At 42.7% G+C, this 57,671-nt stretch carries 48 protein-coding genes, 2 pseudogenes and 1 riboswitch (2 of these 51 only partly in view); of the genes and pseudogenes, 20 read left to right on the forward strand and 30 right to left on the reverse strand.

Annotated elements, in window-relative coordinates:
- On the forward strand, nt 1-594 hold the 3' portion of the coding sequence (locus tag A8F94_RS14035) for an ABC transporter ATP-binding protein (protein ID WP_066201587.1). It extends 531 nt beyond the left edge of the window; the window shows 594 of its 1,125 coding nt (coding positions 532-1,125); its start codon lies off the left edge, out of view; it ends in the stop codon at nt 592-594.
- Nucleotides 594-2,156 (forward strand): ABC transporter permease/substrate-binding protein, encoded by a 1,563-nt coding sequence (locus tag A8F94_RS14040; RefSeq protein WP_066201593.1) that lies wholly within the window; start codon nt 594-596, stop codon nt 2,154-2,156. Before A8F94_RS14035 ends, A8F94_RS14040 begins: the two co-directional genes overlap by 1 nt.
- Before the next feature lie 370 nt (nt 2,157-2,526).
- Here A8F94_RS14040 and A8F94_RS14045 read toward each other — a convergent pair whose 3' ends face one another.
- The 7 genes and pseudogenes from A8F94_RS14045 to A8F94_RS14075 form a co-directional block, all read right to left on the reverse strand.
- Nucleotides 2,527-3,141, reverse strand: coding sequence for a TrkA C-terminal domain-containing protein (locus A8F94_RS14045; RefSeq protein WP_066201595.1), 615 nt, complete (start codon nt 3,139-3,141; stop codon nt 2,527-2,529).
- A gap of 125 nt (nt 3,142-3,266) precedes the next feature.
- Nucleotides 3,267-3,953, reverse strand: a pseudogene (locus tag A8F94_RS14050) (ABC transporter ATP-binding protein).
- Between the two features lie 3 nt (nt 3,954-3,956).
- A complete protein-coding gene (locus A8F94_RS14055; protein ID WP_066201598.1) occupies nt 3,957-5,024 on the reverse strand; it encodes an ABC transporter permease in 1,068 nt (355 codons plus the stop codon).
- Nucleotides 5,025-5,178: 154 nt separating this feature from the next.
- Complete coding sequence (locus A8F94_RS14060; protein WP_066201601.1) at nt 5,179-6,060, reverse strand: MerR family transcriptional regulator; 882 nt, start codon at nt 6,058-6,060, stop codon at nt 5,179-5,181.
- 259 nt (nt 6,061-6,319) lie between these two features.
- The gene (locus tag A8F94_RS14065; protein WP_066201604.1) at nt 6,320-6,520 is read right to left on the reverse strand and encodes a hypothetical protein; all 201 of its coding nucleotides are present in this window, start codon (nt 6,518-6,520) and stop codon (nt 6,320-6,322) included.
- Between the two features lie 482 nt (nt 6,521-7,002).
- A complete protein-coding gene (locus A8F94_RS14070) occupies nt 7,003-8,211 on the reverse strand; it encodes an MFS transporter (protein WP_066201607.1) in 1,209 nt (402 codons plus the stop codon).
- A 326-nt stretch (nt 8,212-8,537) separates the two neighbouring features.
- Nucleotides 8,538-9,815 (reverse strand): S8 family peptidase, encoded by a 1,278-nt coding sequence (locus A8F94_RS14075; RefSeq protein WP_066201610.1) that lies wholly within the window; start codon nt 9,813-9,815, stop codon nt 8,538-8,540.
- A gap of 342 nt (nt 9,816-10,157) precedes the next feature.
- Between A8F94_RS14075 and A8F94_RS14080 the strand changes: the two genes are divergently transcribed.
- Nucleotides 10,158-10,463 carry a BC1872 family protein gene (locus A8F94_RS14080; protein WP_066201611.1) on the forward strand — a complete coding sequence of 102 codons (306 nt, stop codon included), beginning with the start codon at nt 10,158-10,160 and terminating at the stop codon, nt 10,461-10,463.
- 31 nt (nt 10,464-10,494) lie between these two features.
- Here the strand turns inward: A8F94_RS14080 and A8F94_RS14085 are convergent, their stop codons facing one another.
- Nucleotides 10,495-11,061, reverse strand: coding sequence for a class I SAM-dependent methyltransferase (locus A8F94_RS14085; protein WP_066201614.1), 567 nt, complete (start codon nt 11,059-11,061; stop codon nt 10,495-10,497).
- A gap of 101 nt (nt 11,062-11,162) precedes the next feature.
- Here A8F94_RS14085 and A8F94_RS14090 point away from each other — a divergent pair, with 101 nt between their 5' ends.
- On the forward strand, nt 11,163-11,501 hold the full coding sequence (locus A8F94_RS14090) for a hypothetical protein (RefSeq protein ID WP_077247717.1): 339 nt from the start codon (nt 11,163-11,165) through the stop codon (nt 11,499-11,501).
- Nucleotides 11,502-11,563: 62 nt separating this feature from the next.
- On the opposite strand, the gene A8F94_RS14095 is transcribed toward A8F94_RS14090, so the two are convergent.
- From A8F94_RS14095 to A8F94_RS14110, 4 genes are all read right to left on the reverse strand, one after another.
- The gene (locus A8F94_RS14095) at nt 11,564-11,776 is read right to left on the reverse strand and encodes a hypothetical protein (protein ID WP_066201617.1); all 213 of its coding nucleotides are present in this window, start codon (nt 11,774-11,776) and stop codon (nt 11,564-11,566) included.
- A gap of 283 nt (nt 11,777-12,059) precedes the next feature.
- Nucleotides 12,060-12,791, reverse strand: a complete 732-nt coding sequence (locus A8F94_RS14100; protein WP_066201620.1) for an AAA family ATPase — start codon at nt 12,789-12,791, stop codon at nt 12,060-12,062.
- Between the two features lie 119 nt (nt 12,792-12,910).
- Nucleotides 12,911-13,525: a DUF2628 domain-containing protein gene (locus A8F94_RS14105; protein ID WP_066201623.1), complete on the reverse strand. Its 615-nt coding sequence runs from the start codon at nt 13,523-13,525 to the stop codon at nt 12,911-12,913.
- Nucleotides 13,526-13,843: 318 nt separating this feature from the next.
- Nucleotides 13,844-15,454 carry an aspartate:alanine exchanger family transporter gene (locus A8F94_RS14110; protein ID WP_066201625.1) on the reverse strand — a complete coding sequence of 537 codons (1,611 nt, stop codon included), beginning with the start codon at nt 15,452-15,454 and terminating at the stop codon, nt 13,844-13,846.
- 615 nt (nt 15,455-16,069) lie between these two features.
- Here A8F94_RS14110 and A8F94_RS14115 point away from each other — a divergent pair.
- Nucleotides 16,070-16,489 carry a DUF4395 domain-containing protein gene (locus tag A8F94_RS14115; RefSeq protein WP_066201627.1) on the forward strand — a complete coding sequence of 140 codons (420 nt, stop codon included), beginning with the start codon at nt 16,070-16,072 and terminating at the stop codon, nt 16,487-16,489.
- Between the two features lie 298 nt (nt 16,490-16,787).
- Here A8F94_RS14115 and A8F94_RS14120 read toward each other — a convergent pair whose 3' ends face one another.
- Complete coding sequence (locus A8F94_RS14120; RefSeq protein ID WP_066201630.1) at nt 16,788-17,618, reverse strand: alpha/beta fold hydrolase; 831 nt, start codon at nt 17,616-17,618, stop codon at nt 16,788-16,790.
- Nucleotides 17,619-17,958: 340 nt separating this feature from the next.
- Here A8F94_RS14120 and sstT point away from each other — a divergent pair, with 340 nt between their 5' ends.
- A complete protein-coding gene (sstT, locus tag A8F94_RS14125; protein ID WP_066201633.1) occupies nt 17,959-19,176 on the forward strand; it encodes a serine/threonine transporter SstT in 1,218 nt (405 codons plus the stop codon).
- Between the two features lie 357 nt (nt 19,177-19,533).
- Complete coding sequence (locus A8F94_RS25775) at nt 19,534-19,686, forward strand: hypothetical protein (protein ID WP_175384424.1); 153 nt, start codon at nt 19,534-19,536, stop codon at nt 19,684-19,686.
- 302 nt (nt 19,687-19,988) lie between these two features.
- On the opposite strand, the gene A8F94_RS14130 is transcribed toward A8F94_RS25775, so the two are convergent.
- A complete protein-coding gene (locus A8F94_RS14130) occupies nt 19,989-20,228 on the reverse strand; it encodes a hypothetical protein (RefSeq protein ID WP_066201636.1) in 240 nt (79 codons plus the stop codon).
- Nucleotides 20,229-20,560: 332 nt separating this feature from the next.
- Nucleotides 20,561-20,678: riboswitch (SAM riboswitch) on the forward strand.
- A gap of 94 nt (nt 20,679-20,772) precedes the next feature.
- Between A8F94_RS14130 and A8F94_RS14135 the strand changes: the two genes are divergently transcribed.
- Together A8F94_RS14135 and metH are read left to right on the forward strand one after the other, a co-directional pair.
- A complete protein-coding gene (locus tag A8F94_RS14135; protein WP_066201639.1) occupies nt 20,773-22,635 on the forward strand; it encodes a bifunctional homocysteine S-methyltransferase/methylenetetrahydrofolate reductase in 1,863 nt (620 codons plus the stop codon).
- Nucleotides 22,613-26,062 carry a methionine synthase gene (metH, locus tag A8F94_RS14140; protein ID WP_066201642.1) on the forward strand — a complete coding sequence of 1,150 codons (3,450 nt, stop codon included), beginning with the start codon at nt 22,613-22,615 and terminating at the stop codon, nt 26,060-26,062. The genes A8F94_RS14135 and metH overlap by 23 nt, the downstream gene beginning before the upstream one ends.
- 255 nt (nt 26,063-26,317) lie before the next feature.
- Here the strand turns inward: metH and A8F94_RS14145 are convergent, their stop codons facing one another.
- Nucleotides 26,318-27,268: a siderophore ABC transporter substrate-binding protein gene (locus tag A8F94_RS14145; RefSeq protein WP_175384425.1), complete on the reverse strand. Its 951-nt coding sequence runs from the start codon at nt 27,266-27,268 to the stop codon at nt 26,318-26,320.
- A 301-nt stretch (nt 27,269-27,569) separates the two neighbouring features.
- Between A8F94_RS14145 and A8F94_RS14150 the strand changes: the two genes are divergently transcribed.
- The gene (locus tag A8F94_RS14150) at nt 27,570-27,755 is read left to right on the forward strand and encodes an SE1832 family protein (protein ID WP_066201648.1); all 186 of its coding nucleotides are present in this window, start codon (nt 27,570-27,572) and stop codon (nt 27,753-27,755) included.
- A 68-nt stretch (nt 27,756-27,823) separates the two neighbouring features.
- Here the strand turns inward: A8F94_RS14150 and A8F94_RS14155 are convergent, their stop codons facing one another.
- From A8F94_RS14155 to A8F94_RS14170, 4 genes are all read right to left on the reverse strand, one after another.
- Nucleotides 27,824-28,351 (reverse strand): NUDIX hydrolase, encoded by a 528-nt coding sequence (locus A8F94_RS14155; protein WP_066201653.1) that lies wholly within the window; start codon nt 28,349-28,351, stop codon nt 27,824-27,826.
- Nucleotides 28,352-28,483: 132 nt separating this feature from the next.
- Nucleotides 28,484-29,161 carry a ribose-5-phosphate isomerase RpiA gene (gene rpiA, locus A8F94_RS14160; protein WP_066201656.1) on the reverse strand — a complete coding sequence of 226 codons (678 nt, stop codon included), beginning with the start codon at nt 29,159-29,161 and terminating at the stop codon, nt 28,484-28,486.
- A 17-nt stretch (nt 29,162-29,178) separates the two neighbouring features.
- Nucleotides 29,179-30,078, reverse strand: coding sequence for a phosphogluconate dehydrogenase (NAD(+)-dependent, decarboxylating) (gene gnd, locus A8F94_RS14165; RefSeq protein ID WP_066201660.1), 900 nt, complete (start codon nt 30,076-30,078; stop codon nt 29,179-29,181).
- Between the two features lie 117 nt (nt 30,079-30,195).
- Nucleotides 30,196-30,657: a BsuPI-related putative proteinase inhibitor gene (locus A8F94_RS14170; RefSeq protein WP_066201663.1), complete on the reverse strand. Its 462-nt coding sequence runs from the start codon at nt 30,655-30,657 to the stop codon at nt 30,196-30,198.
- Between the two features lie 434 nt (nt 30,658-31,091).
- On the opposite strand from A8F94_RS14170, the gene A8F94_RS14175 reads away from it, so the two are divergent.
- On the forward strand, nt 31,092-32,441 hold the full coding sequence (locus A8F94_RS14175) for a S8 family peptidase (protein ID WP_254660860.1): 1,350 nt from the start codon (nt 31,092-31,094) through the stop codon (nt 32,439-32,441).
- 54 nt (nt 32,442-32,495) lie between these two features.
- Here the strand turns inward: A8F94_RS14175 and A8F94_RS14180 are convergent, their stop codons facing one another.
- Entirely contained in the window at nt 32,496-33,986 is a 1,491-nt protein-coding gene (locus A8F94_RS14180; RefSeq protein WP_066201672.1) for an amidase, read from the reverse strand.
- A 157-nt stretch (nt 33,987-34,143) separates the two neighbouring features.
- On the opposite strand from A8F94_RS14180, the gene A8F94_RS14185 reads away from it, so the two are divergent.
- Complete coding sequence (locus tag A8F94_RS14185) at nt 34,144-34,362, forward strand: hypothetical protein (RefSeq protein WP_066201675.1); 219 nt, start codon at nt 34,144-34,146, stop codon at nt 34,360-34,362.
- A gap of 65 nt (nt 34,363-34,427) precedes the next feature.
- Here the strand turns inward: A8F94_RS14185 and A8F94_RS14190 are convergent, their stop codons facing one another.
- The 5 genes from A8F94_RS14190 to A8F94_RS14210 all read right to left on the reverse strand — a co-directional run bounded on the left by A8F94_RS14190 (nt 34,428) and on the right by A8F94_RS14210 (nt 45,461).
- Entirely contained in the window at nt 34,428-34,802 is a 375-nt protein-coding gene (locus tag A8F94_RS14190) for a DUF2750 domain-containing protein (protein WP_066201678.1), read from the reverse strand.
- A 76-nt stretch (nt 34,803-34,878) separates the two neighbouring features.
- Entirely contained in the window at nt 34,879-35,832 is a 954-nt protein-coding gene (locus A8F94_RS14195; RefSeq protein WP_066201680.1) for a hypothetical protein, read from the reverse strand.
- 156 nt (nt 35,833-35,988) lie between these two features.
- Nucleotides 35,989-42,999 carry a DNRLRE domain-containing protein gene (locus tag A8F94_RS14200; RefSeq protein ID WP_066201684.1) on the reverse strand — a complete coding sequence of 2,337 codons (7,011 nt, stop codon included), beginning with the start codon at nt 42,997-42,999 and terminating at the stop codon, nt 35,989-35,991.
- A 464-nt stretch (nt 43,000-43,463) separates the two neighbouring features.
- Nucleotides 43,464-44,885 (reverse strand): vWA domain-containing protein, encoded by a 1,422-nt coding sequence (locus A8F94_RS14205; protein WP_066201686.1) that lies wholly within the window; start codon nt 44,883-44,885, stop codon nt 43,464-43,466.
- A 213-nt stretch (nt 44,886-45,098) separates the two neighbouring features.
- Nucleotides 45,099-45,461, reverse strand: a complete 363-nt coding sequence (locus tag A8F94_RS14210) for a group I truncated hemoglobin (protein WP_066201690.1) — start codon at nt 45,459-45,461, stop codon at nt 45,099-45,101.
- 295 nt (nt 45,462-45,756) lie between these two features.
- Between A8F94_RS14210 and A8F94_RS14215 the strand changes: the two genes are divergently transcribed.
- Nucleotides 45,757-47,001, forward strand: coding sequence for a DUF438 domain-containing protein (locus A8F94_RS14215; protein ID WP_066201693.1), 1,245 nt, complete (start codon nt 45,757-45,759; stop codon nt 46,999-47,001).
- Between the two features lie 102 nt (nt 47,002-47,103).
- On the opposite strand, the pseudogene A8F94_RS26390 reads toward A8F94_RS14215, so the two are convergent.
- Nucleotides 47,104-47,523 (reverse strand): annotated as a pseudogene (locus A8F94_RS26390) (PH domain-containing protein).
- A 79-nt stretch (nt 47,524-47,602) separates the two neighbouring features.
- Between A8F94_RS26390 and A8F94_RS14225 the strand changes: the two are divergent.
- Complete coding sequence (locus tag A8F94_RS14225) at nt 47,603-49,063, forward strand: M20 family peptidase (protein ID WP_175384426.1); 1,461 nt, start codon at nt 47,603-47,605, stop codon at nt 49,061-49,063.
- 69 nt (nt 49,064-49,132) lie between these two features.
- Here A8F94_RS14225 and A8F94_RS14230 read toward each other — a convergent pair whose 3' ends face one another.
- From A8F94_RS14230 to A8F94_RS14240, 3 genes are all read right to left on the reverse strand, one after another.
- Nucleotides 49,133-49,486: an acylphosphatase gene (locus tag A8F94_RS14230; RefSeq protein WP_066201701.1), complete on the reverse strand. Its 354-nt coding sequence runs from the start codon at nt 49,484-49,486 to the stop codon at nt 49,133-49,135.
- Between the two features lie 501 nt (nt 49,487-49,987).
- Nucleotides 49,988-50,329 (reverse strand): DUF3147 family protein, encoded by a 342-nt coding sequence (locus A8F94_RS14235; protein WP_066201704.1) that lies wholly within the window; start codon nt 50,327-50,329, stop codon nt 49,988-49,990.
- Complete coding sequence (locus A8F94_RS14240; RefSeq protein ID WP_066201709.1) at nt 50,330-50,728, reverse strand: MarR family winged helix-turn-helix transcriptional regulator; 399 nt, start codon at nt 50,726-50,728, stop codon at nt 50,330-50,332.
- A gap of 282 nt (nt 50,729-51,010) precedes the next feature.
- On the opposite strand from A8F94_RS14240, the gene A8F94_RS14245 reads away from it, so the two are divergent.
- From A8F94_RS14245 to A8F94_RS14270, 6 genes are all read left to right on the forward strand, one after another.
- Nucleotides 51,011-51,568 (forward strand): RNA polymerase sigma factor, encoded by a 558-nt coding sequence (locus tag A8F94_RS14245; RefSeq protein ID WP_066201711.1) that lies wholly within the window; start codon nt 51,011-51,013, stop codon nt 51,566-51,568.
- Nucleotides 51,561-52,322, forward strand: coding sequence for a hypothetical protein (locus A8F94_RS14250; protein ID WP_066201718.1), 762 nt, complete (start codon nt 51,561-51,563; stop codon nt 52,320-52,322). Before A8F94_RS14245 ends, A8F94_RS14250 begins: the two co-directional genes overlap by 8 nt.
- Nucleotides 52,322-53,200 carry an ABC transporter ATP-binding protein gene (locus tag A8F94_RS14255; RefSeq protein WP_066201721.1) on the forward strand — a complete coding sequence of 293 codons (879 nt, stop codon included), beginning with the start codon at nt 52,322-52,324 and terminating at the stop codon, nt 53,198-53,200. Before A8F94_RS14250 ends, A8F94_RS14255 begins: the two co-directional genes overlap by 1 nt.
- On the forward strand, nt 53,197-54,459 hold the full coding sequence (locus A8F94_RS14260; protein WP_066201724.1) for an ABC transporter permease subunit: 1,263 nt from the start codon (nt 53,197-53,199) through the stop codon (nt 54,457-54,459). Before A8F94_RS14255 ends, A8F94_RS14260 begins: the two co-directional genes overlap by 4 nt.
- 14 nt (nt 54,460-54,473) lie before the next feature.
- Nucleotides 54,474-55,616, forward strand: coding sequence for an ABC transporter permease (locus A8F94_RS14265; RefSeq protein WP_066201727.1), 1,143 nt, complete (start codon nt 54,474-54,476; stop codon nt 55,614-55,616).
- A gap of 159 nt (nt 55,617-55,775) precedes the next feature.
- Nucleotides 55,776-56,669, forward strand: a complete 894-nt coding sequence (locus A8F94_RS14270; protein WP_066201730.1) for a DMT family transporter — start codon at nt 55,776-55,778, stop codon at nt 56,667-56,669.
- Between the two features lie 82 nt (nt 56,670-56,751).
- Here A8F94_RS14270 and shc read toward each other — a convergent pair whose 3' ends face one another.
- Nucleotides 56,752-57,671, reverse strand: partial view of a squalene--hopene cyclase gene (gene shc / locus A8F94_RS14275; protein ID WP_066201733.1) — the end only. It continues 946 nt past the right edge of the window; 920 of the gene's 1,866 nt are visible here — the last part of the coding sequence; its start codon lies beyond the right edge, outside the window — the gene reads right to left on this strand; the stop codon is at nt 56,752-56,754.

Here is a 57,671-nt window from a genome sequence, read left to right on the forward strand (position 1 = left end):
CTGTTCAATATGCAAAAAGAATTGAACAAAACCATTATCTTCGTCACCCATGACATGGACGAGGCTTATAAAATTGCCGATAAAATCTGCCTATTGAAAGATGGCCATATTTTGCAATACGACACTCCGGAAAACATTTTGAAAAATCCGGCTTCCGAATTTGTTGAGAACTTCCTTGGCAAGCGAAGGGTCTGGAACAATCCCGAAGTCCTGAAGGCAGAGGACATCATGATTCCTTATCCAGTCAAGGTATCTCCTAAACGGAATGTACTCCAGGCTGTTGAAATTATGAAAGAAAACAAAGTCGACAGCTTGATGGTAACCGACCGTGACCTGACTCTAATTGGACTTGTTACATTGAAGGATCTAAAAATGGTGGACCGTAACAAGTTAATCGGCGAAGTTATGGAACGCACCATCCATTCCGTTTACGATGATGCAGACTTAATCTCTGTACTAAAAGTAATGAACGAACGTAAAATCGGCTATCTGCCGGTTGTAAATGAAGCTGGAAAACTGAGCGGCTTAATTACTCGAAGCAGTATCCTGTCCGCCCTCAGCACCCAGCTGATTGACCTGGAGGTGGCATTTTAATGGGTTCATTTTTTGAGTATGTAAAAAATAATACGGGACAAATTCTTGATTTACTTGGCCAGCATATTTGGCTGAGCGTTTTCTCTGTTGCAATCGCAATTATTATTGGTGTTCCCCTCGGAATACTCATTTCAAGGAACAAACGTCTTTCAAAACCAATCATTGGAACAGCCAATGTCATCCAGGCTGTGCCAAGCCTGGCATTACTTGGTTTCCTAATCCCGGTTGTTGGAATTGGCAGTACTCCAGCCATTGTTATGGTTGTCTTGTACTCACTTCTTCCGATTGTTAAAAATACGTACACTGGGTTAACTACGATTGACCGTGATATTTTGGAAGCTGCAAGGGGAATTGGCTTAACAAATAGCCAAACGATGAGAAAAGTACAGCTTCCGCTCGCATTCCCGGTCATTATGGCAGGCGTGCGAATCTCGGCGGTTACAGCAGTGGGCTTAATGACGATTGCAGCATTTGTTGGTGCCGGCGGACTTGGATACCTTGTCTTTTCAGGTGTAACATCAGTTGACAATAATATGATACTCGCCGGTGCAATACCTGCATGTATTCTTGCCCTTTTAATTGATTTTGTAATTGGCAAGCTTGAAACGAAACTTTCCTATGAAACAAAGGCTCGCACTACTGCCAAGAAAACAAAACAATCTAAAACTAGAAGAATCTTAATCCCGGCTACTATCGCTGTTTTGGTTCTTGGCATCGGTACTTCATATTTATATAACAACGCCGCGGCAGGAGAAAAAATTACAATCGGCTCAAAGAACTTCGCCGAATCAATTATCCTCGGAAATATGTTGGCAGACCTTGTTGAAGCTCATACAGATCTTGAAGTGGAACGAAAGCTCAATCTTGGCGGTACCCAGGTAGCCTTTAGCGCTCTTAGGACTGGTGATATTGATGCCTATGTTGAGTACACGGGAACAGCGCTTGTTTCCATGCTCAAAAAACCTGTGACAAACGATCCCGAAGAAGCCTTTTCAACTGTGAAGAAGGATTTTTCGGAACAGTTCGATATTGCAACTCTTGATCAGCTTGGCTTTAACAATACGTATGTACTAGCTACTACTCAGGAAACCGCCGACAAATACGGAATTGAATCGTTCTCCGATCTGGCAAAGATTAGCCAAGAGCTAACTGCCGGAACGACGATCGAATTTACAAACCGGCCTGATGGACTTCCGGGTCTCTTGGAAGCTTATAATATGGAGTTCGGCAATAGTAAAGCAGTAGATGGCGGCCTCCGCTATACAGCCATTCAAAGTGGCGAAACTCATGTGATTGATGCTTTTGCTACAGACGGTTTACTTGAGGAATTCAAACTGAAAGTACTCGAAGATGATAAAGGCTTCTTCCCTCCTTATTATGCCGTCCCAATCGTAAGGGAAGATACATTGGAAAAATATCCTGAATTAGAGAAAGCGTTGAATATGCTAGCAGGAAAATTGAACGATGAAGCCATGAGGGAATTGAACAATAAAGTTGAAAGCCTTGACCAGTCACCGGAAAAAGTAGCTAAAGAGTTTTTGGAGGAACAAGGCCTCATATAAAGTGAAACTTCCATCAGCTCTTTTGGCTGTTGGTTGTCCCGTTCTATTGCCGTTAATTCGCCAAATTCCGGCGACTAAGCGGCACTACGAACCCGATTAGTTCAATTAAGCCGCTAAAAAACAGCGGCAAGTTTCATTGTATCTCACCATTCGGTCATTTAGGGGCATTTGCTTCTGAAAGAAACTTACTGCCCGTTAATGCAGGATAAGAAAAAACACCAGGTATTCGGAGGCTTACATCCCGTTACCTGGTGTTTTTTTACTGTCTATCTCCACAAGGAAAACTTCAAAGAATAATCATCGCAGAGATATGCGCATTTTGCCTGTCGCGAGGCGAGTTTTGCCTGTCACGAAGGCACTTCCGCTTTTCTTATTCATTTAAAAAATCAAGCACTCGATGGTAGGATTGCTCAGTGCCGATAATCAGCAGCACATCCCCTTCCCTAATCGTTGCATAGGGACCGGGTGAAAGAATTAATTCTCCCTCCCGCTTTAAGCCAACAATGGTGCCGCCGGTGTATTGCCAAAATTTAAGGTCAGAAACAGTTTTCCCAATATGTTTGCAAACCTTCGTAATTTCAACCTCAATGGGTGCCAGCGGATTGGTATGGCGGTACTTGCCCGAGAGTTCAATCAATTGATTGATTTTATCAGACAATTTCATATCAAGTTCCTTTCGTTCCTCGATTAGCCTTCGGATTTGCTTTTCCATATCTTTGGCACTTTCAAGGTTTGAAAAACGGTTAATATAGGCCAGCGCATTCTCACGTGACGAAATGACAACTCCGGCGCCTTTTTCAGATTTGACAATCTCGACATCCTCAAGGATCTTTAGCGCCTTCCGGACAGTTTCCGGAGATACATTGTATTCGCTAGCAAGCGTTGAGCGCCCGTGGACTTTTTGGCCAACCTTATATTTTTCATTGTAAATGCGATTGGCAATATCAATCGCAATTTGCTCATATACCGGGATTTTTGTACGCATAGTGGTCTTCCTTTTTGATTATGTTATATACCCTTCATTATACACTTAAAAAATGAATGAACAAATGAACATCCTTCAGAACGATGCTTGCGAACAGAAGCCCTCATAGTGAACCATTCATCTTTTTACAGGAGGTCTTCAGCCCCCTGCAGGTTTAGTGTCCCATCTGTAATCTTATACACCTTGTCACAATAGTCAATTAACCTTGTATCATGGGTGACCACTATCGATGTTTTCCCAGTCGCAGTCGTTGCCTGCTTTAGCATTTCCATCACTTCAAAAGCCCGGTCCGAGTCGAGTGATGCAGTCGGTTCGTCTGCCAGGATAATACTTGGGTCTGTATACAATGCTTTCGCAATCGCGACCCGCTGCCGCTCCCCTCCGGACAAATCAGCTGGAAAACTATTCATCAAGTCGGCAATGCCGAGCGACTCGCAAACTTCCGCAAACCTCTCGTTTTAGATATTGTCCTTCTTAACCTTGTCGAGGAGAACCATCTGCTGCCGGACTGTCAGGAATGGGACTAAATTGGATTGCTGCAGCACAAACCCAATTTCCTTCAATCTAATGCCGGCCCGCTTTTTTTCCTTCATAGCCGTTATATTTTTTCCATTTATGATAATGTCTCCAGTTGATGGAGTCAGCAGCCCCCCGGCGATTGTTAAAAATGTGCTTTTGCCAGAGCCAGACGGTCCGATAATCGCAATCAACTCACCAGTTCCAGCCGAAAAATCAGTCGGTTTTAGCGCTTCTACCTCTGTATGGCCGGAGCCGAACACCTTGCTCACATTCTTTAATTCCAGCAGTGCCATCCGTTAACCTCCTATTGCTTTCAAAGGGTCTATTTTAGCAATCGTTTGAACCGAGAATAACGCTCCTACTATAGAAACCCCAATCAGCACAATCGCATAAACGAGCATATCCAAATAATTGAACGCTACCGGGACTGCAGGCGGCAGGAATAAACCAGTCAAAACGGTCAAGGCAAGACCAATGATCACACCGGCGACTGCCAGCAGGAACGTTTGGGCAATCACTGATTTTGATAAATATCCGCTTGAGATTCCCTGAGCCTTCATAACTCCAAAAATGCTAATCTTCTGGATCGTCAATACATAAAGGAAAATAGCAAGAATAACGGCTGAAATGATGAAAAGGAAATAAATCATAAATGTCAGCGTCATGTTTTGCTCGGAATAGCCAGGCATATTTTCAATAAACTCCTGGGTTGCAACAATATCCAAACCATCCGCTACTTGGATATCACTCAGATTATTTGACCTGACAACAAACGCATTAATTTTCTCTTTCATCCTCTCCGCTGACTCGCCAAAGCGGACTTTCCGAAGCGTCTCCATACTTCCATACAATACAGGTGCTGCGTTAAATCTCGCATGATCCGTGAATCCGGTGATTTTTAGTTTTTCTTCTGTCGCCGATAGCGTCAAAACATCACCAATTTTAAAACCTTCGTCCTTAAGTGTGTCGTCAGCAATCACTTCGCCCATTTTTCGAAAAGGCTTGCCTTCTGTCACTTCAGGCATAATAAACTCATCTTCCCGAATCCCGAACAGCGAAACATTCCCCTTTGCATCCCCGGTACTTGCAATTGCGTAGAACTGGCCGAGTATAGCATATTCCTCTGCACCATTCCCGTTATAATCCCCAGTTTCCATGATTGATTGCGGCAAGCTTCTATCCGATTCTTCAGTAAGGATAATTCCATCTGCATCCCACTTCAGAACCGACTCTTTATTAAGATTCTCCAGTCCATTCGCTAGTCCCGATAAAAAGAACACCAAATAAGAAACAAGCGAGAGTACCCCAACAATCAAGCTGAAGCGAAGCTTGTTATTCTTCATTTCATTCCAGGCAAGAAACATACAGGTCCCCCAATTATACTTTTGTATAACATTTGTAAAATTAATATATAACTAACCTTATCGAATTGCAACAATAATGTACGATTTTACCAAATAAAAAAGCCCCAGCCTATTCGACTGAAGCCTTTCCCAACTGCCCTGGTCTATTCAATATTTATTGAATGACATCCTGCAGTGTATCTTCCCAATTTGTTTCATTAGGGGCTATATACCAGCACTTTCTCACCCTCATGCTTTCCTTTACTCCCATACCGCCGATCATAATCTTTAGATAAGGTGTGTGCATTTGAAGTGTTTTTACAATATGATTTATTTCCGATTCATTCATCTTTTCCGAAACGGATAGGGCGGCAATTTCAATTCCCTTTTCGTGGATCAACTCGCCAAGACCCTCTAGTGGTGTATTGGCACCTATATAATGGACAGGATAACGCCTTTCCCGCAGGAACAACGTAAACATTAGCAATCCAAGCTGGTGTTCCTCTCCATCCGGACAAAAAGCGATCACTTTTGGCAATTCCTCCGACACAGGGAATACATTTAGCAATTTCATGATCCGCTGTTGAACAAGGTTGGAAATCATATGTTCATTTACAACATGGAGAAAGCCCTCTCCCCACGCTTCCCCTACCTTATTCATAAGTGGTACAACTATCGAATGAAGGACCGTTCGGTACGGAAACTGCGAAAAATAAAGATCTAGCAACAGGTCACATTTTACTGAATCCAACTCTTCGACAGCCTCAAACAGTTCATCAATTTGCATATCGAAACTTTGGGCGGCAGACCATCCAGGAAGGCTAACGGTTTTGTTTTGTTTCTTTTCTCTCAATAACTTTACAGCCTGGCCAATATTTATGCCGTTTTCCTGCACTTGTTTTTTTAGCCACTTCAAGTCTTTCAAATTTTCTTCTGTATACACTCGATGCCCTGAATCATTTCGCCCCGGTGTAATCGCCTGGTATCGATTCTCCCATGCCCGGATTGTTACAGTCGGCATATCAAGTATTTTTGAGACCGCTTTAATATTGTACAAGGTTCAACCCTTCTTTTACATTGATTGTAAAATGATTATACATTAATTATACCACTTGTGGAATCCCTTATGTGGAAAGTATGCGATCGAACCACTTGCCACTGCTCACTAACGGTTTTGAAGATAAGCTGCCCGCGAGCGAAGCAATAAAAGCTTTCCCGCTATGAACAGGGAAAGCCTCTTGTAAAGAAATCATACCCGGTGACGCTTACAACAATCCACTTATTTATCCAACAATATATAATAGAAAAAGGAATGCTTATTTCTTCCCGCCCTGGATGACTTTAAACGCAGCTTTTTTCTCGGTTTTTGTTTGATAGAGAGGTCCATTAGGCGGAATTGAGGGCGGTCTATCCAAACCGTTTACCTTTGCATAAACTGGTTTTTCCACCTGTTTTTCCTCAACCTTTGTACCCATCCATTCTTTAACCATCAACAGAATCCGATTGAATAAACGCATGGTACCCTCTCCTTTACAAACTCTACTTACACATATGCGGCGCTTTTCCAGGGTATTCTACCCTAATTTGGGACCGGGCTAAGTTAACTTGCCAGGCAATTTATTTTTCACAAATACAAATGTGCCAACATAGAAACTAAAGATATGGGATGTTTGAAAAGGATGCAAACGTTGTTCCGTCTGCTCACTCTGTTATGTGAATACCCCGAGTGATTGGGCTGTAACCACTACGTAAGCGGTATTTTTCAGGAATGGGAAATGTGCAAAGTAATCCACGTTCTCCACCGATTTAACCCTATATAGAACAAATAGCGGCTAGGCTGTTTCTTCACCACTACTTGTCTCGTTACTAAAAACTTCGCTCCAAGGAGTCCAGTTTCCTTCCATAACGGCAGGATTTTTTTAAAAATCATATGATGTCAATGCAAAAAACCTGCAGTCCCCCTGCTTCAAGGCAAGGCTAAACTGCAGGCTCGTTGTAGCTATTTTTGATGCGCCAATTTTCTTTTTAAAGATGTACGCATTTCTTCATTATTCAAATAGACGGTACCCATGGCAAGCAACAGCATAAGTCCGGTTACTGCAAATACGCTCTGAACAGGGAAAAAGCCGCCGATAAAGCCGCCCAGCATCGGGCCGGCCATTCCGCCCAATTGGTTTGACGTTTGATGCAGACTGAATGCCCTGCCACGGAAATCCTCAGGTGTTGTTTTAACAACTAACCCATTCAACGCCGGATAGACTGCACAGAAGAATATTCCGTAAACGAACCTTATAACCGAAAATCCGACTATATGTGAAAAAGCAATTTGGGCAAGTGATCCAATCCCTCCGCCCAACAGGCCAATGATTAATATTTTGTTGAATCCGTGCTTATCGGCCCATCTGCCCCAGACAGGTGCAAAAAAGGCACTTGCAATACCAGGCAAGGAAAAGACAATTCCAGCCAAAAGGGCTGTCTTGTTAGTAGAGCCGGTGATGTCCACGATATATAAAGGAAGGACTGGTTCGATAATCATCACAGAGCAGCTGACGATTAGCGTCAAAATTAATACGTGCAAAAAAGGCTTGTTATTTGCAGCAACTTTAAAATCTTGAATCACTGAACCTTTTTCCTTGTTCGGCTTAAAATTTACTTCCTTAACCCAAAAAACAATCAGGAATGTGGCCAGGCCAACAATGATTCCGCCTGTTGCAAAAGCCCATCTGTTCCCGACCAACTCGGCAATGCCGCCCCCGAGCAATGGACCCAAAATTCCACCTGACGCAGATGCGGAAGAAATAAGGGAAAGAGCATAGCCAACCTTTTTATTGGGCGTATTGGTCCCAATTAAGGCAATTGCCCCCGGAATGAATCCGCTCAACAGCCCCTGTAAAATTCTCAAGGTAAGAATTTCATAAGGATTTGTAACGAAAGCCATTAATGTATAAATGACACAAAGCACAAAACCTGCCCTGACAATCATTGGCTTCCTTCCGTATTTATCGGCGACCCTGCCCCAGAAAGGCGATGCGATCGCACCAGCCAAAAAGGCGGAACTGAAAATCAACCCCGACCACATTTCCGTATTGTCATGTACTCCTATTTCCAGGAGAAAAATTGGCAGAAACGGGATCACCATGGAAAAACTCGCCGATGTAAAAAAGACCCCAATCCAAAGAACCAATAAATTCCGTTTCCAAATAGGCAATACCTATTCATCTCCCTGCCAGTTTATTTGATACATACAGTCCATCTTACCACATAACCCAATTAATTTCATTAATGAGATATTCGGATAACGAAATATTAGCAAGGATATCTTTAAAGGCAATAGACTTGATGATAGATGAAGGGAAGGTCTTTATGGAATTTGGTTTAGCGAAGGTTGAGCTTTTTGATGTGATCTATGGAATTAATCAAATTCCAACTTAGAGGACTGCATTTTTGCAGGAAGTATTTGATGCTTCGCCCAAAAAATAACACCCCGGTGTATCTGGCAATCGCCTTCCACACTGGGGTGCTAGTAAACTAGAATTATTTTACTCTAGCAAATCCAAATCCTGACGCATAATCATCGCCAGTTGCTGCTCCGTAGCCGCCTTTAATGTCATACAGTTTCGCCCTTCTTTGAAGTTCAGTGCGAAGCTGCTTGTTCGTCCAGGAATAATTGGATGACCAAATCTTTGCAGCTAAGCCTGCCACATGCGGAGTGGCCATTGACGTTCCGCTGATTGTGTTGTAATTGCCGTCGTACCAGGTCGACTCAATTGCTGCGCCCGGTGCTGAGATTTCTATATCCTTTTCCTGAATGACATAATCGCCATCTGTATTTGGATTTCCGCGCGAAGAGAAGTTTGCCACGCGATATGTTCCATTCTGCTGAACATTCTCAAGAGCCGCTACCGCGACAGCATTCACGAGTGCGCCCGGATAGCCGATTGTATTGGCTGCATACCCAGAGTTACCTGCAGCCGCAACAACAAGAACATTCCTGTTGTAAGCATAATCAACCGCAGATGCAATCAACGTATCCTTAGAGCTTGAACCTAAAGACATGTTAATTACAACCTTCGAACCTGTCGCTGCAGCCTGGTCGGCTGCATGGCGAATTGCCCCTGCGATATCATCGGAGTATCCTGAACCGCTGTCGGTTAATACTTTGTATGCCCAAAGCTTTGCCTGGGGCGCTACACCATAAACACCCATGCCATCATCGGCGCCATCAGCAAGTACTGTTCCCGCTACGTGTGTACCATGGCCGTTTCGGTCTGTACATGTGCCATTTACAATCGGGGAAGATGATTGAGTGAAGTCTTTACACTGCTCAGCCTGGCCCCTCAGATCGTAGTGGTTCGTATAAACGCCCGTATCAAGAACGGCTACTTTTATCCCTGAACCGCCAGAAGTTGCGGAGATGTAGGGATCATTGTAAATGGCTTGTATTCCCCAAGGAGTTCGGTCACTAGGAAGAGACGTAATTGCGTTTGCAGAGACATCGTTATTGGCAGCCGGATTTTCCCTGCTGTCCAAAGCCACTTCCTCGACCTGTTCAATGTTAAGGTTTTTGTTTTTCAATAGTGCTTCATATTGCTTCCCATTAACAGTAGTTGTGAATCCTTCTGCACCAAAATCCCAGCGCGGTTTATAGGTTTGCTTCGCTTTCGCCATTTCAGAATTGGACCCCTTGATCGCGACGCGGTACGTTTCCTTCGCATCCCCTTCATTCCCCTGCCCGCTTGCTCCTGCAGCAAACAGCGAGAGCCCCATAGACAATGCCAACAACGCCGAACCAAATTTGGTTCTCTTTTTCATTACATTTCTCCTCTCACCTTTGGTATGTACAGCACAGCAATTTTCCGGCTGTAATTTAGAGTTTATTCAGAATGGGAAACGGAATCAATTATTCATGTGCCCGTGATGGTTGGGAAAATTACCGATAAAAACCGTGTCAGGACAGAGTTTTGAGGATTGGGAAATTTCTTGTGGAGGTTTAAAGCGTAAACGAGGCGATATGCAGATTGAAATAAAAAAGCAAGGAATCTTGAGGGAATTTTATAAAAATAGTAGTAATTCACTATTCAACAGTTTTATAACAGAGTGTTAATATTTACATATGATATATAACAGTACCGCTGAAAAGGGGGAGAGAGAAGGATGGATAAAACAGAAACTATAGCCCGCCGCATTCTCGGTTGGAAATTAAATCGCTGGGATCGCTGGTTTGATTTTGAAAGGAGGATATTCATTCCTGTAACAGATTTTCAGCCAGAAAAAAATCTGGACCATGCCATGCTGATTGTCAAAAAGCTTGAGCAAATTGGGTTTGCCTTTTCTAAAAATGGAACAAACGAGGTCAGCTTTAATCATTTCCGTGGTTCCGGCACAACTCTTTCCGAAGCAATTACAGATGCAGCCTACTCGATCGCAGACAATAGTTCCATCCCCGATGGGTGGATATAATGATATCCCGTGTGTGAATTTGCACGGGATATCATTTTGTTTTTTCACAAAAAATCATCTGCCTGCCCGAACGTTCATCTTCCTCATAGGAAAGAACCTTCCAGTCCCGGAATTCACGTAATAACTCATTGGATTGCAAGAGAAAATCATTCGATACACGTTGCGATTCCAGCTTCGGAGAATGGTAGTATGTATCCATAAAGACATACCCTCCCACCTTTACCCAATGATGAATAGAAGGGAATAATCGCCGATCCAAATAGTAGGCTACAACCACTAAATCAAAAAAGTTAGCTTTAAATTGAAAACTGCCAACTTCAGTAAGATCCCTTACTTCCGCCTGTATATTCAACTTATTCCTGGCAGCCTGCTCCTCGACGTACTGAATAGCTTTATCGGAAATATCGATACCGCGCACCTTATAGCCAAGCCTAGCCAAATAATAACTGTTGCCGCCAAGGCCGCATGCAATATCCAGGGCGGTTCCTCCACTCATCAGATAAGGCTCCATCCCAGTCAGTCTTTGATTGGGAATAGGCATGGTGATTTCCTTTAACCTCTCTTCATACTTCGCGTTCCATTTCTGTTTTTCCTTCATTTTTCACCTCATAAGGTAATATTATCCAATACCCCTTATTGTGTCTGAAAGCCCTACAGGCGGGTAAAATTACTATAAAATGACGAAATGAGGGATATTGGATGACTTTCGGCAATGGATATAACAATGGCAATGGCAACAATAACGGAATGGGAGGCGTCCCTGCCCCTCTATTTGCGGCAGGAATGGCTAAAGATGCATTAGACAACGATGCGATACTGAACGAAGACCAGTATAATGTTTTTGTGAATGACGATTTCGTTGGCGAAAAAACCTTGAAAAACCCTGGAGAAAACCTTTCTGATGTTGATGACTTCATTAAAATGCAAGGCATATCCGATTTCACGACAAAGCTGGATGGAAACAGGTACACCATCGAGGCAGACAGCAATGTTGAAGACATTAAGGATACATTGGATGTATATTTCAAAAACCGTTAGCCTAACTACGATTCTAACAAGAATGAAACCCCACTTCAAACCGAAGTGGGGCTTTCCGATCTTCATTTTTCCCAGACTTTGCCCATTAGCTGCTCAAATTCCTTAATCAGACTTCCCGGTTCATCAGTCAGAATGGTTACTGTATCCCCTTTAATTTCAACCACATCACCGGGCACTGCTTTTTCGGGGAAAATCGCTCTTGGGAAATCTTTTGCGGTACCCTCAATGTGGACGACAACAACATGTTCCTCAAACTTATAAAGAATCCCCCTCAATGGTCCCACCATCCTTATAATTTGTTAAGGCAATGTGTGATTGGTACTTTTCGTGCCTCGACGATTTCTTTACCTTGTTCAAAGGCTTTTATTGGACCTGCCACCACATAGGCCAACTGAACAATCCGGCTAGTATGTATGTGTATGCTAGAAACGCAAAAAGCTGTCCTAAAAAATGTGATGGTTGTGTTTACGGCAAGGTTTAGAAGCGAGGGCAAGTTAAAAAGTCTGGTTGCCATGGGCAATGCTTTTGTTTTTGGTTACCTATTAAGGTAATCCGTTCTTAACGAAGCAGATGCCTTAGGAACCTTCCTCTGTCTTCAAAAAACTGCTTCATGATTGAATAATGGGAAGTATTCTCAAGTGTCGTTTCCTCCATCCCTTCATCGGTTATCTGGATGATTTTCGCACCTGGATACGCCATGATAATCGGCGAGTGTGTTGAAATAATAAACTGGGAGCCCTCATGTACGAGATCGTCCATCCTGGCTAGGAGCGACATTTGTCTAAGCGGGGACAAGGCAGCTTCAGGTTCGTCCAAAATGTAAAGGCCATTCCCCTGAAACCGCTCGTTGAATGCGGCAAAGAACGATTCGCCATGGGACATTTCATGAAGCGATTTACCTCCATAAGAATGAACGGCGTCAATTTCATCTATATTGGTCGCCAAGTTGTAGAAGGTTTCCGCCCTAAAGAAAAAATTGTCGGACGGCCTATAGGCTCCTTTTACGAGACGCAGAAAATGATGCAGGTCAGAGTGTGAATCATAATTGGAGAAATTGAAATTAGTCGTACCGCCCTCCGGGTTAAAGCCATATGCAACCGCAATTCCCTCAAGCAATGTGGATTTGCCCATTCCATTTTCACCAACGATATAGGTAACGGAAGAATCAAAGGTTATCTCTTTTAAATTGCGAATGATCGGCAGAGTAAAAGGAAATCTATCCTGTCTATGGGCTTCCTCTGCTTTAAGCTCGATTTTCCTGATATATTGTGTATCCCATTGAAGTTTCAACCCTATCCCCCTTCCAAAACGGCGTACCTTTTTGCGATGCTGTTATTTTCTCATAAAAATTAAATAAAAGCCCAGGTAGGCAACCTGAACCTTTATCTCAAAACTATTCAAGTTCATCATCAAAAATGAAAATAGAGTGAAACCGAAAAATAAGTCAGCAAAAGCACAAATACAAGGAAAGCTCCAAGACAGCTTGTCCCGCCCTTCTTTTTAAGCAAAGCCCTTTTTTCTGAAGGAACCATCGTATTTTCTGTGAATCCAGCAAACAAGCTTTCAGCATATTTTAAATATATAAAGTTGCCAAGCAGCCCCAGTAATATCCATATTGACAGCCCAAGAAAATAAAAGAAAACCGTAAACATTTGACCATAAAGATTTTGATAATCCGCTAAATAAGATAAAACATCCAATCCTATAAACATTCCAATGATTGCAAGGACTGGGACAGGCATTTTTCTGTATCCGAACCAGATTGGCCCTAATAGGAATGCAGCCCAGTTCCAGCTGAACTTCAAATTGTTTTTATCGAGAAGATTCCATCGAGTGCGATAATATGTATAATTCCTTCCAATGAAGGTTTCCTCCATCTGTTTTTTTATGAGGAAGGAGTTTTCATAGTCACTGGCAGCTGGGGGAACATGCCGGTGTTTCGGCCTCTCATATATGGACTTTCCACAATTGGAACATACTCTCTCCTGAGCGGAGAGATACATTCCGCAAGATGCACAATACATTGCTAATTCCGCCTTCCAAGACATGATTTAAAAGCAAAGGCAGCCAGTCTGATTTTCAGCTATCCCTCCTATCATAAAGAAATATATGTAGATATAGCCTTTAGCAGCAAAGGCCAATAAGGCAGAACCGGCTAATAGCCGGCGATAACTCCGGGGGACAGGTTAAATGGCCTGAAAATAAGGTTAACTATGGAAAAAACATAAGGCTCTTATACTATTCTTTTTTAAAATGGAAAATCCTGCATAAATTTACAAAAGACATGCAATTTTCACATTTCAAAAAGCCAAGCCTTTTCACTACCAGGCTTGGCTTTGTTTTTATAAGAAGAAAATCAATACTTGTGAAATGATCGCTACGAAGATAAGTGCAAACGGGTAAGCTGCGGCGTAGGCAATTGCCGGATCATCATTATCAATAAGTTGGCTTGCTGCTCCCAACCCTGGTGTGCTGGTCATTTCTCCACACACTGCACCCAGCGAATGAATAATGCTTAGCTTGAAAAAGAGGCGGGATACGTAATAACCAACGATCATCGGAATAACTGTAATCATTGCCCCTCCGAAAAGCAGGCCAACCCCTTCCTCGCTGACCACTTCAACTACCCCCTGGCCGGCAGTCGTACCGGCACCCGCAAGGAACAACACAAGCCCGATATCGCCAATCACCTGGTTTGATGGCTGGAAATAGCGTGCCCGGATCGGGCCTATTTTCCCGAAATGGCCAATGATTAGAGCTATAAACAAAGGACCGCCGGCGACACCCAGGGTAATTGTACCCAGCCCCGGCAAATAGATTGGTGCCCTACCCACAAGGATGCCAATCAATAAAATCAGGCTTAGTGAAAGGATATGGACATTGGTCACAGTCAGGTTTTTCCGGCTGAACAACTTTTCAACGTCATTCAGGCGATCCTCACTGCTGACTGTAAGAAGGACATCGCCACGTTCTAGACGCCATCTCGGGCTTTGGTTATATTCAAAGCCGCCTCTCTCGATGCGGGTGACGGTGACTCCGTATTTTCTTCTTAGCCCAAGTTCCTTTAATGTCTTTCCTATCATCTCTTCAGCGCCGACAGTAATTTTCCGGTGAACGATATGGTCATAGTTTTCAAAGTGCGACTCAACTTTTTTCCCAATTTGCTTGCATAACTTTTGAACATCATTTTTTAAGCCCACCGCTACAAGATGGTCGCCCTTTAAGATGACTGTATCACCAAGAGCAATAATATTCCGGTCGCCGCGAATAACGCGGCTAATGACAACACTATTGTATTGATTGAATTGCTTATTAAAATGCAGTTCTTTTAAGGTCATTTTGTTCAAGGCTGGATTGGTGATCCCAATTGTCAGCACCTCGGGTGATTCTTCATTCCTTATCGGGCCTGATGTCGCCTCCAGGTCTTTTTTCAAGTCAGTTTTTAACAGCCTCGGCAGGAGTTGAACAAATAACACCACGCCGAGGACACCAAATGGATAGGCGAGACCGTATCCAACGGATGTGATAGGGTCGTTTGTTGCCTGCAAGGCTGCCGCTAGACCAGGTGTACTCGACAGGGCACCTGTCATGATGCCGATTCCAAGTGCGGGTGAGAGATTAAACAGATTGGTAACCAGGATAGTCACAAGTGCACCAGTCAGGACAATAACCAAACCGATGATGCCAAACACAATCCCGCTCGTTTTCATCATCCGGAAAAACCGGGGACCCGCCTGGAGCCCAACCGCAACAATGAATAGGCTAAGGCCCAGCTGCTGAATCGTATCAGGTATTTGATAGCCATAATGGCCGAATATCATCGCAATAAACAGGACGCCAGAGGTACGAAGGCTCAGTCCCTTGACGCTTACCTTTCCCAGCGCCGAACCGAGAAACAAAATGAAGAACAAAAGAATAAGCGGTTCGTCCAGCAACGATCTGATAAAACCCATTTACTATTCCTCCGTCATATGAAGCAATGTGAAACAAATAAAAAACATCGACAAAATCAGACTTTCAAATTCTATCATGTTTTAACTTATTGTCCATCCTTCCCCATAAAAGTTCATATGGCTGTAAAAATTAAAGGGGAAATTTTAGGGGTCAGATTTTAGGGGTCAGACCCCTGCCGTGGACTTTTTCATAAATTTGTCCGTGTTAGGTGGACACTGCTGGTGAATTACGATATTAAGCTACGTGGAATACAACGCTGGGGTAATAGCAGGTAAGGCATAACAAGACTTATTGATACGAAAATCGAGGGTTTCCACTTCTGGAACCATCGTTCTTCCCTTTGCCCGGAAATAGGCTATTTTTGTGTTTGTCGTTTATTATGTTCGAGATTGTCTTGATTCCCTATTTTTTGTCTTAATTAGTTCAAAATTTATCTTAATCACTATTCTTATATTGTTGATCCCAACCTTTCACCACTGTCCCGTCTCCGCGGACAAAAACAACGAAATGTCCACGAGAGGGGTCTGACCCCTTGCTTCCTTATTCACAAATAGGTTTTATTCGTGTACACTATATTAATCTTCTATTCTTATAAGAAAGGTCGGATTTATTATATGGCTGAGGCTGTGCGTTCGATTCCGCGTCCATTGGTCAGGACAAATCAGTGGGTGATTGTATTAAGTGTTGTAGCAGCATGGCTTACCGGCGAGGAATGGATTCTGGCTATACCCTTGGCTGCCGGGTTAATGGGGCTCTTTTTTGGTTTCAACCCAATTATGAGAGTTGCGAGGCTCTTCTTGAGAAAGGATGCTTCCTCTTATATTCCGGAAGAGTGGGATCAGCAGCAGTTCAACCAGGCAATCTCGGTTGTCTGTCTGGCTGGCGGTTTAATAGGATACACATTTGGATGGAACAAAATTGGCCACGCCTTTACGATTATGGTTGCCCTTGCAGCATTTGTCGCCATTCTTGGCTTTTGCATTGGCTGCTTCATCCGCTTTCAATACATCAAATTACGTGCAAAGAAAATATAGGCAATCAGCACTAAATACGAAAACGAGGGTTTCCACTTTTGGATTACCCTCGTTTTTCTTTAATAGGCATTGGCCTTTTAGTATTTGTCCTGATTCATTTTATTTCTATGCTTGATTCATTCGGTTTTCGTCCGGCTTATGTTGAAGTTTATCCTAATTATTTAAAGACACCTAATTAACTTTTCTAAAAGCTGATTCAGAAAGCTCCCAACTGGTGTCCACTCCAAATGGACAAAATGAGCCAAAAGTCCACGAAGGGGGTCTGACCCCCGTTTTGACCCCCTTCTTACTGCCCCCTCTACTTCCTAACTTTCTCTGTTAAAAATTCCTCAACGAGGGTGTTGAATTTTTGACTGTGTTCCCAGAACATCATGTGACCGCCAAGCACTTTGATGTCTGTATTTGGAGTGAGCTTTTGAAGATAGGCGGTTGCGGTGTCAGCCCAATGCTCTGCGACAATAGCCAGAGTCGGGACCGCTTTGCTGGATTGCTTTGCCTCCTCCCGGTAATCGGAGAACATCCCGCTCGCGAACAAATTTGCGGCAATATAGTATGGCGTTTTCATTGATTGCTCGACTATCCAGGTAAGCTCCTCCCCTTTCAGCTCCCTCTGGACCATGACGCCGGTTGTGTAACCTGTAATGAACTCTCTTTGCCCCTGGGGATTCCGCAGGTAGCCATTGTAAGCACCTGCAATACTATCAAGCGGACCCTCCACCCAATCATCCTTGTGAATACTCAATGATTTTGGAGGCATATCGACGAAAATAAGTGACTTTACATTATCGGTACCAAACTGCTTCACGTATTCCCATAGGGTCAAGGCTCCAAACGACCAACCAACCAGTGTGGCATTTTTTACATCGAGGGCCTCGAGCACCCTGGCCAAATCAGTTCCATGTGTGGTATAGTCATTTCCGTGAATAGACATTGAGGAGCGCCCATGGCTGCGCGGATCCAGGACAATCGTACGATTCGTCTTTGAAAAATGCTCAAGCTGTTTGGAAAACACCTCAGTTGTAAACGTAAATCCCGGGATAAAAACAATCGGTTCCCCGCTCCCGGCGTCCTCGACAAACAATTCAACACCCGGTTCAACTTCAATATACTTCCCATGTAAAGCCGTCATCTAACGTATCCCTCCGTCCGATTATCGTTCTCACTATAAATATTTCGATAAGTGGCCTGTTAATACCTGCTAATCGGAAAAAGGCTGTGTCATTGCAGGAAAAAGAGTGGTTTCGCACACCGTTACGTTTCCGCCCCAACAACAAATACATTTAGACAAAGGAATACATCCTTCTTTCTTTTTTTGTACAAAGATATGTTTGTTCCTAAATTGTGCCATTGTGTTCTATCGAAATTTTCAATATAATGAATAAAATTAAGGGCCAGCTATCGGCACCTTTCGGCAAATTCTAGTAAAAAATTCACTTCGATGCAACGCATCCGGCAGTCAGGAGGAAGGTATGAAAAATCTAGTCAGGAAATGGAATGAAATTAGTCTCGTCAAGCAAATCATCATCGGTATGGCGATTGGTATTCTTCTAGCCTTAACAATACCAGAAGCCGCCCAGCCAATCGTCCTGTTTGGGACATTGTTTGTGGGAGCATTAAAAGCAGTTGCTCCCGTATTGGTATTCTTCCTCGTAATAGGAGCCATTGCCCAGCATAAGAGCGGCCACAAAACGAATATGAAATCCATCATTGTCCTATACATTTTTGGAACATTTCTGGCTGGGTTTATCGCGGTCATTGTCAGCTTCCTGTTCCCGGTAACAATCACACTGGCAACCAGCGCACAGGAATTGAAGCCCCCAGGCGGTGTTTCAGAGGTTCTACAAAATTTGCTGCTGAATGTAGTTGATAATCCGGTTAGCGCACTCATTAACGCAAATTACATCGGTATCCTTGCATGGGCACTTGCCCTCGGCTTTGCATTGAAAAACGCCAAGGATACAACCAAATCACTTATTTCAAATTTCTCTGATGCAATATCAACGGTTGTTAAATGGGTAATCAAGCTGGCTCCCCTTGGCATCATGGGTCTTGTATTTGAATCAATCACAGTGAACGGGCTTGAATCGCTGCTTGGTTATGGCAAACTGCTCGCGGTCCTGCTTGGCTGCATGCTGTTTGTGGCATTGGTCGTTAATCCTCTCATCGTGTACACAGTTACGCGCAAGAATCCATACCCGCTCGTCCTAACAGCCTTGAAAGAGAGCGGAATCACTGCATTCTTTATGAGAAGTTCGGCTGCCAATATTCCAGTAAATATGAGGCTTTGTGAAAAATTGGGCTTGGACAAGGATACGTATTCCGTTTCAATCCCGCTTGGTGCAACGATCAATATGGCAGGTGCGGCAGTGACGATTTCAGTCCTGACATTAGCTGCGGTCCATACTTTGGATATAAATGTTGATCTGCCGACAGCATTCCTGCTCAGCATTGTATCAGCGGTCTGTGCTGCTGGCGCCTCAGGTGTTGCCGGCGGGTCCCTGCTTTTGATCCCGCTTGCCTGCAGCCTGTTCGGTATCCCAAACGACATTGCCATGCAGGTCGTTGGTGTTGGCTTCATTATCGGTGTCGTTCAGGATTCCGTTGAAACTGCCATTAACTCATCGACTGACGTTATTTTCACTGCCGCAGCCGAGTACAGAAAGCAACGGCTGGAAGGTACAATGTAAGAATAACCACCACAGTTTAATTAGTTGAAAAAGCCCTCATTCTTCAGCGAGTGAGGGCATACTTTATTTTATAGCTTTTTTTAAGGAGCTCTGTTGATTCTGTTACTCCTTCTCCGAAAAATGAACTTCCTCTCTCAAACTTTAAACAACGTAATGATTACGTTTTCATTACAAAGGCTTATTTACTTTTTAAACGGGAATGGTATGGACGAATGTGGTTTAACTTTTGCCTAGCCGCTGATTGGTTTTTCCCGGACAAATGATCCACATACAACTACCAGTACACTTCACAGACAGAATCAGGTTCATCATTCCCTCTTCCTTAGGCTACTTGAAAACAGAAAGGGTGGAACATGTATGGCGATGTTAAGAAAAATGGTTGAAAGCAAACGCAATCACTACTTCAATTTCCTGGTGAAGTCAGGCGTAATTGATCAAGATGCAGCCGCGGACAATTACACACTTACAGAAGTTCTTGATGTTTATACTAAATGGAGGAACAGCCGCTGAAATGACCCCAATATCAAAGCTGCGCACCCTAGTCCATCATAAAAACCTCCCGGTCCTCCTTACTTGATTTGTGTCGTTTACTGTAAGCAAAACCGCCCCTTTGCCAAAAATAACGATTTTTTTGCAAGAATAGTATAATTCCCGGTACTGAACAACACCTTGCTATTCCACAAGCCTCTGCGCGCTATTTTGGCCATAAAAAAAGCTTTCCCCGCCCGAAAGCAAAGGAAAGCTCTTTATAATAATCAATCTATTAATCAATTCCCAATCTGAAATTAGCCAGGCTGGCTATGAACGTTAGATTATCCCCTGCTCCGCTCCCGTCTGTTACGGTTCCGCTCCCTAAAAATAGGTGGGATAGCGAGGACTTCCTCGGTTAGTTGGTACTTCAAAATATTATTCTTGATATAATCATCAATGGCAACCTGAATCATGACCTCCTGATTGACCTTGCTGACTCCTTTCAATTTCGGATCCTCGAACATTTTTTCATACCTTTTTCGCAATATTCTTCGTAACAGCCCAAGCTCAATCGTCCCCATTCTAACACCTCCCACCCGTACATTTTTATTCGCTCCTATGAAAACTTTATATTTTTACTATACAATGTTCTGCTGAACTCGAATATTGGGAAAATTTTTTTAAGATATGGAATGTTGGATGCAGTGTGAGGATTACTCAATAACAATCACAGACAAAGTGGACGGCAAGAATAGTACCTCGAAGCAATTGAACCATTCTATTTTTATAATGAAATAATGATTTAGTATTACTCACTGGAACAATAGCTTCTTTAGCCATTTACACCGGCAAAGTTATTTCTATTGCAATAAAACGTATCTTGTAGTAATTTTAATAATAGTTTAATAATTTTGTCTTATCCAGAGAGGTTGAGGGACATGGCCCTGCGACGCCTCAGCAACCATCAAATGGCCTGCCGTTTGAAAAGGTGCTAATTCCTGCAAGTTAGATGCTAACTTGAAAGATAAGAAGAATGGCTGACGCTACCTGATAAAGTCTTCTTCTTGTTTTAGAAGAAGGCTTTTTTATATTTTCGGCGAACCAGCCATTAAAGGAGACAGTTCAATGACATTTCTAGAAAAATTGCAAACCCAAATCCTGATTGCCGACGGGGCAATGGGTACTCTTCTTTATTCATATGGGAGCGACAGCTGCTTCGAGGAGCTGAATCTGTCACATCCCGAACAAATCCAGAACATACATAAAGCCTACATTGCCGCTGGGGCTGATGTCATTCAGACAAATACCTATGCTGCCAATTATTTAAAGCTTCAGAGGTACGGACTTGAGGATTCTGTGAAGGAAATCAACAGTGCCGCAGTGCGAAATGCGAAGAAGGCCGCACAGGATCATAATTTTGTCCTTGGTACGATGGGCGGAAATCGTGGGGTAAAACCGCAATCCGTTTCAATCGAAGAAATCAAGCGCAGTTTCAGGGAGCAGCTATATTGCCTCCTGCTTGAAGGAGTGGACGGGCTGCTTCTCGAAACCTTTTATGATCTTGAAGAGCTGGAAACCGTGTTGTCAATCGCCAGGAAAGAAACGGCGCTGCCAATTATCGCTCAGGTTTCACTCCAGGAAGCAGGGGTTCTGCAGGACAGGACACCCATCAACGAAGCAATGAATCGGCTTGACGGTCTTGGTGCTGATGTGGTCGGCCTGAATTGCCGCCTCGGCCCGCATCACATGCTTGTAACATTGGAGCAAATTGAACTTCCCTCCCATGCTTTCCTTTCTGCTTATCCGAATGCCAGTCTGCCTGCCTATACGGATGGAAAGTTCCATTATGAAGGAGACGCCGAGTATTTCAGGAAATCGGCACGGCAATTCCGCACCGAAGGGATTCGCTTACTGGGCGGCTGCTGCGGGACGACGCCTGCACATATTAAGGCTTTCGCCGAGGAATTGAAAAATGCTGCTCCAATTACAGAAAAAACGGTCAACGTAAAAACGGGGCCGCTTGTAATTGAACCAAGGCAAACGATACCTGACTATCCCCCGCTGCAGGATGTTGTAAAGGAACGGCCTTCAGTTATTGTCGAGCTTGATCCGCCACGGAAGCTTGATACGACAAAATTTTTCGAAGGTGCAAAGGCGCTGAAAAAAGCGGGGATTGACGCTCTCACCCTTGCAGACAATTCGCTTGCCTCAGTGAGAATCTCAAATGAGTCGCTCGGATATTTGGTTAAACAGGAGCTTTCAATGAGGCCGCTTATTCATATAGCCTGCCGGGACCGTAATATTATTGGCCTGCAATCACATCTTATGGGACTTCACACCCTTGGGCTTCATGATGTTCTTGCCGTTACAGGCGACCCGGCCCGGGTTGGCGATTTCCCAGGAGCCTCATCTGTTTATGATGTTTCTTCCTTCGAGCTGATTCAAATGATTAAGCAGCTCAACGAAGGACTTTCCTATTCCGGAAAAGATCTTGGGCAAAAAACCGCCTTCAGCATCGGTGCTGCCTTCAATCCGAATGTCCGCTCACTTGAGAAGGCGGTCAACCGGCTTGAAAAGAAAATTGACCATGGCGCGGATTATTTCATTTCCCAGCCAGTCTTCTCTGAAGAAAAATTAATCGAGGTACATGAGCACACAAAGCATCTGGAAAGCCCAATATATATAGGTTTAATGCCCTTATTAAACACCAAAAATACAGAGTTCCTTCATAACGAGGTACCGGGAATCAAAATATCACAAGAAATCCGCGACAGGATGGCAGCTCTAGCCGATAACCCGGTTCAAGCAGCACAGGAAGGTTTGGCAATCACCAAATCTTTGATTGATGCCGCACTTGAGTTATTTAATGGAATCTATTTGATTACTCCATTTCTTCGCTATGAACTGACTGTTGAATTAGCAAATTACGCCCGCCTTCGTGCGCAAGAAAAGAGGAGATCCATCTATGCTACTACACACATTCACTGAACACCTTAAAAACAGGATTTTAGTCATGGACGGAGCTATGGGTACCATGCTGCAGCGCGCAAATCTTACAGCTGCCGATTTTGGCGGAGAGGAATTGGAAGGCTGCAACGAGAACCTGAATTTGACTGCACCCGAAGTGATTGCCCAAATCCATAGGGAATACCTTGAAGCCGGCGCAGATATCATTGAGACAAACAGCTTTGGCGGTACAAGACTCGTCCTTGACGAATACGGGATTGGTTACAAAGCGTACGAAATCAATAAGGCAGCCGCCGCGATTGCAAAGCGTGAGGCGAATGCTTTTTCGACGCCGGAACGGCCCCGCTTTGTAGCAGGTGCAATGGGCCCGACCACGAAAACGCTTAGTGTTACAGGCGGTGCTAGCTTCGAAAGGCTTGCCGAGGACTATGAAGAACAGGCCCTCGGGCTAATTGATGGCGGTGCCGACCTGCTTCTGCTGGAAACGAGCCAGGACCTTTTGAATGTAAAAGCAGGTTTTATCGGAATCCAGAACGCTTTTTCAAAAACAGGAAAAGAATTGCCTTTGATGATTTCAGGCACAATCGAGCCGATGGGAACAACCCTGGCCGGCCAGTCAATCGAAGCCTTCTATATTTCGGTCGAACATATGAATCCAGTTGCTGTCGGCCTAAACTGCGCAACCGGCCCGGAGTTCATGCAGGAGCATATCCGTTCCCTGTCAGGGCTTGCTTCTACAGCGATCAGCTGCTACCCGAACGCCGGGCTTCCGGACGAAGACGGCCATTATCATGAAACACCAGAGACATTAGCTCGAAAGATTGCCGATTTTGCCGCTAATGGCTGGCTCAATATTGCCGGCGGCTGCTGTGGAACGACACCAGACCATATCCGTGCTATTTCAGTAGCACTTAAGGAGCAGCAGCCAAGAGAACTTTTAGCGCCTTCGCATCATATGGTCTCCGGTATTGAGCCGCTCGTCTATGATGACCCAAGCATTAGGCCGATTATGGTCGGAGAGCGTACAAATGTAATTGGTTCAAGAAAGTTTAAGAGACTGATTACAGAAGGGAAAATCGAAGAAGCAGCCGAAATCGCTCGCGCACAGGTTAAAAACGGTGCCCATGTGATCGATATTTGCCTGGCTGACCCTGACCGGGATGAAAAAGCGGATATGGAAGCCTTCATTCCCGAAGTCGTCAAGAAAATAAAGGTCCCGCTAGTCATCGATTCAACTGATGAAGAGGTCATTGAAACTGCCCTGAAATATTCCCAGGGCAAGGCGATTATCAATTCCATCAACCTTGAGGATGGCGAAGAACGTTTTGAGTCAATAGTACCACTTATTAAACAATACGGGGCGGCAGTTGTCGTCGGAACGATTGATGAAGAAGGCATGGGCGTTTCGGCCGAACGAAAGCTCGCGATTGCCGACCGTTCCTATCACCTGCTTGTTGAAAAATATGGGCTTAAGCCACAAGATCTCATTTTCGATCCACTAACGTTCCCTGTCGGTACAGGTGACGAACAATACATTGGGTCAGCCAAGGCAACAGTGGACGGAATCAAGCTCATCAAGGAGCGCTTCCCCGAAACGCAGACGATTCTTGGAGTCAGCAATGTTTCCTTCGGATTGCCGTCTGTCGGGCGCGAAATCCTGAATTCTGTCTTCCTGTACCACTGTACTCAGGCAGGGCTTGACTATGCGATTGTTAATACTGAAAAACTTGAGCGGTTTGCCTCTATTTCAAAAGAAGAGGTTGAACTTGCTGAGGACTTGTTGTTCCGGACAACAGACGAAACACTTGCGCGGTTCACTGAATTTTATCGCGGTAAGAAGAAAGAGTCGAAACAAACTATACCTGACATGAGCCTTGAAGAACGGCTTGCCTATTATGTGGTCGAAGGTACAAAGGAAGGACTGCTTGGGGACCTTGCCCTTGCACTTGAGGAATATCCTGCCCCGCTCGACATTATAAACGGGCCATTAATGGATGGCATGAAGGAAGTTGGCAGGCTGTTCAACGAAAACCAGTTGATTGTCGCAGAGGTTCTGCAGAGTGCCGAGGTCATGAAAGCCGCAGTTTCTTTCCTTGAGCCACATATGGAAAAAGGTGACGTGTCCGCGACCAAAGGAAAGGTACTCCTGGCAACAGTCAAAGGCGATGTCCATGATATCGGGAAAAACCTTGTCGACATTATTTTGAGCAACAATGGCTATGACGTTCATGACCTTGGAATAAAAGTCTCCCCAACCGAACTGATTCAGGCAGTCCGAAAAGAGCAGCCCGATTTTATCGGACTATCCGGCCTGCTGGTTAAATCGGCTCAGCAAATGGTATTGACCGCCCATGACTTGAAAGAAGCCGGGATCAACCTTCCGATTCTCGTCGGCGGTGCAGCACTTTCAAGAAAGTTTACAGACACACGGATTGCCAAGGAATATGATGGCCTTGTCCTTTATGCCAAGGATGCCATGAATGGCCTATCGCTTGCCAACCGATTAAGCTCAAAGGATGAATTCGGTAAGCTTTTGGCTGAACGTGAGGAAAAGCTGGCTAAGCTATCCGCTCCTGCACCAGTGTTTGAACGCCCTTCAGGCGGAGTTGCAGTTAAGGTGAGGCCCGCTGTATCAACTGATGTTCCTGTTTATGTCCCCCAGGATACAAAAAGGCACGTCCTGAAATCGTATTCGCTTTCCCATATTGAGCCGTATATCAATATGCAAATGCTGCTTGGCCATCATTTGGGTATTAAGGGGAAAATCGCCAAGCTGTTGGCGGAAGGAAATGAAAAAGCTGTAAAACTGAAAGGAACTGTCGATGAATTGATACGTGATGCTTCTGAAAACGATTGGATTCAGCCAGCTTCAGTTTATCAGTTCTTCCCTGCCAATTCGGAAGGAAACAAGGTTATCATTTACAATCCGAAAGCACCGGATCAGGTGCTGGAAACGTTCGAATTCCCTCGCCAGGAAACGGAACCGTTCTTGTGCCTTGCCGATTATTTAAAGCCGGCCAGCAGCGGTGTAAAAGATTATGTCTGCTTCTTCGCAGTTACAGCCGGGCGTGGCATTCGCGAAAAAGCGGAGGAGTTCAAGCAAGCCGGACGCTTCCTCGAGAGCCATGCACTTTTCTCTCTCGCACTCGAAAGCGCTGAAGGCTTTGCCGAACTAATTCACCGCCAGATCCGCGACCGCTGGGGATTTCCGGACCCCGCGAACTTCACAATGCAGGACAGATTCTCTGCCCGCTACCAGGGCCAGCGCTACTCCTTCGGCTACCCGGCCTGTCCGGATCTGGAGGACCAAGAAAAGCTGTTCAAACTCATCCATCCTGGTGATATTGGGATTGAACTGACCGACGGCTTCATGATGTATCCAGAAGCCTCGGTGACAGCGATGGTGTTTGCCCATCCAGAGGCAAGATACTTTAATGTAAATAGATAGAAGAAAAAGAGGCAGCCATGGCGGCTGCCTCTTTTAATTAACTATTTTTCCCTTGTTGGTTACATTTCAGTTGTTTCCATTAGCCAAAACGTTATGAATAAGCCTTATTGGTTACATTTTGAACCCTGTATTAGCCCGAAACGTTACCAATAGATTACTGGACTTGATAGGGTCAATGCGATTCCAGAACTTGACTTTGGCATCCCAAAAAAGAATGCATGGCCGCTGAACGGGACCATGCATCCTATCGTTATATTACTTTTCCAAAGCATCTCCAACTTCTTTAACCATTTCTGAAACGGAGACAAGTCCGCCGCCAGCAAGGTACCAGTAATCAGCGTTCAAGTAAACAACATTGTCTTCTTTAACTGCTTTTGTATCTTTTACTAGCGCATTTTCTACAACTGATTCGGCAGAGCTTTTCCCGCCCTGAACAGCAGCGCCTCTATCAATGACAAACAAATATTCTGGATTTTTTTCAACAAGATATTCGAAAGAAATGGTTTGACCATGTGTAGAAATTTCAAGGTTTTCATCGACTGGCTTGATGCCAAGTACATCATGAATCAGGCCGAATCGGGAACCTGGGCCAAATGCGCTGATATTGCCTTCGTTTGCTAGGATAATCAATGCCTTTTCATCCATTGTGCTTGCCTTTTCTTTAATAGCGTTGATCGTTTCTTCAACCTTTGCGAGTTCAGCCTCAACTTCATCTTCCTTGCCGAAAATTTCTCCAATTGTCTTTGTGTTTTCTTCAAATGATTCCATATATCTATTTGTATTAACACCCATGAAAATGGTTGGGGCGATTTCGCTTAACTCTTCATATGCATCAGATTGCCTTCCGGAAATGATGATTAATTCAGGAGCAATTTCGTTAATTTTTTCAAAATCAGGCTCTTTGATTCCACCGGCATTCTGATATTTATCACTTTTATATTTTTCAAGATATCCAGGCAATGTTTCCTGAGGCACAGCGGCTACGTCTACTCCGAGAGTATCAAGGGTATCAAGGATGCCATAATCAAAGACAACAACATTCTTAGGGTTTTTAGTAACCTTTGTTTCACCCAGTTGATGCTTTACAAGAATCTCCTGCTTTTCCGATTTCTCTCCAGAGCCGCTTGCACTCTGGTTTGTCGAACCGCAAGCAGAAGCAATAATCGTAATAAATGCAAGTACTAAAATTAATGAAAGTCGTTTCATCATTTCCACCTCATCATGTAAGTTTTGTTTGTTTGTACTCTCTAGCTAAATGATAATGATTTTCACTATCACTTGTCAATATGTAAATGAGAAAAACTCTCATTTGATTCCTAAATAAGTCGATTTTGTGATAAAGACAGTCCATAAATCTATTTTTAAAAAGAATCCGCATGAAATTTTCTCCAAAAAAAAAATAGCCTTCTCAATTAGGCGATTTTTTAAGCAGGATTGTTGAAGAACTCAACGTGTATAATTATTCTAAAGATAGCCCTTTTTTAAATAATGATGGGAAGTGGGAGACATGAATAAACGGGAAGTCGAAAGCAAAATTGCCGAATTAAAGGATGAATACCTGCAGCTTCAGCATAATTTGGAGAAAATGGAGTTCGTTAATGGAAATCTGTCTCCTTTGGAAAAACGCCTGACCGAGATCGAGGCCGAGCTGCATTCGCTCAATCAAACACTAAGGACATTTAAGGAATCGTAACATGATTTTCCGGGTCCTTCCTTGCCTGGAATAGGGCCAGAAGCACCCGGCAGTACAAAATGGTTTAATCAATCTGTCATGAACTTGTACCGCAAAATCGCAGCAAGCCCTGCTCCGTGCTTGAATTCACCTTCAACGACGAGATTTTTTAGTTCTTCCATCGTAATTTCATGTAATTCAATCTGTTCGCTATTCTCAAGATGCTGCTCTGCCTTTGTCAAGCCTGCAGCCGCGAATAGGTGGATTTCTTCTGTCGTCGACCCTGGCGACGGATAAAAACTCCCAAGCTCCAGCCAATGTTCCGCAACGTATCCCGTCTCCTCCTGCAGCTCTCTTTTCGCAGTTTCAATAGGATGTGTATGTACTTCATCAATCATTCCAGCCGGCAGTTCCCATTCCCACTTCCTTATCGCATGGCGATACTGCCTAAGGCAAACAACCTTATGTTCTTTTGTAATCGGAAGGATACAAACTCCTTTTGCAAAATCCAAATAGGAAAAGGTCTTCTCTTCGCCATCCGGCAAAACAACCCGGTCAACCGATATCTGAAATCGGTCTATGTTTGTGTTGAGAGAGTGCGCAATTTTCCATGCCATATCTAATCACCTCAGGTATTGTTATCGACAAATGCCATAGGCCAATCCCAAGGCATTTAACATTGCCCATTCTACCATACTCATTTAAACACCAGGTACTAACCGGCTTGATTTTGCCGGGGCAGGCGATACTTATATTGAGTTCCGATTTAAAACGAGTGCTTTTCCTTCTGAGTCCAGAGTAACCACCTTGTCGGCAATCCCAACGAACAAGCCATTTTCGACAACTCCGGGAATCTTATTGAGTGACGCTTCAAGCTCATTCGAATTGCCAATCGGTCCAAAATCACAATCAACTATTAAATTGCCGTTGTCTGTTATAAAAGGTCTTCCACCAGTTTCACGGAGACGAGGCACTCCCCCCAGCTCGGTTATTTGCCTTACCGTTAATTCCATTCCAAACGGTACAACTTCCACTGGCAGCCGAAACGCGCCTAGTTTCTTTACAAGCTTACCTGCATCCGCGACAACAATAAACTCGTTGGCCGCATTGTCTATTATTTTTTCACGCAGAAGCGACCCGCCCCCGCCTTTAATCAAGTCCATATTCGAATCAACTTCATCCGCCCCGTCTATTGCAACATCAATGCCATTGATGCTTTTAAAATCTGCCAGGGGAATTCCCACCTGACGGGCCAATTGCTCGGTTTTAACCGAAGTGGGAATACCCTGTATCGATAAACCTTCATGAACAAGCTGGCCAAGTTTTTGAATTGTATAAAAAACAGTCGAACCACTACCTAGCCCGACTACCATCCCATCCTTTACAAATTGGGCGGCTCGTTCTCCGACTAACTGTTTCTGATTCACATAATCACCTCATCGTACTACTTTTCTGTTTTTTCAAACGCATGTCCGCCAAACTCATTTCGCAGCGCAGCAACCACTTTTCCGTTGAATGTATCCGTTTCTAAAGAACGGTAGCGGGATAGCAGTGACATCGCAATCACCGGCGTCGACGTTTTTAAGTCCAATGCTGTTTCCAGCGTCCACTTTGCTTCTCCTGAAGAATGCATAACACCCTTGATGCCTTCAAGTTTCGGATCCTTCGAAAATGCATTCTCGGTCAGTTCCATCAGCCATGAACGGATAACAGAACCGTTATTCCAGACTCTGGCCACTTTTTCATAATCGAAGTTGAATTCACTTTTTTCCAATACTTCAAACCCTTCACCTATCGCCGCCATCATTCCGTACTCTATCCCGTTATGAATCATTTTTAAAAAGTGCCCGCTGCCGGTTTCTCCTGCGTAAAGGCAGCCATCTTTCACAGAAGTATCCCGGAATACTGGTTCGACCCGTTCCCATGCTTCCCTGTCGCCGCCTACCATATAGCATGCTCCATGACGGGCACCTTCCATGCCCCCGGACGTTCCAGCATCCATAAAGAAGATTCCCTTCTCCTTTAACTCACGATGGCGTCGAATCGATTCCTTATAAAAAGAGTTCCCTGCATCAATGACTATATCCCCTTCCTCAAGCAGGGGTACAAGCTGATCTAGGACTGAATCGACAACTGAATGGGGAACCATGATCCAAATAACCCTCGGTGAGTCCAGTGCTGCTGTAAGTTCCTGCAAGGTAGCAGCCGCCTTAGCCCCGTAATTTTCCATTTCCTCTATTGCCTTCGAACTGACATCATACGCGATAACATCATAATGATGATCCAATAAATTCTGGCCAAGATGAAATCCCATTTTTCCTAGGCCAATCAAACCAATTTGCATATTGCTCACTCCTTTTTTTCATACTACCCTGTTCCCATTTCTTCGATTAATCCAACATTGAATTGCTCTTTTTTTCAAAAAAATAGGCACCCTGTGGATGCCTAAATTCGCTCTTCTTTATTTTAAACTGAAATTTGTAGATACTTTGTACTTTGGTCCCTCTTTTGGTGTCATCCAGACAGTCAGCTCATAGTCACCTTTTTCAAGCTCAAGGTCTGAGAGATTAATTTCATAAGACAATGTCTCGCCTGGGGCGAGTGTTTCTGTTCCTAAAGCTTGTAAAAATGAGGCAACACTTGAAAACAGGAATAGCTCTTTTCCGTTTTTGTCCTTAACGGAGTAGTCATATCGCTGTGAACTCGTAAAGTCGAAATTGACCGTTTGCTCGGTCTGGTTTTTCACCTCATATTGAAAAATCAACGGGCTCTCCTCATCCAAGACCGCTTCTACTTCATTCGCCACAATCCCTTTCCCTCCTCCATTTACAGTCCGGGCAGGCTGTTCATTCGCCTTTTCATTGTACGTCCCACACCCAGTCAACAAACTTCCAAGCAGCACAATTAACATGAACCTTTTCATTAACTCCACCTCTTGCTGCAAATTTTTACTTCATACTATTAGTCGCAAAAGAGGTGCTCTACGTTACTGGTAGTTGATGGTAGACTTGGATGCGTACTAAAGAAATTATTTTAGTCATCCGCTGCACAGTGTTGATACCACATTATAGTAACTTCTTGTTAAAACCTGAAAATCCTTTAATATTTTCGAGATGCAACTTTGTGGCTTTTTAATCATTTTTTAGATAGGTCCTTTGTCCTTTATTCATTCAGACTAGGAGATTCCAGGTATTATTACTTATATCTTGATTGTACCACTTCGTTTCAAAGCACTCAGAAATAGATAAAAAGTTCTATTTTGGAGATGATTTATTGACAAAAGTTAAAGTTCATATCAATTGTTATATGTAAAATTTAAAATATAATGAATATTATGATAGATTAGGAGGGATTTTATTGAAGAGAAAATTTATGGCAGGGGCACTGGCAGTCGCTCTGGGAGCTTCACTTGCTTTCAGCGGAGCACCCTCATACAGCAAGGCGGATGCCGCACAGGAGAAGTACATAGTCGTATTTAAGAATCAGGCAAGCCTGCCGGCTGGGTATGCAAAGGCAATTGAAAAAGCTGGCGGAAAGGTCGAAACAAAATTGGAAAAGCTTGGGGCTGTTGAGGTTGTTTCGGATAATCCGAAATTCCTAGCAGAAATCAAGAAATCCTCAGCTGTCCAGGATGCGGGTGTGCAAAACATTATTTATCCCGAAGAAACCATTGTTGAAGATAGTTTCACCTTAGCGGAAGTTGGGGAAAATGCTGATTTATACAAATCGCGCCAATGGGATATTCAGCAGGTAACCAATAACGGAGCCTCCTGGAACCTTCCAGGCGGAACAGGGAAATCAGTGGATGGCAAGGATATAGTTGTAGGAGTTATCGATACAGGTATCGATTACAACCATCCTGACCTTAAGGAAAATTATGCTTTTGGAAAATCATTCGTTCCTGGCTATGAGGATGCAATGGACGAAAATGGCCATGGTACGCATGTTGCAGGCGCAATCGCTGCAAACGGACGTGTAATGGGTATCGGCCCTGATTTGAAGGTTGCGGCTTACCGTGTGTTTGGACCAAGTGGCGGCGCTGCAACTTCACATATTGCAGAAGCACTTATGGCAGCTGCAGATGATAACGTAGACGTAGTCAATATGTCCCTTGGCGGTTATGACTGGTTCCAGGACCCTGATTATGCAACAAAAGACATTGTCGCTGATGTGCGCCTGTTCGACCGTGCTATCCAGTACGCTATTAACAAGGGGGTAACTGTAGTTGGTTCCGCAGGTAACAATGGAGCTGATATCTCAAGCCCTGGTAAATTGTCTGGAGATGATAAAGGAGCTACCCACCGCAGCCCAAGCAGCCAAACAATGATCCGTGTTTCTGCAGGCGGTGCCTTTAAAAACCTAGCATTCTACTCCAACTATGGTGTAGGCAAGATTGATGTGATGGCGCCAGGCGGAGACCTTGGCCCGAACTACGATCCAGCTACCGGTCAAGGAAGAGATAATTACTACCTTTCTTATAACACATATCCGGGCAACCGTTATGCAGGTATGGCCGGAACTTCCATGGCAGCTCCTAAAGTTGCCGGCCTTGCTGGTGTCATCATCGCCCAGCATGGCAAGGACGCTCTTAAGCCAGCTCAAGTCAAAGCGATCATTCAGCAGTCTTCTGAAGATGTCTTCAAAAAAGGCTATGATGAGAAATCTGGCTTCGGACTGATTAACGCAGTCAGTGCATTAGATCGTTAATATTTATGGGAAGCGGGGGATCAAAAACCCCGCTTCTTTTTTAATGGTATGAATTTAAATAGGTGGTGCGGCCTTCAACCATTCATTTGATTGCTCCAACTCCCCGGCAAGCCTGAACAGATAATCCTCCCTGCCTCTTGAAGTTATAAATTGAACCCCGCATGGCAGACCGTCTGCAGTAAGATGAATCGGTATCGACATCGCTGGCTGCCCTGTCAGGTTTGCGAGCTGAGTGAAAGGAGTCCTGGCGAGATTCTGTTGTGCAATTTGGTCAACAATGCCCGCTTTCTTTAAGATGCCGCCCATTCCTGTACGCCCCACCAGGTTGATCGCCAGTTTTTCAAACGAACGAGGTTCAAGCTCACTAATTTTTGCAGGTGGAAAGGCAGTTGTAGGTGTCATATAAAAATCATATCTATCATGGAAATCTTCCATTTGATAGGCGGCCTTGTCCCACTCCCTTAACGCTAAAACAAACTCTTCTGCACTTGTTGTTTTTCCTAAAAGCCCCAATAGCCACGTAGTTGGTTCGACGTCTTCAAACTTCGCTTTCCTTCCCAGTACCTCCTCCAGGGAAGCAAGCACCGCGGCAACTTCACCGAAGTACATGGTCAGGTAGCTGTTCGCCAGCCTTTTCCCATCAACCGGTATATCTACCTCTACAACTTGATGCCCCATTACTTCTAGCAGTTTGGCGGTTTTATATACGGCTTCCTTGCATTCCATATGAACCTTTGTGCCAATTGGTGAGTTTACTGAAAATGCAAACCGCATTCTTTTTTCCAAAGGCATAGAAGCATGTTCGAGATAGGATCCTTCAAACGGAGGAGCCAAATAGGCAGCAGTTTTATCCTGAACTGCAAGTGCATCAAGCATCGCGGCACTGTCTCGTACGGACCTGGAAAGGATATGATCGACGGACGCTCCCTGCCAGTTCCGTCCTGCCCCTGGCCCGACAGGTGTCCTTCCTCTTGTCGGCTTCAGCCCGAACAATCCGCAGTAGGCAGCTGGAATCCGAATAGATCCTCCACCATCATTTGCACCGGCAATCGGCACCATTCCCGAAGCAACCGCCGCAGCAGAACCACCACTCGAGCCGCCTGGTGTATGGTTAAGATTCCAGGGATTGCGCGTAGGACCATAATAAGCCGGCTCCGTAATCCCCATCAATGCAAATTCTGGGACATTTGTCTGTCCGACAAATAGAGCCCCTGTTTTTCGAACTAGGCGTACATAGTTTGAATCCTGTTTTGCCCTGTAAGTCTGCATGGACTTTGAACCCCAGGTAATCGATACGCCTTCTATTTCCTGTGTGATGTCCTTTAACAACATCGGCACTCCGGCGAAAGTCCCTTCAAACCCAACATTTTCTGCAGACTGGATTGCTTTTTCATACAATTTGTTAATGACTGCATTCAGCTTCGGGTTCATTTCTTCGATCTGGCGAACGGCTTCCTCTACCAATTCCGCAGGATGTACCTGTTTCTGTTTCACAAGCCCGGCAAGCCCAAGCGCATCATAATCCCGATATTCCGTAAAAGCCACACCTACTCCCCCCTCTTACACTTCTTCCGTTACTACTTCTCCAGGGAAAAGGCACTATCCTTGTTTAATGCAGGAAATTTCCTGCTGGCTGGTCTAAATGAGGTCTTCTATCAATATTGTATGAATGAAACTATTCCATATGAAAAGGTGAGGCTGAATGGTTGTCGTTCATTTTTATGATAACAAGAATGTTGTACTGACTCAGTATCTCAATCAAGTTCCTGCAGAAGGGTCGGACATAAGGATAAAGGGCCGCTCTGGAAAAGTAACAAGTGTCCAAACCGACGATAATCGGATTTACAACGTCCAAGTCGAATTTCAAGCCATTGTGAAAAAACAGGTTGCCGCGCTTGCTCAAAATAAAAAGAGAAGATAACGGGAAAAGCCCAATTCGAACAGGAATTGGGCTGGTTTATTAGCTGTTGTAAAGTTCTTAAAGGCCTAATAGTTTTCAAGTTCCTCTTCTATATCCTCTAATAACCGGTCTGGTGAAATCACGATTGAGTCAATATTATTCCAAAAAACAGATACCTTGAGGCCATCCCTTTTCATACCTGGTATCCATTTGAACATAAAGTCGTCTAAATCAATTTTTTTTGGCTTATAACCGCTCCAATCTTCAATATTGCTTAATTCGGCAAATTCTCTTTTAGGCCAGAAAGGAAGAAGTTTAATTCCGTTATCATCTTCACTTACGGCCCAACCACCGTCATTAAGTCCCCAAACTTCTTCATAGTCAGCAATTTTTTTAATAAAATATTTGTATCTTTCCTGTGCAGGAAGACTAAACACGGTTTCTATTTCTTTTTTATGCATTGCTTCCTCCCTGAACTGAAGTAGACTTCACCCTATTATTCTAATTTTGACATCCCTTTTTTTAAGAATTTTCCAATCATTTCACCTTTTTGAGTCTAGTTGTTATTTTTTTTAGAGAAGCTTCCAAGATTTCCTTTAAATGATTTCCGTTAAAATCCAATAGTGATATTACTTTATTACGTGAATTCAATTTTTTAATCATAGACTCCAATCGTTTAATATAAATGGCATCTTCTGCGGTCAGCAAATTACCAAGCGCCTTTGCGGCATAATCTTTTAAGTCAGCTTTATAATTACCTTCCAAAATACTAAATAATCTATTTTTACTATCTTGGTTAATTTTTTCTTTCGGAAAATCTTTATCACTAAGCCTTAACAACGAATTAAATAAAGGAATATAGTCGGAACTAAAAAGATCTTCAAGTATAATCGGAACAATTTTTTCTCTATCATTTGTTTCATAAGCACAGTAAATGGCCTCTAAGAGAGCCTCCTTTTTAAATTTAGAGTCTTGAGACCTATATTCTTTTAAAATTGCCTCCGTTCCTCTTAAAATATGCAGCTCTGAAATTTCAACTTGCTCCTTAAGGCTTTGAATATTTTTTGTAAGCTTCATTAATTTATTTAGTGTAGATGCGTTGCCGATTGCACCTATCATCGCAATATCCGATAAAGCATCGTTTATATTGTTTGTATTCAATTTTTTACTCTTTAATAATTGATTTTCCAACTTTCTTATCTTCCGGTTTAGTACTTCTTCTTTTCTTTGAAGTCTATCCAGCTCTCCTTCTGAAAGAGCTTTAATAATATAATTTTCACTTTCTTTTTCTATTATTTGTTTTAAATATGAAATCGACAGTTGGTCGCCCCTTCGCCCCAGTATCTCTATAATTATTTTCTTTGTATCCATATTTGATCGTTCAAAGCATTTCATTAATGTATGTATTACCTGGTCATTTTTAATATCGATATTTTTCATTGTTTCTTCAGAAAGGTTCTCGAGAATAGAGATATCAAGTTTCTCTTCCAATTACTTTTCCTCCCTATATAAGCGAAAAATTTTTAGTACATTTTAATTAAATCTACAATACTACAGTTTCGACATAAGATATGTATGACCTTCCACTCTTTTTCGGAAAATGAAGGAGAAATTGAATAATTCAATTTCTCCTTCTCTATGCTATACCTAGTATCTAACCTTGATAACTACCTTGGCCCCGGCTTTTTTATAATTATTGATTTGTCTAATTTTACTGGAAGTTTTAAATTGTTTTCGGGTTGATAATTCCAACACTACCCTTCCCCGCAAAAATTGAGCATCTGGCCGCTTTTTTGTTCCTCTTAGGCTTTTATTATATTTACCACCAGGTACTACTCTTTTCATTGATTTTGTCCATGCATTATGTGCTGCTGTCCCTTTAAATCGTGCTGCACCCTTGGTAGAATTATATACTCCTCTGGCTACTTTTGCAGCTCTAAATGCACCGAGTCCTACGCCTCCAACAGCTCCAAACGCTGCACCTCCAGCAACAGAACCCCATAACTTCCAACCAGATAGACCTTTCTTCTTCGCAGCCTTATATGAACTTACCCCACCAACTAATGCGCCTACTGCCATCCACACCCAATGTCCGTCTGGATCGACAAACCTCACTGGGTTGTTATTGGCGTACGTATACCCGTTTTGAGTCAAAATATCATCATCGTCACCAGGATCAGGATCCGAAGATAGGAACACGCCCTGAACAGGGTTATAGTATCTGGCAATTAGGTAATACAAACCAGTTTCATGGTCATATTGATATCCGGCATAACGGAATGGGTTATCCTTCACTTGATCTGTTTCTTCTGCCCTCAGCACATTGCCCCATGCATCATACTCATAAGCAGCAACCCTTTTTCCATTGCTATCTGTTATAGCAATAACATCACCATGGGCATTGTAATGGTAGAAGAACTTCTGTCCGCCTTTATTTAAAGAAAGCAGCTGCCCGCCCTCGGCGTAAGTATATGACCTTACGACATTATTCTGGCTGTCGGTCTCGTAAAGAATATTCAGACTATCCCCATCATAATGGTAATTTGTCACAACTCCATTGACCGTTTTCTGGATGCGCTTTCCATCCTCGTCGTAGCGGTACGTTACGAAAGGCGTGCTTTCCCCAATTCTTGTAACAGATTCCATTTGTTCAGCTGCATTCCACTCATATTTGTATTTTCCATCCGTCAGGCGATTTCCGTTGGCATCATAAGAGATTGCTTCTCCGCCAAAGGACTCCAGCTGATTGGCATTGTTGTAAGTGGAAGAGGTGGTTGTCGTTACAGTACCTCTCGTTGTTTTAACCTTTATCCGGTTTCCAAAACCATCGTAGAAATATTCTTTGACAGTGCCATCTTTTAAGGTTTCCTTTATCAGTTGGTCCAGATTATCGTATTCATACGAAATCATTAATCCATCTGAGTACTCGATATGTGTGCGGTTTCCGCTAGCATCATATTTATACTTTTCGTTTGTAATTTGCGTACCATCGGCTGTTCCTACAACGATATTTTCTACATGGCCCCGGTCATCATAGTTATAAGTTGCTCCAGCACCATTCCCGGTCGTAAAGGTTCTTATATTTCCAATATCATCGTAATCAAAACGGTAAATGTAAGCCCCATCCTTAACGAATGTATTTTGGTCAAGCTGATTATACTCAAACGTATTTGTATGGCTAAAAGTTCCATGGGTAAAACTGAAACTGCTAAGTTTATCCGATGTTGTTGGATAGGCCCATTGCTGGCTGCCACCCCGGTCAGTCAAGGAACGAACCCGATTGGAAGAATCAAAGGTACGTGTCTTAGTTCTGCCTTCTTTTACATAGTGGACAGAGAGCTCGTTTCCATTCTTGTCATAGCCAAAAGTATAATACTGCTCGCCATTGTATCCCGTACCTTTAACCCGTTCTGTTCCATCATACGTATTTTCGACGCTATTTCCTTTTGGCATTACTGTTTTTATTTTATTGCCATTAGCATCGTATTCATTTGTTGTCACATCATTCAGTGGACCAATTGTCTTTATCAGCTTTCCAGTAGCATCATATTGATAACTAAAATTCTGGGATGCGCCGGATGCTGTCGCGATTGACTTTGATGTCATATTTCCATTCTTGTCGTAAACATAATTTACGGCAGTTCCAGTGGGTAGTAAAAGCTGTTTAAGACGGTCATTCAAATCATAGGAATATGACTTTTTCGCACCTTTTTCATCTGTTTCTACTTTTACATTTCCGGCCAAGTCGTAACTTTTTGATGTTTTGTGTCCCAGTTCATCTTCTGTTTCTGTTACATAGTTTCCACCGCTATCATATGTGTTCTTGGTAATGACACTGCCCTTCATCAGGCGAATCCCATCAAACCATACTGTTCCGGTGTAGTTGCTCTGGAAAATTAATGATACTTCAATTTTGCTGACCGGTTTGGAAGCCGGGATTTTAACAGCCGAACGATTCCACTCCTGCGTCCCATTCGGATAATCAGCAGAAAAGTCCTGAGTCATACCATCAGTGTAATATGCTTTTGCAGTAATCGAATAATCTTTCTTATTTACGCTGCCTGCAGCTTTTACATCAAGTGCTTTCGAAAGGCCTGTAAGTGTAAAATTCACTGGACTGTCGGATGCTGTCTGACCAACATTTACTGTCTGCTTGTAAATAGAGGCAGCTTGAGTACTAGATGTCCTCGCCATCTTTAAAGATTTGCTTCCATCGAATCCAAGTGTATCCACCGTACCGCCTGTACCTGTCCAATTTGACAGGATGTTCTCAAAACTGCTGTTAATCAGCGGGTTATATGCGGAAGACACTTCAGCCTTCTCCAATTGAATTGCATCGAACCAGGCCTCACCTCTTGCAGCAGAGTCTCTATGGTCCACCTGAAGGTACACTCTGATTTTAGCTGCTGAAGCCGGAGTCTTGAATGTTAATTGCCGATCAGTCCATGACCTAACACCACTCAATTGACTATAGCGGTTGTCAGTCCAGGCAAGGTGTGTTCCCTGGCTATCCAGTATTTGAATGTTAAAGAAGGCATTTGCTTTAGATAGATTTGTTTTGATTTTCCCACTCAATGTATAGGTGGTGTTTGGCTGGGCAGCTAACTCCTGAATTGCAGCTATATATCCATGCTCCGTTGAAACAGAAGCTGAAGCAACATTTAGTTTGAGTGTCTTTGTCCCATTTAAGCCATTTGCAGTATTTGTATCCCCTGCCAGGGATCCTGAATTAAGCTTTGTCAAAGCCGTCCAAGAACCTATTCCCGATTCAAAACTGTTATTTTGCAGAAGGTTCGTTGCTGCTCCGAGCGAATCGCTTGATTCAATTGTATTTCCAAATTTATCGTATTTAGCTACAGAAGAAACCTTGCCACTTTGATCCGTTTCAGAAACAGGATTCAACCCGTCATAAGCAATTGTTGTCTCGTCTCCCTCAGTATCTACCATGGAAGTAACATCATTATTGCTGTTATATTGGTATGTTTCTGTTCCATAGCTGTCCTGTGCAGTGACTACATTTCCATTCGCATCATACGTGAACGATTCGGTAGGAGCGGCCGCATTTTGGTCATTTGGGTCGCGGGTTTCTTTAACATTGTTCCCTTCATAAACATAACTGGTTGTAATATTTAATCCGCCAACATCTTCAATAACGCGAACAGGGTTTCCTGCCTCATTAAAGGTGTATTCAACTTTTCTGTTGTTTGGCTGAGTAAGCAATAGTTTTCTGTTTACCTGATCATACATGAGCAGATAGTGTTTATTCTCGGCATTGACAACCTCGCTGACTCTACCGTTAGTGTAAATAAACTCATTTAAAACCGGCTTCTCAACGGTATGGGTAGGTTCATACACCTTTACAAGTTCATATTCCTGGTTATATTGATACTGGGTAATCTCATCACCAGGAGCTGTAACCTTTGTGAGCAGGTCATTTTGATATTCAAATGAAGTGACCCTACTTAGAGGATCGGTCAAGGAAGCAATTTTTCCCGATGCAGTATAGGCGATTTTCACTTCACGAGCAACTGAACCATCATGGCCAAGTTGTTGAATGGCGGTTAATTTACCGTTGGTATAGAGGTATTTAACCGTATTACCATTGCCATCAACAATTTTTGTTATTTTACTGTCTGCCTTGTTAAAATAAATTTTCAACTGATCTTTATTTGTTAAAATGAATTCACTCGTTGTTTCCTCAAGTTCTAGATAAACCCCGGTCGGAGCTTTGTATGTTTCATCCGCCAGCTTTGTAAAAATATGCAAAGTACCGTCTTCATCAATAAACTTCACCTCATTGCCTGCGCCGGTCATACTCATTTCCACATTGCTATGCCACCCTTTTCCAAATAAGCCAACACTCGTGGAAAGGCTGTTATACGTTCGTTCAATAGATAGCGCGGGTCCACGTCCGGATATGGAAATATCGTCTTCGCTCAAAATGAGATTTCCTGTTGAAGCGTTCACGTCTCCATATGGAACTTCAATAATCGACCAATATTCTTCTTTCCCCAGATATTCAACAGATTCGGGGAGTGGAATATTAAAATAGTTCCCAGAGTAAACCGTTTCACCCAGAGCATTGTAGGCACTCAACCTGAACCAGTATTTTTTATCCGATGCATACCGCGTTCCCATTTTTCCGTACATTGGAGAAGGATCAAGCGGCAGCTCCACCCCGTATTTATCGTTAGTATGAAGGTGGAGTGATTCACCATTTGCCAATTTACTGTTTACAATCTCAGTGGGTGTGGGCCAAATTCCCTTATTTTGTGTTGTCCACGTATCGGTGTCACCTACGTCAAAGGCTTCATAGGCAGATCCGTTAAAAATCCAGACTTTATAACCAGTCGCATTCGGGATTTTGTCCCAGTCGAGCATAACGTATCCGGAATTACTCCCCAATTGGTTGCTGTATGCACGGCCTCTTGGTGCGGGCGGGACATCAAGGTTTGGCACCCGTGGCATGTATGCATCAGAATTTATCGTTTCCCCTTGGCCATTATACGCACTTATCCGAATATAATAATTCGTTGTAGTAGCGTATCTTGTACCGGCGTTAGCATATACCTCAGATGGGTCAACAGGCAATTCCGCACCTAAACTGTCACCAAGATGAAGCTGGTATCTGCCCATGTTGGTTTCTGTAGGGGTAGGCCAGTATTTTTTCCCTTTAGTCGTCCAGGATGTAACATTTCCAACATCCCTCGATTCATAGTAACTACCGTTAAATATCCAAATTTTATAACCTGTAGCTCCGCTTACAGGACTCCAGTTAAAGTCTACATAACCTGTTCCGTTCCCGTTTGAATAACTCTTCCCCTTTGGAACCTGAGGTTTTGCCAGATTCGGGATTGTCGGCATAAAAGCACCAGATGTCGCACTTTCTCCTTGGGAAAAAACAGCGCTTACTCTGAACCAATAATTTTTGTTGGTAGTGTAGGATCCTCCAGAGTTCCTATAGACTGGTGATGGATCCAATGGCAATTCTGCCCCGAGTTTATCTTGATGCAAATCAAATTTGCCAGCACTAACCTCTGTTGCAGTAGGCCAAATCTTCTGGCCATTCGTGGACCAGGATGTTACATTCCCAACATTAAAAGACTCATATGATTTTCCGTTGAATAACCATACTTTGTAACCCTTTGCCCCTTTAACAGCGTTCCAGGATAAGTTGACATAACCAGTACCATTTCCATTGCTATAAACCTTACCCGTTGGGGTTTGGGGTGCCGGAATTGTATAATCGACGGAAAGGTATGGCTTTAGCGTAGAATTTGCAGATGAAACGACCTTTTTCCAATGTGTTTGCCCGTTACCATTGGTATGCAGCTTAAATCCGTAGTTTGCCTTTGTGCCATTCACCCAGGCTTTCACTGTGTCTGTTACATTAAATTGAGCCCATTGATCCCTATATACATTAACTGACGCTATATTGGTCGAACCAGGCTTATTATTCCAATTAAGTGTGCTTGCAGACCAGCCTCCATTTACTGCATCCAACCATAGACCATTTGCTGTTGAGATATAGTAAGAGTGTGTTACATACACATTGAATTTTGCAGATGTTACATTCATATTCGCCAAAGAGGACAGGCTTTGGGTAAGAAAACCATAATTTGTCCCTGTTGCAGAGTCATAGTAGCCAGTCCTAAGCGTATATTGTCCCTGGCCTGAATCCCACTTACTTGTAGTTGCACCATAATTGGTAGTAGGGTATGCAGACGTAACAAATGCATCTGTTGAGGTATTGATGGTTGTTGAAGGGTCAATATACACAGGATAAACTCTTTTGGGATCCTTCAGCCATTGGGGATCTGCATTTACAGTTAACTCATATCCGTCCACTTGTTTTACCAAATGAAAGGATATATTTTCTGAAGTTGCTACCTCACCAGAGCGGTCATCATAGTTTGAGTCAGCCATCGCAGGTTTAGGAATAGTGAAAACCTTTTTACCTTCTTCATCTAAAAAGTCGATTGAATTGTCCTCTTGAATCGCTGCGGTTAAATCTGTTTTAAGGAAAAACTTAAAGATATGATACCCTTCATAGGAGTTAAGGACTAAATCCTCCTTGACGTTTTGATCAAATGTAAGGTTTCGTAAGTCGATTTTTGGAAAGACATTTTTATAAAGGATTTTATTTTCTTTTTGCTTATATGTAGCTGGCCTATCTATTGCATTGACTGGTTTATTTTCACCCGTGGCTTCAAGCAAAGAATAATGGAGGGTATGGTTGTTTATTTGGAAAGTGGCGTATTCACCACCTGCCATTTTCTTTTTGAAACTGGAATGAATAAATGAATTTTCTGTTTCTACTAAATCCTGATTTCCACTATCTTTTAAATTTGAGGAGAGCTCTGTCCATTTACCTTTTACTTTTTTGTGAACTGGCTCAAAGTATATTTGTTTTCTAAAAGTTCCGTCTCCATTATTAAAGACCTTCGTATCCTCAGTTCTTAATTCTTCTAACTCACCGACTCGGCCCATATTAGCCTGTTCTTCTGTTGAGAAAGGAGCCTCTTTTATTTCTTCCTCTATGCTGTTTTGTTCTGATAATCCACTACTTATTGTTTCTGCAAAACTCTCACCAGGTATGCTAGTGAGCACTAAGAGAAAGGTTAATAGTAAGGATAAACCCTTCTTAAAATATCTCATCCCCTAAATTCCCCCTGATTGGAAAACAACGCAATCGTTGTCCCTTAATTTTTGAATTAATCCAGTGATCTTATTGGTTACTAAAGATTAAGTTGCTTTTTATCATGCCTCCCTACTTTTCAAAAAATACAAAATATTACTCTTATATTCAAATATTACCTTATTTTACATTTTTCTCATATTCAGTTTTTTAAATTTGAATATTGGGATAATTTTTGTAAAAATCGTCCTGTATTAAACAGTATTTTTTAATTCGGCCAATCTCTTACTAAGTAAATCAATTGTTCTCCATGTGTTATTGTTGGGAAAAATTCTAAACGTAGTACTGACTTTTAAGCAAAAATAAAACCCCTCAAAAGCCCGTATTGGTACGAGGACTTTAAGGAGTTTTATTTAATAGTTATTAATGTGAATTTTTGCTATGAGAAGCGAAATCGCCACTATGTTTCTAGTTATTATTAAACCTATAATCCAACTTGCTTTTCTATGGCATCAAGCTTATCAGACAACTCGTCGGATACGGCTGTAATTTCGTCCTTCTTTTTCGTGCTCAGATCGCCCATAAAGGTTTGAATCTTATCATTTCTGTCATTCAATACCTGAGTGATCGTGTTCTGCAGCATAGGATCAATTAGGCCTTCTTCTTCAAGCCGCTCCCTCGCTGCTCGAATCCTTTCATCTTCATTTTTGAAGAGTGTAAAGTATTTCGACTTCAAAGCGTTTACTGCGTTTTGATGGTCAAGTGTTGTCCAGACATTATCGGCAAAGCGATGGATTGCCCACCATCTCCACGTATTGATGCTGACTGCTTCCTTCCAGACATCCTTGATTTCAGCAAGCTGCTGCTTTGTTTTAACCGAAGAATATTCTCCGCCCCCAGCTTCGGCAACCAGCTTAAGCTGTTTATCTGCCTCAGAATCAACATCAAAGCCAATTATATTGATTTTTACATTTGTATTATCTTCAACAGCTTTCTTGGCTGCAGCTACTGGATCTCCGTCACACGTTTCGATTCCGTCACTCACAACATAAATGAAGTTCTCAGTGTTTTCGTCCTTTTCCTTGGCCAGCTGTTCATTAGCAAGTGCAATGCTCGAGGCTAACGGAGTCCAGCCCATTGCATTGAAATTTTTTAAAGAAGCCGCAAATTCACCCGCTTCATATGGTTTTAGCGGATACATTGTTTCAACAGCGCTGCATGATTTTTGCTTATCCTCATCGCTTCCTGTTCCTTCATGCCCAAATGCAATCAAGGAAACCTTTACGTTTTCAGGAAGCTCTTTTGCCAAGTCCTCGATGCTCTTCTTGGCAAGCGCCATCTTGGCCTCGCCGCCGACCTGCGCCTTCATGCTCCCACTGGAGTCAATGACCAGGACAACATTTACCTTCTTATTCGATTCCTGGGTAACTTCATCCATGCTGATATCCTGGAGCAGGCGGCCATCTGGAAGGCGAAGTTCTTCATAAACAACCTCATAGTTCTCAATTTCCTCCGCTACATCCTTGTAGCTTGCCCGGAGAGCCGAAGTAATCGATTCGGCCCATTTAATTTCATCCCATTTTTTCGTTTTCTTTTTACTTACTTCATTAATATAAGCATCGATTGCCTCTTTCGTTGCTTGCTCATAAGCTGCCTTGTCTTCGGAAAATTCCTTGCCTTCTATGTATTTCTGGTACAGATCTCCCTTATCTTGCTGTATGTATTCCTCTGGACTTGTGGTTGGCAGTTTGGCTTCACCAATTGCGGATGCCGGTTTTTCAATTACAAAATCTTCGCCTTTTCCTTTTTGCTTGGACGTGTCTGCAGCGCTGTCACCGCTAGACTGGCATCCAGCTATTAACACAATTGAAAAAAATAGTGCAAGTACCCCTTTACTCATTTTCATAATTATTACTTTCCCCCTATATTTTTTGTGAGGATGTTCCACCTTCGCAGTTTTAATTAGAAGGATTTTCCAACACAAACATTGCTATACCCTATTATAACTTTAATAAACTTACTTAAGTTGTAAAAACCCTTATCCTCTCTCTTAAAAGGAAATAAAAAAACGAGGCTTTTCAAGTTAGCCTCGTGCACGTGATACTATTATTGCAATTTTTTATTTATAAATAATATCCTCACGAAGTGACTCTACTCGTGTTAACGCTTCATAAATATCCGCTTCGCTGACGCCAAAATTAGCCAATGCTTTATGCAGATGCTTTGTGATTGTATCAAAATGGACAGGCTGAAGATTCATCCCTTCATGGGCCTTTTCCATCGCCTGTCCCGAATATTGATTTGGCCCACCCACAGCATAACTTATGAACTTCGTTTGATGGCTTCGCTGCTTCTCCATATCCGTGTTCCCAAAAAACTGATTAACCGTGTCGTCCTTCAGGACTAACTCATTATAAAAATAATCTACAACCTTCCCTATACCCTCATGGCCACCCAACCGTTCATACAAATTATTCTCCAATCAAAACAACCCCTTTCAAAAAATACACGACATATATTCCCTCACTACCTTCAAATAATCCCTACTAAACAAAACACCCCACCACTGTCTACCTCACACGGACAAACCAGGGAAAAACGCGGAAAATCCTTGGAAAATCGAGGGTAATGTCTTTTTTAGGGGTCTGACCCCTATTGTGACGCACATCACAACTAATTCGTTAGTGGTTTGGTATGGTATGGGTGTGAGGTTTTGATAATTGTTCTCAATCAACTTGTCAGCGTATTTATCTAAATTGCGGTGAAGGAGTATGGCTATGAGTGAGCTTATTAATAATCGAGAAGTGAATATAGAAGGAAGTTATGTTAGTCAAAGCCGTTTGGCTGTATTGGAAGGGATTTTCCTTGGCCTGTATAAGGGACGGAGCAAGGCGGACGTTCAGGAGGAATTCGACCGGAGAATCGGAAAGGTGACGGTTGAGGAAGTTTCGCATCTCTCCCAGTTTCAGCGCAGGCTTGTTGAATCGGAAGCCCTTACGAGAGAAACTATTCAGCGTCTTTCAGATGACCATATGGATATCCTGAAAGGAAAAATTCTCGACAAGCAACGCCCTGAAGACGAACCGGGCCATCCGATCCATACGTTCAAGCTTGAAAACCGTGCATTGGAGAGATTAATTGAAACAAGGTTCGCTCCCCATACTAGGGAATTTGCTCAAGACGATAGTTCCGACTCAATTACTCTTTTACTCGGGGACTGTACCCTACTATACGAAGTCGACAAGCACTACGTAAGAAAGGAACATCTCATCTTCCCATATCTTGAGAAATACGGAATTTACGGACCTTCCACAAATATGTGGCGAATCAATGATTTTATCCGTGAAGGCATCAAGGAACTGAGGCAAAAGCTGGCCACTTACAATGGAGACAAAGGTTCGGTACTGGAGTCTGCCCAGTTTGTTATTGATCAAGTACTGCATATGATTTACCGGGAAGAAAACATCCTCTTCCCTATGTGCCTTGACAAACTGACTGAGGATGAATGGATGAAAATCGCGCTGGAAAGCGACGAAATCGGCTACTGCCTTATCACGCACCCAGCAAAGTGGAAACCTGAGCGGAATGAGCTTCCTGCAAATGCGATGTCTGAGGGATTCATCAAACTTGAAACGGGCATTCTCTCACTGAAGCAGCTTGAGCTTATGCTGAACCACCTTCCTATCGACATGACGTTCATTGATGAGAATGATGTCGTCCGATACTTCTCCTTTGGGAAGGAAAGAATTTTCCCAAGGACAAAGGCGATCATCGGAAGGACCGTACAAAATTGCCATCCGCCAAAAAGCGTCCATGTGGTTGAAGAAATTCTTCACGATTTCAAGTCAGGGAAAAAAGACACCGAAGACTTCTGGATCAAGGCAAAGGACAAATACGTGTATATCCGTTATTTTGCTGTCCGTGATGAAGACGGGAACTACACCGGAACACTGGAGTTTACTCAGAATATCGAACCTATCCAGGCGATCCAGGGTGAGAAACGCATTCTTACAGTGGATTAATCCCTTCCCTAAATACAAATTAACCAGGCTTTTGAATGAGGCCTGGTTTTCTTATTTTTAAAAGTAATGAAGAAGGAATATTATGCTTTATACCGAATGGTTTTAGTATTCATTTATTTTTATTTTGAGATTTCTTCTTTTCAATTCATTAATGAAACTATCCACATCCACTGGCGAAATGAATACCGTTCCATCATTACTGTATTTAATTTAAATTCGCTCTATTGAAAGAGCCGGAGCGGTAAATGGGTTTCGAGCAAAACGAATAAAGCGAATTTCTTCTATTTTTATTAATTTAGTAAAAGGCCCATACTTGATAGTTAAAGTCTCCTCCCCAATCCCATAGAAGGTATTAAACCAAAGCGACAACGATAATACAATCATGATAACCGATATGACCATCCCAAAAATATCAAACTCATTGAACAATGACTCAAAAAAAAGCCAGCCAACAAGAACAAGTACCCACCAAATCCCAAACCCCATCCATTTGTCTTTTTTTGAAGGAAATATCATAATCATTCGTCACCTCTATTAAAACTACGAAAAAACAACATTTACGTTTCAATGAGAAATTTTTACAAAACAAGGGGGAATGTCAGTGAAAAAGCGAAAAATAGCTGCCTTAATACTAGTAAGCTTTCTCGCAGTGTTTTTCATCGTAACCGGAATACGTACAATGCTTGTCCAATCAAAACAGCCTGCAGCAAAACCGACAGCAGAAACAATTGACGAAAACAGCGCCGTAAACCATTTGTCCGAAGCTATCACCTTTAAAACCATATCATACCAGGACCGCAGCAAATTCAATTTCAGCGAGTTTAAAAAGTTCATAGTTTTTTTACAAAAAAGCTATCCTTTAGTTCACGAGCAGCTCGAACTTGAAAGGGTCAATGAGTATGCTCTCGTTTATAAATGGAAGGGGTCAGACCCCTCCCAAAAGCCAATCGGCCTTACAAGCCACTATGATGTAGTTCCTGTGTTAAACGGCACGGAAGGCGATTGGGAACATGACCCGTTTAGCGGTACGGTAGCCGATGACAAAATCTGGGGTCGGGGAACCCTTGATGATAAAATCGGTGTGATCGGAATCCTCGAGGCGGCTGAGCATCTACTTGGGCAAAACTTCAAGCCGACACGGGACTTATATTTCATGTTTGGCCATGATGAAGAGATCGGCGGGGATGAAGGTGCGAGCGAGATTGCTTCTATAATGAAGGAACGCGGAATCATTTTTGAATTTGTCCTCGATGAAGGCGGCGCGATTGTCGAAAATATGGTACCAGGTGTGAACCAGCCTGTCGGGGTAGTAGGAATATCCGAAAAAGGCTCAGCGACCGCTGAACTGACGATAGAAGGAAGCGGAGGCCACTCTTCCCAGCCAAAAGACCGCACCAATATCGGCCGTATTGCCAGTGCGATTTCAAAACTCGAGGAAACCCAGTTTAAAGGTGACCTTAGAGGACCGGGCGAGGATTTATTCGAATTCGTTGCCCCTGAAATGAGCTTCGGGATGAAATACGTATTTGCCAACAAGTTCATATTCGAGCCTATCATTGAAAAAATCCTGCTCGGACAGCCGGCTACTGCAGCCTTAATCCGAACCACCATTGCCCCGACTATCTTCCAGGCCGGCGAACAATACAATGCATTGCCGGAAAAAGCAACAGCCATCATCAATCATCGGCTCATGCCAGGCGACACGCTTGAAGATGTGAAAAATTTCATTGAAGAAACGATTGACGACCCCGACATAAACGTGACAGTAACCGGAAATGAAGCCAGTTCCGTATCCTCCGTAGACAGCTGGCAGTTCAGAACTATCCAGCAAGCGGCGCGGAACGTGTACACTGACGCAATCATCGCACCTTACCTGATGTTTGCGGGTTCCGATGCCCGGCACTATGATACTGTCTCGGACGATACGTACCGCTTCCTCCCTGTGCAAATCACCGGTGAAGACCTCAATCGGATGCACGGTACAAACGAACATGTCAGCATTGAAAACTACTTAAATGCAATAATGTTTTATATTGAAGTGATGAAAGAAGCCAATAAATAATACTGGGACGGTTCTTTGCTTGAAATTACAGCAAGGAGCCGTCCCTTTTAATTGCAAGATCCCGATAAATTATTTTACTATTTTAAAGGTCTTGTCTTCTTTTTCAACAGCCAACTCGGTTACAATAATTTCTTTGACAGCGGCTCGTTTCAAAGACTTCATACAGGTAATTAAAAAATCAATTTTAGCGTCTTCCCCTTGCAGTTCAGCCTCTACACTTTCATCTTCCTTATTCCGAACCCAGCCGGCCAGACCAAGTCTTTCAGCAAGGCAAGCTAATTCAAGCCGGAATCCGACCTTCTGGACTCTACCTGAAAATTGGACTTTTCTCCTAACTATATTGCCAGAATGAAAAACAGGAAGCTTCGTTCGGTTTGCATGATTCATCACATACCCATCCCGAAGCTTTTTTAAAAGCTTCATAGTAATGACCCCCTTTATTACCTATAATTGACTGCAAAATGAAAACTATTTCTTATACATTAACACTACCAAGTGAAAGGAAACAACATTCTACGATACCTACCAGCGGACTAGTTCAGTTCTCGATTACTCTCGTAAAAATTATATCGCCCTCTTCCGCAAATTTATCACCTTGAATGAGCTTTTTTTATCCCTCAACCACAATTATTTCACCCTTAACGAACGATATATCGCCCGTATTCACAATTCTGACACATACTCCCATGCCTAAAGACTATTATTCGAACGAAGCCTTCCAATGGGTTGGCAATCACCTTTATTTCCACGGAAATCGTTTTAACTGTAACAATATAAAAAACTCACCTTCCACCAGTGAGTTCCCTATAAAATTAGCAAAGTAAAAAACGTCCCTACTTTGCATTATTGACTTTTTATCCCGTTAATCCACCAGTAATTGTCATAGAGTTGCTAGCAAAGAGTGCCAGTATTCAAAAACCTCTTCTAGGAGACAAATAAACTAGTAATCTTACTTTGAATGAGTAATGAGGCTCCCCAGCCAATTACACCTAACACAATTGCCAATGGAAGTTGAATTGAAAGCTTAAAAGCGCTATAAATGACCAGGAGCATCACAATTGTTGCTGGAAGGCCGACAAGGACTCCAAGCGTAAATTGTAAGACACTTTGCATCGGTTCTCCTTGAACCCTTAACCAAATAATACTTAGAATACTGATTAATGGCAGAGCAGCAATTACTCCTCCATAAACCGGAAACCTTCTTGCAAGCTCAGTTACAATCCCAATTATTGCTGCCGAACTAACAATTTTAATGAGTAAATACATTTATTTGGATACCTCACTCAATAATCGAAATGCTTCAACAATCTTTTTCTTCTCGCCGTCCGTCAACTTTTCAAGTGCAATCGTTAATTTCTTTTCATCCAATTCCGTGTTCTTTTTTAAAACCATTAATCCCTGTTCCGTTAAACGCAAATAGACAATCCGCTGATCTACATCGTTTCTTGTTTTACTTAACCAGCCATTCCTGACTAATTTTTTCACATGCTCGGATGCTGTGTTATGGGAAATGGATAAATGTTCTGCTATGTCACGAATAGCTACATGCTGCTTTTTCTTAACAATTTGTAAAACACGGACACTTTGATGTGAAATCGCCTCTTCCTGGGCTGGATGGAGATTAAAGTAAACGTCAGTAAAATATGTATTCAATTCCTCAATCATGAAAAAACCTCCTTTTACATCGTTTATATAGATTATATCGTTAATTGCGATATAATTTCAAGGCAGGGACTTTAAAAAATGAAGGTTGTTTCTATTCCTATCAAAAGAGAAATCTCATAAATTATGAGCTGCAAGAAATGTTTTTTGAATAATGTGCTTTCCCTAACAGCCATGATAATCTGGGTGTAAGATATTTTTTTAAAAAAATATAAACTTTGCAAACTATTTTCCCCTTCCTTACGAATATATATATGAACCGGTTCAGAAACGAGTGTTGTGACAATGCATAGTAATGAAACTTCATTGATTAATAGAATAAAAAACAAGGCAAATGGACAGGCGGCCAATGAGCTTGTCTCCCTTTACTACAAGGAAATGTATGCGTTTGTTTATAGGCAGACGCTGGATAAGGAACTTTCCCTGGATTTGACACAGGAGATCTTTATTTCCATGCTGCAATCAATCCATGGATTTAACGCTGAAAAAGCTTCATTCAGGACATGGTTATACAAGCTGGCAACATATCGGGTAGTCGATTATTACAGATCAAGGGCATATCGATACCAGACCATTACCGTAAACTCCGAGGATATCGATATCACCGACTCTGAAGATTTTACGATCAGTCTTGAATATAAACATGAGGTAGAAAGAGTGACATCCCTAGTCAACAGTTTGGACAGCCAGTCGCAGCAAATATTCCGCTTAAAGCTGTTTGCCGATTATTCCTTCAAAGAGATTGCGGCATCATTGAGTATGGCAGAATCGACCGTCAAGACAAAATACTATTCCACGCTTAAAAAAGTGAAGTCGAATTTGGAGGCTGAAGACGATGAATAAGGAAAAATTCACAATAGACTATCCTGATGAAAGTGAAATTCGCAGTGAGATCAGGAGCATTGTCCAACAGGGTCTTCCGGTTAAGGAAACATTCACTTCGCACTTGCTGAGGATGTATAGAGAAATAGGAATTAAGTATTTGTTCAGAGATTCAGTTGAACTGTTATATGTTCTTTTTGCTGTCATGCTGGTCATTTCATCCCTGGCATTCTCTGCAGAACGGTACTTTACAGTAGGAGAAGAAAATATATATGCGTTCATTTTCATCGTATCACCGGTGCTATTTTTAGCCTGCTGCATCATTTCCTTCATGAAATTAAAGCAGGCCCATACGTTCGAGCTTGAAATGACATGCAAATACAATGTATTTCAACTCGCTGGCTTCAGGATGCTTGTCTTTGGTATCGCCAGTTTCGGGTTGAACACTGCCTTGATTGGGGCCATGGCCATTTTTTACAAGGAGATTGATTTTACTTCGGCCCTCCTTCTTTCTGCCTCATCATTAATACTTTTTTCAATCCTTTATCTCTTAACATTGATGAAGGTGAAAACGACCGCCGGAAAAATTGGCTTTTCTGTCATTTGGTTAATCATGAATTTCTTTATTCTCTTTTTTAGCAAGGCTTTTTACTTTGGCCTGTTAAATCGTATTCCAATTGCTCTGTATATTTTAATAATTGCTGCTGGAATGGTGTTCTATATAAAAACACTTAAGAAATTCGTTTCTATTAAAAGTCCCGAGGGGGTTCTGTAATGCTGGTTGTTAGTAATGTTAGTAAAAACTTTGGAAGTTTTGTTGCTTTAAAAAAGATCAATCTTGAATTCGAAAATGGGGTATACGGCCTTCTTGCTCCAAATGGTGCCGGAAAAACAACCCTTATTAAAATGCTGACTACTCTTATCTTCCCTACGAGTGGCGATATACTTTATAACGGCAAGCCAATTGGTGCACTGGATGAGAGATACCGGGACTTGCTTGGCTATCTGCCCCAGGAATTCGGTTACTATAAAAATTACAGTCCTATTCAATACCTTTCCTATATTGCCGCTTTAAAGGGAATGGATAGAAAGCAGGCAAAAACCAGAATTATGGAGTTGCTTAAACTCGTCGCATTGGAGGAAGTAAGCGGGAAAAAAATGAGGAAGTTTTCTGGAGGCATGATCCAAAGAGTGGGGATTGCCCAGGCGATGCTGAATAATCCGAAAATAGTCATTCTTGATGAACCAACCGCTGGGCTTGATCCAAAGGAACGGGCGCGTTTCCGCAATCTGATGGCCGAGTTGGGCCGGGATCGAATTGTTATCCTGTCAACCCATATCGTCTCGGACGTCGAGTCTGTCGCCAATCAAATCATCCTGATTAAAGATAAACAAGTTCTATACAAGGATACAATCTCGGAAATTTGCAAACTCCTTGCCGGAAAGGTCTATGAATCCACAATTGACTTCGACCTTGCCGCTAATTTTAAACGCAAGCATTTCTCATTGTCGGAAAAACAAGAGGATGGCTTGCTCAAAATCAGATTTATTGCAGAAGGGGAAATTCAGCCGGAATGGGTTGCAGTTCGCCCGAGCCTTGAGGATGTTTTCTTGTATATTTACAAGGATGAAGATTCGGAAATAAAACTATGAAAAACATCATTTTCCACGAGCTGCGGAAGGTATTCATCTCTCCTGTTATTGCAAGTTTGTTAATTATATTTACCGGCTTTAATTTTTATCTGATTTATGACCACTCTTCTGTCAGAAATGAACTCGAAATTGTAAATGAAGCAATAGGCCGATACGGAACAAATATAACCCCGGATTCCATTGCAGCCTTTGAAAAAGAATACGAGTCTGCATTAGAAAACTTGAATATCCTTGCCGAGAAGAAACTTTCCAAAACCTATCAGGATGCTTCCGAGTTTTTTACCGACAGATCCACTGACTCCAATCAGTCCTTTAACGAGGAAGAATTAAAGGTTGCAGCTAAGGCTCTTGTCTTTGAAATGTACCTGAATGAAATGGACGGTATTGGCGAAATTTATGAAAAACTTGATTTTAAACAAACAGCAGAGTTAGAAATCATCAATTTAAACCTGAGTGGTGAAGCCGCTGAGACTGTCAGAAAAACATTCAGCCAGCTTGAAGCGCGGAAAGCGGAAATAATTGAAAATGGTGAACATCAAACGCTGTTTTTTCACGGAAAAACGTACAAGCTTCATACGTTCCTGTTCAGAACTCTGCTCAAGGCCATTCTCGTTGAGGCATTAATTTTGTCCGTATTAGCTGCAGCTTATATAAACACCTATGAATTTGAAAACAAAACCCATCTCATTGCCTACTCTACTAAAAGAGGAAGGAAGCTGGCTGTTGATAAACTAATAGCTTCTTTAACGGCAAGCACGATGATGACTACTTTCCTATTGGCTTTAACTATGGTTTGCTATCTTACACTATTTAACTACTCAAATGTATGGAGCGTCCCGATTAGCAGCTATTTTAATGCGGAATTCACATTACCGTATATTTCATGGCATCAATTGAATTTTGGCGAATACTTGGGATTATGCATACTGCTACTCTACATATGCCAGCTGTTTTTTACAGCGATTGCCTTTATTCTATCGATATTTATCAAAAATAGCTATCTTGTATTCGTTGTGTTTCTGCTTGTCTGGGGAATTGCAGTAATCATTCCAGGATTCGTTCCGCTTGATTCAAACATGCTCTTCACAACAAGGCTGAACCCGTTTACACTCATAACCAATCCGCATCTTTGGTTCATGGCCTGGGGAGCCTTCCAGGTAAAATACTATGAAATAACAACAGTCGGCATTTGGCTGGTCGTCCTTTTCGTGGGCTGCTTTATCAGTTTGGCTCAATTTAAAAAACAAAACATTTACTAGGCGGGGAAACAGCAATGATTATTTGGAATGAGATTAAAAAGCTTTTTGAATGGAAGGCGATTGTTCTTTTATTCTTGATAAGTGTGTTGATGTATCAATTGTTCTTAAGCTTTGATATCAAGTACTTCCCCAATGGAAGACCTTCATTGGATGTTTACAATATTAGCGCTGACATGATTCGTGATTACGGAACTTCGATGGATGACGAGGAATTTAAAGATTTTAAAAGTTCCTTAAGCGGAAATATTGAAGAAGCTGAAAAATATCTTCAGTCTAAAGAGGAATTTGTGAAAGCCGGAATTACAACCTATGATGAATACAAAAATCTAAATGTATGGGATGACCCCGAAGCAAGTAAGTTACATGGTATTGCCATCTTCGAGGACAATGTCGATGCTTTTTGGGAGATTCAGGCCAAGCAAGGACTTATCGAAGACTACGAGGAAAAAGGATATTTACTAAATTGGCATCCTGTAGGAGGCAACCCGACTGAAAAGGAAAAAGACAGGTTAACAAAGATTGCCCATAGTGGAGCTATCTTCCCGTCTGTAGTCTTCAGCAATTACAATAATCTTATATCCTCTATGTGCGTTCTTGTTTTACTCAGCATTATGTTCCTTGTTTCACCCCTCTTCATCCGGGACAGAAACAATAAAATGATTTACTTGCATTACAGTTCAAAGATAGGCCGCAAGCTTTTTAAAAAGAAACTCGCAGCCGCTTTAATTGGAGCATTTATTATTACTACCGTCCAGCTCGGTGCCTTTTTTATCCTGTATTCAAAAAACGGGACAGGAATATTCTTAAATTCCAATATCAACTCGGTTTCTAATCCATGGCTGTTTTGGTTAGATTACACATTTATGCAGTATATTCTCGCTTCGGTGTTTGTCATTTACCTGCTCGGATTTTTTATCGCGATCGTAATTGGCATTCTTTCAAGGTACCTGCCGAATTATATCAGCATGATTGGAGCAGAAATCGTACTTGCATTTATAATGATTTCGTTTGTCATGAAATACTTCGTATCAAGCTTCGGCGGAATAACCATGCCGATCGTTTTCGGCCCTCTCGTTTACTGCATTCTGCTTGTCTCAGCAATGGCAGTTGCTGTGTACTTCATTAAAAAGGAAAGAAAACAGGAAATCCTCAACTAGAATGAAAAGAATCAATACCAAAAAGCCAGCGCTCCTTACAGCACTGGCTTTTTGCCATTGACTCTCATAGGCTTACTAACAAGTTTCCAAAGCTGTGCATATAGTACTAAAAAATAATTCCTGAAACAATACGCTTTTCCAGACAAGAGGCGAATTTTTATGAAACCAAAGGATATAGGGATTTTGTTTGCGCTTGCCGCGTTTTTTGGCTCTTCGTTCTTATTTGTTAGGATTGCCTCGCCTGTGGTCGGCCCGTATTTGACGTCACAGGGACGAGTGACATTTGCAGCGCTTGCTTTATTGATTACCGTTTTGATTGTTAGAAAGCCAACTCATCTCAAACAACGCTGGAAACAATATATTATGATTGGAGCCTTAAATTCAGCAATCCCGTTCACACTCGTTTCACTCGCATCCCTGCACTTGAACGCTTCCCTATTGGCAATTATTAATTCCATGACTCCCTTTTTCACCGCACTAGTGGCATGGGCGTGGATGAAAGAACGGCTTACACCTAAAAAAATGATTGCCATATTTATCGGGATGGTTGGGGTCGTCATCACAGTTGGCTGGAGCCCAGTCCAGCTTACAATCGAGGTTGTTATTGCAAGTGTTTGTTCCCTGCTTTCAACTGTTTCCTACGGCTTCGGCGGTGTATATGCGAAAAAAACCTTTATAAATATCACCCCCTTGCCGATTGCCTTCGGTCAAATGATGGGCGCATCCCTGCTGCTTTTTCCCTTATCGGCAGTTGCTCTTCCGGAAAGCGCCCTGTCCGTTACACCGGTTGTCGCTTTTTCACTTCTTGGGCTAGGTGTTTTTTCGACCGCATTTGGATATCTGCTTTACTACCAATTGATTGCCAGTGTCGGGCCGACCAAAACCGTTACCGTCACGTTCCTTATTCCCTTGTTCGGGATGGTCTGGGGCGTTATTTTTCTCCACGAACAAATCACAGCCGGAATGATTCTCGGCCTGTTCATCATCCTAAGCAGCTTGTTTTTAATATCCGACCTGCCTTTATTTAAGAAGAAAGTGGTGACGAACAGGTAAAATGCGAACAGTGCCAGGCACCACCCGTTTTTTCTTGTTTCACCGGAAGTGTTTCACAACATTAAATAGTCGGCCCAGTCCTTTAACCACCGAATTTCCTGTTGTAATTCGATAGAGCGAGCAGGGGGAAAATGTATCGATAGCTATGATAATGGCTATAAAAAGCCCCAGGCATCATCTGCCCTTTTGGGTAATCGGTTGTCCAGTCATTTTTCGCCAGGGAGGAGAGCAGGTAATTCATGCCTCGCTCAATCTCTCGCGATGGCCTTTTCTCTGCAGTTATCAAAGTATCAAGCGCCCAGGCTGTGTCTGTTATCGTACTGTCACCTAATGCGACATACCGCCTCCTGCTGTCGCTCAAGCACGATTCTCCCCAGCCTCCATCATCATTCTGGATTTTCTTCAACCACAATACCGCCCGCTTGATGGATGGATCTGTTCTCGGCAAACCTGCAGCGAGAAGCCCAGTTACTGCCGCCCAAGTTCCATATATATAGCAAATCCCCCATCTTCCGTACCAAGAACCGTCCTCCTCCTGATTTTCCAAAAGCCAGGTTATCGCCTTTTTCATCCTCGGGTCACCTTTTGGGAAACGTGTATAATTCCCTAAAAATTCGAGAGTCCTTCCAGTAAGGTCTGCTGTGCTTGGATCTCCGAGCAGAATTTCGGCCCGTTCGATTGGGAGGAGACTCATCCATTTGCTGTCGATATTTTTTTCAAAGGCTGCCCAGCCGCCGTCACGATTCTGCATACTCAATAGCCAGGTTACACCCCTATTCCAGGATTCAAGAAGTGTCGGATTAACTTGGACGCTTCTTGCTATCGATCGTAAGGATGCTGTTGTGTCATCAACATCAGGATTCATTGTATTAATATCTGAGAAACCCCAGCCACCTGGCAGGCTGTCTGTGTTATGGACAACCCAGTCACCGAATCTTTTGTGCTGGCGTTCCAGTAAATAGCGATTTGCAGCTAAAACCACCGGATCCTCAAAAGGCACAC

The organism is Bacillus sp. FJAT-27225 (assembly GCF_001685025.1).
Classification (GTDB): domain Bacteria; phylum Bacillota; class Bacilli; order Bacillales; family Cytobacillaceae; genus Bacillus_D.

Coding starts and splice junctions, on each gene's coding strand:
- A8F94_RS14040 (WP_066201593.1), top strand. CDS start 594: ATGGGTTCATTTTTTGAGTATGTAAAAAATAATACGGGACAAATTCTT.
- A8F94_RS14045 (WP_066201595.1), bottom strand. CDS start 3,141: ATGCGTACAAAAATCCCGGTATATGAGCAAATTGCGATTGATATTGCC.
- A8F94_RS14055 (WP_066201598.1), bottom strand. CDS start 5,024: ATGTTTCTTGCCTGGAATGAAATGAAGAATAACAAGCTTCGCTTCAGC.
- A8F94_RS14065 (WP_066201604.1), bottom strand. CDS start 6,520: ATGCGTTTATTCAATCGGATTCTGTTGATGGTTAAAGAATGGATGGGT.
- A8F94_RS14075 (WP_066201610.1), bottom strand. CDS start 9,815: ATGAAAAAGAGAACCAAATTTGGTTCGGCGTTGTTGGCATTGTCTATG.
- A8F94_RS14080 (WP_066201611.1), top strand. CDS start 10,158: ATGGATAAAACAGAAACTATAGCCCGCCGCATTCTCGGTTGGAAATTA.
- A8F94_RS14085 (WP_066201614.1), bottom strand. CDS start 11,061: ATGAAGGAAAAACAGAAATGGAACGCGAAGTATGAAGAGAGGTTAAAG.
- A8F94_RS14090 (WP_077247717.1), top strand. CDS start 11,163: ATGACTTTCGGCAATGGATATAACAATGGCAATGGCAACAATAACGGA.
- A8F94_RS14105 (WP_066201623.1), bottom strand. CDS start 13,525: ATGTATTGTGCATCTTGCGGAATGTATCTCTCCGCTCAGGAGAGAGTA.
- A8F94_RS14110 (WP_066201625.1), bottom strand. CDS start 15,454: ATGGGTTTTATCAGATCGTTGCTGGACGAACCGCTTATTCTTTTGTTC.
- A8F94_RS14115 (WP_066201627.1), top strand. CDS start 16,070: ATGGCTGAGGCTGTGCGTTCGATTCCGCGTCCATTGGTCAGGACAAAT.
- A8F94_RS14120 (WP_066201630.1), bottom strand. CDS start 17,618: ATGACGGCTTTACATGGGAAGTATATTGAAGTTGAACCGGGTGTTGAA.
- sstT (WP_066201633.1), top strand. CDS start 17,959: ATGAAAAATCTAGTCAGGAAATGGAATGAAATTAGTCTCGTCAAGCAA.
- A8F94_RS25775 (WP_175384424.1), top strand. CDS start 19,534: ATGGCGATGTTAAGAAAAATGGTTGAAAGCAAACGCAATCACTACTTC.
- A8F94_RS14130 (WP_066201636.1), bottom strand. CDS start 20,228: ATGGGGACGATTGAGCTTGGGCTGTTACGAAGAATATTGCGAAAAAGG.
- A8F94_RS14135 (WP_066201639.1), top strand. CDS start 20,773: ATGACATTTCTAGAAAAATTGCAAACCCAAATCCTGATTGCCGACGGG.
- metH (WP_066201642.1), top strand. CDS start 22,613: ATGCTACTACACACATTCACTGAACACCTTAAAAACAGGATTTTAGTC.
- A8F94_RS14145 (WP_175384425.1), bottom strand. CDS start 27,268: ATGAAACGACTTTCATTAATTTTAGTACTTGCATTTATTACGATTATT.
- A8F94_RS14150 (WP_066201648.1), top strand. CDS start 27,570: ATGAATAAACGGGAAGTCGAAAGCAAAATTGCCGAATTAAAGGATGAA.
- A8F94_RS14155 (WP_066201653.1), bottom strand. CDS start 28,351: ATGGCATGGAAAATTGCGCACTCTCTCAACACAAACATAGACCGATTT.
- gnd (WP_066201660.1), bottom strand. CDS start 30,078: ATGCAAATTGGTTTGATTGGCCTAGGAAAAATGGGATTTCATCTTGGC.
- A8F94_RS14170 (WP_066201663.1), bottom strand. CDS start 30,657: ATGAAAAGGTTCATGTTAATTGTGCTGCTTGGAAGTTTGTTGACTGGG.
- A8F94_RS14185 (WP_066201675.1), top strand. CDS start 34,144: ATGGTTGTCGTTCATTTTTATGATAACAAGAATGTTGTACTGACTCAG.
- A8F94_RS14190 (WP_066201678.1), bottom strand. CDS start 34,802: ATGCATAAAAAAGAAATAGAAACCGTGTTTAGTCTTCCTGCACAGGAA.
- A8F94_RS14200 (WP_066201684.1), bottom strand. CDS start 42,999: ATGAGATATTTTAAGAAGGGTTTATCCTTACTATTAACCTTTCTCTTA.
- A8F94_RS14205 (WP_066201686.1), bottom strand. CDS start 44,885: ATGAAAATGAGTAAAGGGGTACTTGCACTATTTTTTTCAATTGTGTTA.
- A8F94_RS14215 (WP_066201693.1), top strand. CDS start 45,757: ATGAGTGAGCTTATTAATAATCGAGAAGTGAATATAGAAGGAAGTTAT.
- A8F94_RS14230 (WP_066201701.1), bottom strand. CDS start 49,486: ATGAAGCTTTTAAAAAAGCTTCGGGATGGGTATGTGATGAATCATGCA.
- A8F94_RS14235 (WP_066201704.1), bottom strand. CDS start 50,329: ATGTATTTACTCATTAAAATTGTTAGTTCGGCAGCAATAATTGGGATT.
- A8F94_RS14240 (WP_066201709.1), bottom strand. CDS start 50,728: ATGATTGAGGAATTGAATACATATTTTACTGACGTTTACTTTAATCTC.
- A8F94_RS14245 (WP_066201711.1), top strand. CDS start 51,011: ATGCATAGTAATGAAACTTCATTGATTAATAGAATAAAAAACAAGGCA.
- A8F94_RS14250 (WP_066201718.1), top strand. CDS start 51,561: ATGAATAAGGAAAAATTCACAATAGACTATCCTGATGAAAGTGAAATT.
- A8F94_RS14255 (WP_066201721.1), top strand. CDS start 52,322: ATGCTGGTTGTTAGTAATGTTAGTAAAAACTTTGGAAGTTTTGTTGCT.
- A8F94_RS14260 (WP_066201724.1), top strand. CDS start 53,197: ATGAAAAACATCATTTTCCACGAGCTGCGGAAGGTATTCATCTCTCCT.
- A8F94_RS14265 (WP_066201727.1), top strand. CDS start 54,474: ATGATTATTTGGAATGAGATTAAAAAGCTTTTTGAATGGAAGGCGATT.
- A8F94_RS14270 (WP_066201730.1), top strand. CDS start 55,776: ATGAAACCAAAGGATATAGGGATTTTGTTTGCGCTTGCCGCGTTTTTT.